Annotated in this window: 49 protein-coding genes and 1 other RNA gene; 15 read left to right on the top strand and 35 right to left on the bottom strand. The window is 64.6% G+C overall.

Annotated features, from left to right (window positions below):
* Nucleotides 1-344: 344 nt before the first annotated feature.
* The 12 genes from recJ to FFY45_RS20535 form a co-directional block, all read right to left on the bottom strand.
* Nucleotides 345-2,084 carry a single-stranded-DNA-specific exonuclease RecJ gene (recJ, locus tag FFY45_RS20590; protein WP_176341847.1) on the bottom strand — a complete coding sequence of 580 codons (1,740 nt, stop codon included), beginning with the start codon at nucleotides 2,082-2,084 and terminating at the stop codon, nucleotides 345-347.
* Entirely contained in the window at nucleotides 2,081-3,001 is a 921-nt protein-coding gene (locus FFY45_RS20585) for a phosphoglycerate mutase (RefSeq protein WP_176341846.1), read from the bottom strand. The genes recJ and FFY45_RS20585 overlap by 4 nt, the downstream gene beginning before the upstream one ends.
* 43 nt (nucleotides 3,002-3,044) lie before the next feature.
* A complete protein-coding gene (gene greA, locus FFY45_RS20580; protein ID WP_172453391.1) occupies nucleotides 3,045-3,509 on the bottom strand; it encodes a transcription elongation factor GreA in 465 nt (154 codons plus the stop codon).
* Between the two features lie 8 nt (nucleotides 3,510-3,517).
* Nucleotides 3,518-6,760, bottom strand: a complete 3,243-nt coding sequence (gene carB / locus FFY45_RS20575; RefSeq protein ID WP_176341845.1) for a carbamoyl-phosphate synthase large subunit — start codon at nucleotides 6,758-6,760, stop codon at nucleotides 3,518-3,520.
* 57 nt (nucleotides 6,761-6,817) lie between these two features.
* Nucleotides 6,818-7,369, bottom strand: a complete 552-nt coding sequence (locus FFY45_RS20570; RefSeq protein ID WP_176341844.1) for a hypothetical protein — start codon at nucleotides 7,367-7,369, stop codon at nucleotides 6,818-6,820.
* Nucleotides 7,369-8,496 (bottom strand): glutamine-hydrolyzing carbamoyl-phosphate synthase small subunit, encoded by a 1,128-nt coding sequence (gene carA, locus FFY45_RS20565; protein WP_176341843.1) that lies wholly within the window; start codon nucleotides 8,494-8,496, stop codon nucleotides 7,369-7,371. The genes FFY45_RS20570 and carA overlap by 1 nt, the downstream gene beginning before the upstream one ends.
* 239 nt (nucleotides 8,497-8,735) lie before the next feature.
* Nucleotides 8,736-9,452, bottom strand: a complete 717-nt coding sequence (gene dapB, locus FFY45_RS20560; protein WP_006451524.1) for a 4-hydroxy-tetrahydrodipicolinate reductase — start codon at nucleotides 9,450-9,452, stop codon at nucleotides 8,736-8,738.
* A 144-nt stretch (nucleotides 9,453-9,596) separates the two neighbouring features.
* Complete coding sequence (locus tag FFY45_RS20555; protein ID WP_176341842.1) at nucleotides 9,597-10,799, bottom strand: aminotransferase-like domain-containing protein; 1,203 nt, start codon at nucleotides 10,797-10,799, stop codon at nucleotides 9,597-9,599.
* Between the two features lie 258 nt (nucleotides 10,800-11,057).
* On the bottom strand, nucleotides 11,058-11,558 hold the full coding sequence (locus FFY45_RS20550) for a hypothetical protein (protein WP_055823490.1): 501 nt from the start codon (nucleotides 11,556-11,558) through the stop codon (nucleotides 11,058-11,060).
* A gap of 58 nt (nucleotides 11,559-11,616) precedes the next feature.
* Nucleotides 11,617-11,871: a DUF6587 family protein gene (locus FFY45_RS20545; RefSeq protein ID WP_176341841.1), complete on the bottom strand. Its 255-nt coding sequence runs from the start codon at nucleotides 11,869-11,871 to the stop codon at nucleotides 11,617-11,619.
* Between the two features lies 1 nt (nucleotide 11,872).
* Entirely contained in the window at nucleotides 11,873-13,732 is a 1,860-nt protein-coding gene (gene feoB, locus FFY45_RS20540; RefSeq protein ID WP_176341840.1) for a ferrous iron transporter B, read from the bottom strand.
* Nucleotides 13,729-13,977 (bottom strand): FeoA domain-containing protein, encoded by a 249-nt coding sequence (locus FFY45_RS20535; RefSeq protein ID WP_176341873.1) that lies wholly within the window; start codon nucleotides 13,975-13,977, stop codon nucleotides 13,729-13,731. Before FFY45_RS20535 ends, feoB begins: the two co-directional genes overlap by 4 nt.
* A gap of 116 nt (nucleotides 13,978-14,093) precedes the next feature.
* On the opposite strand from FFY45_RS20535, the gene FFY45_RS20530 reads away from it, so the two are divergent.
* From FFY45_RS20530 to FFY45_RS20510, 5 genes are all read left to right on the top strand, one after another.
* Nucleotides 14,094-14,891, top strand: a complete 798-nt coding sequence (locus tag FFY45_RS20530) for an enoyl-CoA hydratase-related protein (protein ID WP_176341872.1) — start codon at nucleotides 14,094-14,096, stop codon at nucleotides 14,889-14,891.
* Entirely contained in the window at nucleotides 14,888-15,784 is an 897-nt protein-coding gene (locus FFY45_RS20525) for a hydroxymethylglutaryl-CoA lyase (RefSeq protein ID WP_176341839.1), read from the top strand. The genes FFY45_RS20530 and FFY45_RS20525 overlap by 4 nt, the downstream gene beginning before the upstream one ends.
* A gap of 149 nt (nucleotides 15,785-15,933) precedes the next feature.
* A complete protein-coding gene (locus tag FFY45_RS20520) occupies nucleotides 15,934-16,704 on the top strand; it encodes an SDR family oxidoreductase (RefSeq protein WP_176341838.1) in 771 nt (256 codons plus the stop codon).
* 100 nt (nucleotides 16,705-16,804) lie between these two features.
* Nucleotides 16,805-17,371 (top strand): elongation factor P-like protein YeiP, encoded by a 567-nt coding sequence (gene yeiP, locus FFY45_RS20515; protein ID WP_055823478.1) that lies wholly within the window; start codon nucleotides 16,805-16,807, stop codon nucleotides 17,369-17,371.
* A complete protein-coding gene (locus FFY45_RS20510) occupies nucleotides 17,371-17,763 on the top strand; it encodes a hypothetical protein (RefSeq protein WP_176341837.1) in 393 nt (130 codons plus the stop codon). The genes yeiP and FFY45_RS20510 overlap by 1 nt, the downstream gene beginning before the upstream one ends.
* A 177-nt stretch (nucleotides 17,764-17,940) precedes the next feature.
* Here FFY45_RS20510 and FFY45_RS20505 read toward each other — a convergent pair whose 3' ends face one another.
* From FFY45_RS20505 to FFY45_RS20495, 3 genes are read right to left on the bottom strand one after another with little or no spacing between them, the layout of a single operon-like run.
* On the bottom strand, nucleotides 17,941-19,800 hold the full coding sequence (locus FFY45_RS20505; RefSeq protein WP_176341836.1) for a DUF7844 domain-containing protein: 1,860 nt from the start codon (nucleotides 19,798-19,800) through the stop codon (nucleotides 17,941-17,943).
* On the bottom strand, nucleotides 19,797-20,090 hold the full coding sequence (locus FFY45_RS20500; protein WP_006451514.1) for a DUF2388 domain-containing protein: 294 nt from the start codon (nucleotides 20,088-20,090) through the stop codon (nucleotides 19,797-19,799). The genes FFY45_RS20505 and FFY45_RS20500 overlap by 4 nt, the downstream gene beginning before the upstream one ends.
* Before the next feature lie 34 nt (nucleotides 20,091-20,124).
* Nucleotides 20,125-21,543: a D-2-hydroxyglutarate dehydrogenase gene (locus FFY45_RS20495; RefSeq protein WP_176341835.1), complete on the bottom strand. Its 1,419-nt coding sequence runs from the start codon at nucleotides 21,541-21,543 to the stop codon at nucleotides 20,125-20,127.
* 208 nt (nucleotides 21,544-21,751) lie between these two features.
* Between FFY45_RS20495 and serA the strand changes: the two genes are divergently transcribed.
* Nucleotides 21,752-22,993 (top strand): phosphoglycerate dehydrogenase, encoded by a 1,242-nt coding sequence (gene serA / locus FFY45_RS20490; protein WP_176341834.1) that lies wholly within the window; start codon nucleotides 21,752-21,754, stop codon nucleotides 22,991-22,993.
* Between the two features lie 613 nt (nucleotides 22,994-23,606).
* Here the strand turns inward: serA and FFY45_RS20485 are convergent.
* Nucleotides 23,607-24,155: an NUDIX hydrolase gene (locus FFY45_RS20485; protein ID WP_176341871.1), complete on the bottom strand. Its 549-nt coding sequence runs from the start codon at nucleotides 24,153-24,155 to the stop codon at nucleotides 23,607-23,609.
* A gap of 177 nt (nucleotides 24,156-24,332) precedes the next feature.
* Between FFY45_RS20485 and FFY45_RS20480 the strand changes: the two genes are divergently transcribed.
* The 5 genes from FFY45_RS20480 to mtnC all read left to right on the top strand — a co-directional run bounded on the left by FFY45_RS20480 (nucleotide 24,333) and on the right by mtnC (nucleotide 30,004).
* Nucleotides 24,333-25,805 carry an amino acid permease gene (locus FFY45_RS20480; protein WP_176341833.1) on the top strand — a complete coding sequence of 491 codons (1,473 nt, stop codon included), beginning with the start codon at nucleotides 24,333-24,335 and terminating at the stop codon, nucleotides 25,803-25,805.
* Nucleotides 25,806-25,946: 141 nt separating this feature from the next.
* Nucleotides 25,947-27,377 (top strand): amino acid permease, encoded by a 1,431-nt coding sequence (locus FFY45_RS20475; protein WP_006451508.1) that lies wholly within the window; start codon nucleotides 25,947-25,949, stop codon nucleotides 27,375-27,377.
* Between the two features lie 664 nt (nucleotides 27,378-28,041).
* The gene (locus FFY45_RS20470) at nucleotides 28,042-28,695 is read left to right on the top strand and encodes a methylthioribulose 1-phosphate dehydratase (protein WP_023903823.1); all 654 of its coding nucleotides are present in this window, start codon (nucleotides 28,042-28,044) and stop codon (nucleotides 28,693-28,695) included.
* A 41-nt stretch (nucleotides 28,696-28,736) separates the two neighbouring features.
* Nucleotides 28,737-29,303: a 1,2-dihydroxy-3-keto-5-methylthiopentene dioxygenase gene (locus tag FFY45_RS20465; protein WP_043889181.1), complete on the top strand. Its 567-nt coding sequence runs from the start codon at nucleotides 28,737-28,739 to the stop codon at nucleotides 29,301-29,303.
* Nucleotides 29,304-29,305: 2 nt separating this feature from the next.
* Nucleotides 29,306-30,004 (top strand): acireductone synthase, encoded by a 699-nt coding sequence (gene mtnC / locus FFY45_RS20460; protein ID WP_176341832.1) that lies wholly within the window; start codon nucleotides 29,306-29,308, stop codon nucleotides 30,002-30,004.
* Nucleotides 30,005-30,208: 204 nt separating this feature from the next.
* Here mtnC and FFY45_RS20455 read toward each other — a convergent pair.
* Nucleotides 30,209-30,272, bottom strand: a non-coding RNA gene (locus FFY45_RS20455) — sX9 sRNA.
* Between the two features lie 212 nt (nucleotides 30,273-30,484).
* Here FFY45_RS20455 and FFY45_RS20450 point away from each other — a divergent pair.
* On the top strand, nucleotides 30,485-31,576 hold the full coding sequence (locus tag FFY45_RS20450) for a C13 family peptidase (RefSeq protein ID WP_176341831.1): 1,092 nt from the start codon (nucleotides 30,485-30,487) through the stop codon (nucleotides 31,574-31,576).
* A 287-nt stretch (nucleotides 31,577-31,863) separates the two neighbouring features.
* Here the strand turns inward: FFY45_RS20450 and FFY45_RS20445 are convergent, their stop codons facing one another.
* The 11 genes from FFY45_RS20445 to hisS form a co-directional block, all read right to left on the bottom strand.
* The gene (locus FFY45_RS20445) at nucleotides 31,864-33,450 is read right to left on the bottom strand and encodes a calcineurin-like phosphoesterase C-terminal domain-containing protein (RefSeq protein ID WP_176341830.1); all 1,587 of its coding nucleotides are present in this window, start codon (nucleotides 33,448-33,450) and stop codon (nucleotides 31,864-31,866) included.
* 170 nt (nucleotides 33,451-33,620) lie between these two features.
* A complete protein-coding gene (gene hisIE / locus FFY45_RS20440) occupies nucleotides 33,621-34,247 on the bottom strand; it encodes a bifunctional phosphoribosyl-AMP cyclohydrolase/phosphoribosyl-ATP diphosphatase HisIE (protein WP_023903819.1) in 627 nt (208 codons plus the stop codon).
* Nucleotides 34,237-35,013: an imidazole glycerol phosphate synthase subunit HisF gene (gene hisF / locus FFY45_RS20435; protein WP_176341829.1), complete on the bottom strand. Its 777-nt coding sequence runs from the start codon at nucleotides 35,011-35,013 to the stop codon at nucleotides 34,237-34,239. Before hisF ends, hisIE begins: the two co-directional genes overlap by 11 nt.
* Nucleotides 35,007-35,741 carry a 1-(5-phosphoribosyl)-5-[(5-phosphoribosylamino)methylideneamino]imidazole-4-carboxamide isomerase gene (gene hisA, locus FFY45_RS20430; protein WP_176341828.1) on the bottom strand — a complete coding sequence of 245 codons (735 nt, stop codon included), beginning with the start codon at nucleotides 35,739-35,741 and terminating at the stop codon, nucleotides 35,007-35,009. Before hisA ends, hisF begins: the two co-directional genes overlap by 7 nt.
* Complete coding sequence (hisH, locus tag FFY45_RS20425) at nucleotides 35,738-36,340, bottom strand: imidazole glycerol phosphate synthase subunit HisH (protein ID WP_104549468.1); 603 nt, start codon at nucleotides 36,338-36,340, stop codon at nucleotides 35,738-35,740. Before hisH ends, hisA begins: the two co-directional genes overlap by 4 nt.
* Nucleotides 36,337-37,464 (bottom strand): bifunctional histidinol-phosphatase/imidazoleglycerol-phosphate dehydratase HisB, encoded by a 1,128-nt coding sequence (gene hisB, locus FFY45_RS20420; protein ID WP_176341827.1) that lies wholly within the window; start codon nucleotides 37,462-37,464, stop codon nucleotides 36,337-36,339. Before hisB ends, hisH begins: the two co-directional genes overlap by 4 nt.
* On the bottom strand, nucleotides 37,461-38,552 hold the full coding sequence (gene hisC, locus FFY45_RS20415) for a histidinol-phosphate transaminase (RefSeq protein ID WP_176341826.1): 1,092 nt from the start codon (nucleotides 38,550-38,552) through the stop codon (nucleotides 37,461-37,463). The genes hisB and hisC overlap by 4 nt, the downstream gene beginning before the upstream one ends.
* Entirely contained in the window at nucleotides 38,549-39,844 is a 1,296-nt protein-coding gene (hisD, locus tag FFY45_RS20410) for a histidinol dehydrogenase (RefSeq protein ID WP_176341825.1), read from the bottom strand. The genes hisC and hisD overlap by 4 nt, the downstream gene beginning before the upstream one ends.
* The gene (gene hisG, locus FFY45_RS20405) at nucleotides 39,841-40,755 is read right to left on the bottom strand and encodes an ATP phosphoribosyltransferase (RefSeq protein ID WP_176341824.1); all 915 of its coding nucleotides are present in this window, start codon (nucleotides 40,753-40,755) and stop codon (nucleotides 39,841-39,843) included. The genes hisD and hisG overlap by 4 nt, the downstream gene beginning before the upstream one ends.
* Before the next feature lie 9 nt (nucleotides 40,756-40,764).
* A complete protein-coding gene (locus FFY45_RS20400) occupies nucleotides 40,765-41,091 on the bottom strand; it encodes a YerC/YecD family TrpR-related protein (protein ID WP_168959725.1) in 327 nt (108 codons plus the stop codon).
* Nucleotides 41,092-41,312: 221 nt separating this feature from the next.
* Nucleotides 41,313-42,749, bottom strand: a complete 1,437-nt coding sequence (hisS, locus tag FFY45_RS20395) for a histidine--tRNA ligase (protein ID WP_176341823.1) — start codon at nucleotides 42,747-42,749, stop codon at nucleotides 41,313-41,315.
* A gap of 203 nt (nucleotides 42,750-42,952) precedes the next feature.
* On the opposite strand from hisS, the gene FFY45_RS20390 reads away from it, so the two are divergent.
* A complete protein-coding gene (locus tag FFY45_RS20390) occupies nucleotides 42,953-43,618 on the top strand; it encodes a helix-turn-helix domain-containing protein (protein ID WP_176341870.1) in 666 nt (221 codons plus the stop codon).
* A gap of 263 nt (nucleotides 43,619-43,881) precedes the next feature.
* Here FFY45_RS20390 and FFY45_RS20385 read toward each other — a convergent pair whose 3' ends face one another.
* Both FFY45_RS20385 and thrC read right to left on the bottom strand, forming a co-directional pair.
* Nucleotides 43,882-44,628: a murein L,D-transpeptidase catalytic domain family protein gene (locus tag FFY45_RS20385; RefSeq protein WP_023903808.1), complete on the bottom strand. Its 747-nt coding sequence runs from the start codon at nucleotides 44,626-44,628 to the stop codon at nucleotides 43,882-43,884.
* A gap of 101 nt (nucleotides 44,629-44,729) precedes the next feature.
* Entirely contained in the window at nucleotides 44,730-46,037 is a 1,308-nt protein-coding gene (thrC, locus tag FFY45_RS20380; RefSeq protein WP_176341822.1) for a threonine synthase, read from the bottom strand.
* 173 nt (nucleotides 46,038-46,210) lie between these two features.
* On the opposite strand from thrC, the gene FFY45_RS20375 reads away from it, so the two are divergent.
* Nucleotides 46,211-46,525 carry an EthD family reductase gene (locus FFY45_RS20375; protein WP_176341821.1) on the top strand — a complete coding sequence of 105 codons (315 nt, stop codon included), beginning with the start codon at nucleotides 46,211-46,213 and terminating at the stop codon, nucleotides 46,523-46,525.
* Between the two features lie 74 nt (nucleotides 46,526-46,599).
* Here the strand turns inward: FFY45_RS20375 and FFY45_RS20370 are convergent, their stop codons facing one another.
* From FFY45_RS20370 to FFY45_RS20350, 5 genes are all read right to left on the bottom strand, one after another.
* A complete protein-coding gene (locus FFY45_RS20370; RefSeq protein WP_176341820.1) occupies nucleotides 46,600-47,541 on the bottom strand; it encodes a homoserine kinase in 942 nt (313 codons plus the stop codon).
* 68 nt (nucleotides 47,542-47,609) lie between these two features.
* Nucleotides 47,610-50,117 (bottom strand): bifunctional aspartate kinase/homoserine dehydrogenase I, encoded by a 2,508-nt coding sequence (gene thrA, locus FFY45_RS20365; RefSeq protein ID WP_176341819.1) that lies wholly within the window; start codon nucleotides 50,115-50,117, stop codon nucleotides 47,610-47,612.
* 540 nt (nucleotides 50,118-50,657) lie between these two features.
* A complete protein-coding gene (locus FFY45_RS20360; protein WP_176341818.1) occupies nucleotides 50,658-51,158 on the bottom strand; it encodes a TspO/MBR family protein in 501 nt (166 codons plus the stop codon).
* 237 nt (nucleotides 51,159-51,395) lie between these two features.
* A complete protein-coding gene (locus FFY45_RS20355; protein WP_176341817.1) occupies nucleotides 51,396-51,839 on the bottom strand; it encodes a DUF6911 family protein in 444 nt (147 codons plus the stop codon).
* On the bottom strand, nucleotides 51,832-52,548 hold the full coding sequence (locus tag FFY45_RS20350) for a cytidine deaminase-like fold-containing protein (RefSeq protein WP_176341816.1): 717 nt from the start codon (nucleotides 52,546-52,548) through the stop codon (nucleotides 51,832-51,834). The genes FFY45_RS20355 and FFY45_RS20350 overlap by 8 nt, the downstream gene beginning before the upstream one ends.
* 27 nt (nucleotides 52,549-52,575) lie before the next feature.
* Between FFY45_RS20350 and FFY45_RS20345 the strand changes: the two genes are divergently transcribed.
* Nucleotides 52,576-52,847, top strand: a 272-nt coding sequence (locus tag FFY45_RS20345; protein ID WP_176341746.1) for a transposase, incomplete at its 3' end; no start/stop codon positions are given.

Here is a 52,847-nt window from a genome sequence, read left to right as displayed (position 1 = left end):
GGGGGGCAGCGTGGCCGGGGATTGGCGGAGAGCGGCACACGGATGTGCCGCGCGGCGAGTCAGACAGGATGTCTGACCGAGCCGAGGAGCCGATCCCCGGCCGCGCTGCCGCCCCTACCGAAGCCAGCGGCTGCCGCCCCCACCGAAGCCAGCGACTGACAGCCGCGCGCTTAGAACCGTACCCTCAGCGCCCTACACGGACGGATTCAAGGCGTGTCCCGCGAAAGGCGTGTCCCGCGAGCGGTGCGGTGAGGACACCGCGCCCTCGACCAATGCGGCTTGGAAACATCCAGATGAGGCCAGGTGCAGCCAACAAAGCGTAGAAAGAACGCTGGGCCCGCAGATCAGCCAGTGACGGTTGCCGGCTCGCAATGTTCGACGATCAATTGCACCGCCGTGCCGCCGCGATAATCGTCGCTGACCAGGCGATAGGCCAGCCGCACCATGCGGCCCGGTTCGCTGCCGCGCCAGCCGTTGAAGTGGATCGCGTTGAGCGGTTCGGCGCGCCCGGGGCAACGCAGCGTCAACTTGAGATGGCGCTCCTTGAGCACGCGGCACTGCAGCACCTCGAATTGACCATCGAACAGCGGTTCGGGAAAGCCCTGCCCCCACGGCCCGGCCACGCGCAGCGCTTCGGCATGCAGGTGATCGAGTTCGTGCGCAGCCAGTTCGCCATCGCTGTGCAGTTCGGCGTGCAGCAGCGAGGCATCCACCATCGATTGCACTTGCGACCGGAATGCCTGTTCAAACGTGGCCAGCGCGGCGTGATCCATGCTCAACCCGGCGGCCATCGCATGCCCGCCGAACTTCTGGATCAGGCCGGGATGGCGCGCATCCACCGCCGCCAGCACATCGCGGATATGCAGGCCGGGAATCGACCGTGCCGAGCCGCGCAACAGGCTGCTACCCGGCTCGGCCGGCGCCAGCGCGATCACCGGGCGATGCAGGCGGTCCTTGAGTTTGGAAGCGACCAATCCAATGACGCCGGGATGCCACTCGGCATCGAACAGGCAGGCCGCGATCGGCAACGCGCCATCGGCATCCAGCACCACCTTGGTGACGGCTTGCTCGGCGTCATCGGTCATCAACTGCTGCACCGCGCGGCGCTCGGCGTTGATCTCTTCCAGGGTGCCGGCGATCTCGCGTGCGCGGCTCCAGTCTTCGCTGAGCAATAGCTCGATGCCCAAGGCCATGTCTTCGAGCCGGCCCGCGGCATTGAGGCGTGGGGCGAGCGCGAATCCGATGTCGCTGGCGCTCAGGCGCACCACATCGCGACCGCTGGCATCGATCAGGGCGCGCAGTCCGATACAGCCCCTGCCCTCGCGCAAGCGGCGCAAGCCGGCCGACACCAGCGCACGATTATTGGTATCCAGCGGCACCAGATCGGCGACCGTGCCGACCGCGACCAGATCCAGCAACACCGACAGATCCGGTTCCGTGCGGTCGGCAAATGCGCCGCGCGCGCGCAGCACACTGCGCAATGCCAGCAGCACATAGAAGATCACCCCGACGCCGGCCAACGACTTGCTCGGGAAGGTGTCGTTGGCCAGATTCGGATCCACGATCGCATCGGCAGGCGGCAACACCTCGCCGGGCAAGTGATGATCGGTGACCAGCACGGTCCAACCGCGCGCCTTGGCCGCGGCTACACCGGCGTGACAGGCGATGCCGTGATCGACGGTGACCAGCAGATCCGGCTGCAACGCGGCCAGTTCGTCCACCAGCGCAGGCGACAAGCCATAGCCGTGCACCATGCGATTGGGCACTGCGTGATGCACATCCAGCGCGCCGAGCATGCGCAAGCCGCGCACGCCAACTGCGCATGCGGTGGCGCCATCGCAATCGAAATCGCCCACCACCAGGATGCGGCGCTGGTGTGCGATCGCATCGGCCAGCAGTTCGGCGGCAGCGTCGCTGTTGTGCAGCAACTCCGGCGACAGCAGTTGCCCCAACCGCGGATGCGCGCCGTGCGTATCGGTGACGCCACGCGCGGCATAGATGCGGCGCAACAGCGGCAACATGGCATCGGGCCAACTGCCGGCCTGCCCGGGCGGGCGCCGGACGATCTGCGGAGTAGAGGTCATTGCGCCAGCTGTAAGCGCGGCTTGCGCCAGAAACGCCAGCGTTGCGCGTGTGTCAGCGAGACGGTTTGCCCGTCCTGGAAATCCAGCACCAGCCGATCCAGTTCGCCACGCGCCATGGCCGCCAGCAACGGCGCAACCGCATCGTCGCTGAATTGCTGCAGCGAGCGCAGATGTCGCAGATCCACCAAGGCATCCACGCGCTGTTCGCCCTGCGCATCGGCGCCGGCCGCCAGGGCCAGCGCACGCAGCAGCGACTCGCGGCTGCGCACTTGCCGATGCGGCGAACTCACCGCATGCGGCAGCACGCCGCCGCCCCAGAACCACAGCGAATTGATCGCCGGTTTGCCGCTGGCCACGCGGCCCTCGTTCCAGGGATGCTGATGCAGCAGCACCTGCGCTTCGGTCAACAACGCGCGCCAGCGCCGGCCCACATCGCCGGCGGGAAGATGCTCGAACAAGTCGTCGCCGATCGCCAGATCCGGCGGCGCGAATTCCGGCAGCTTGGCATCCGGCGACAAGCGCAGATACCAGCGCGAGGGCGTTGGCGCATCCAGCAGAAACCCGGCATCGCCGAACATCGGCTTGAGGATCGGCAACAACACCTCCAGATCTTCTGCCGTGGGACCAAGCGCCTCGCCATACCCCATCAATCGCGCGCCCTGCATGTCCGGCACCACATAGGCCGGATCGGCACGTACCCAGGTCGCACCGGCTGCATCGCCGGCATCGAGCTGACGGGTCAGCGCGGCCACCGGCCACTGCGCAGGCGTCAAGCTGAAGTGGCGTTGCAACTGCGCCACTTCGCCGGACTCGGTGGTTTGCTGGTCGGCACGCGCGAGCGCACGCGCCACCGGCGTGTCGCCCAACTCGCCGGGTAGACGGCGTGTTTCCGGCAGCAGCAGCGTTGCGGTCGTCATCGGTCGGTGGCGTCGATCAATGGCAGTGGATCAGTCCAGGCAATCAATCTAGATAGGCAACGCTGACGACTTCGTACTCGCGCTGGCCGGCCGGCGCGTCGATGGTGACCGAATCGCCTTCCAGCTTGCCGATCAACGCACGTGCCAATGGCGAAGAGATCGCGATCATGCCCAGCTTGATGTCCGCTTCCAGATCGCCAACGATCTGGTAGCGCTTCTCTTCGTCGGTCTCGGTGTCGGCCAGCGTCACGGTGGCGCCGAACACGATCTTGTTACCGGCCGACAACTTGGTGATGTCGATGATCTCGGCATGCGAGAGCTCGCCTTCCAGCTGCTTGATGCGGCCTTCGATAAAGCTCTGCTGCTCGCGCGCGGCGTGGTATTCGGCATTTTCCTTCAGATCGCCGTGCGCACGCGCTTCGGCGATCGCGCTGATCACCGCCGGGCGCTTGACCGACTTCAGCTGATCGAGTTCTTCGCGCAGACGCTGGGCGCCCTTCGCGGTCATGGGTGCTCTCATGCTTGCAGCTCCTTGTGCAGTTCCTGCAGCGACCACACAGGGCCGGTGCCGCGGAATTCCAGCGAATGCACCAGCGCCTTGGCGCCGGCGACAGTGGTCGAATAGGTCACGCGATGCTGCAGCGCTTCACGCCGGATCGAGAACGAATCGGAGATGGCGGCGCGACCTTCTGTGGTGTTGACGATGTACACGATCTCGCCGTTCTTGATCGAATCGACGATATGCGGGCGCCCTTCGGCGACCTTGTTGACGATTTCGCAGCTCAACCCGTTTTCCTGCAGCCAGGCGCCCGTGCCACGTGTGGCGACCAACGTATAGCCACGCTCCACCAGCGCCTGCGCCACCGGCAACACGCGCTTTTTGTCCGGATCGCGCACCGACACGAACGCCTTGCCCACTGGTGGCGCCTTGATGCCGCCGGCTTCCTGCGCGCGCGCGAACGCGGCGCTGAAGCTGCGGCCCACGCCCATCACCTCACCGGTGGAGCGCATCTCCGGCCCGAGGATCGGGTCCACGCCCTGGAACTTGGCGAACGGGAAGATCGCTTCCTTCACCGAGTAGTAGTCCGGCACGATTTCCTTGGTGGCGCCCTGCTCGGCCAGCGTCTTGCCGGCCATGCAGCGTGCGGCGATCTTGGCCAACGGCATGCCGGTGGCCTTGGACACGAACGGCACCGTGCGCGAGGCACGCGGGTTCACTTCCAACAGGAACACCACATCGTCGCCGGCCTCATCGACCTGCACCGCGAACTGCGTGTTCATCAGCCCGACCACGTTCAGGCCTTCGGCCAGCATGACGACCTGACGGCGCAGCTCGGCCTGAGTCTTGGGCGAGAGCGAATACGGCGGCAGCGAGCACGACGAATCGCCCGAATGCACGCCGGCTTCTTCGATGTGTTCCATCAAGCCGCCGATCAGCACGTTGCCGTCCTTGTCGGCAATGATGTCCACGTCCACTTCCACTGCGTTATCCAGGAAGCGGTCCAGCAGCACCGGCGAATCGTTGGAGACCTTGACCGCATCGCGCACGTAGCGCGCCAGGTCGGACTCGCCGTAAACAATCTCCATCGCGCGACCGCCCAGCACATAACTCGGACGCACCACCAGCGGGTAGCCGATCTCGCGTGCCAGCACCAAGGCTTCTTCTGAATTGCGCGCGATGCGGTTCGGCGGCTGCTTCAGGCCCAGCTTGTCGACCAACTGCTGGAAACGCTCGCGGTCTTCGGCCAGATCGATCGAGTCCGGCGAGGTGCCGATCACCGGCACACCGTTGGCTTCCAGCGCGCGCGCCAGCTTCAGCGGGGTCTGGCCGCCGTACTGCACGATCACGCCCTTGGGTTTTTCCAGCTCGACGATTTCCAGCACGTCTTCCAGCGTCAACGGCTCGAAATACAGACGGTCGGAGGTGTCGTAATCGGTGGAGACGGTTTCCGGGTTGCAGTTGACCATGATGGTCTCGTAGCCGTCATCGCGCAGCGCCAGCGCCGCGTGCACGCAGCAGTAATCGAACTCGATGCCCTGGCCGATACGGTTGGGGCCACCGCCCAGGATCATGATCTTGTCGCGATCGGTCGGCAGCGCTTCGCATTCGTCCTCGTAGGTCGAATACAGATAGGCGGTGCTGGTGGCGAATTCGGCCGCGCACGAATCCACGCGCTTGTAGACCGGGCGAACTTTGAGCGCGCGGCGCAGCGTGCGCACCGATTCTTCGTTGGTGCCGGTCAACTCGGCCAGACGGGCATCGGAGAAACCGGCGCGCTTGAGCGTGCGCAGGCGCGCGGCATCCAGCGAGGCCAGACCTTCATCGGCCAGCTGCTGTTCGTGACTGATCAGTTCTTCGATCTGATCCAGGAACCACGGATCGATAAACGACAGCGCGTAGATATCGGCCACGCTCATGCCGGCACGGAACGCATCGGCCACATAGAACAAACGCTCCGGGCCCGGGGCCTTGAGCTCGCGCTTGAGCGCGGCGATATCGTCTTCGCTGCTCAGATCCAGGCCGGTCGGGTCCAGCCCGATCTTGCCGGTTTCCAGGCCACGCAGCGCTTTCTGCAGCGATTCCTGGAAGGTGCGGCCCATCGCCATCACCTCACCCACCGACTTCATCTGCGTGGTCAAACGCGCATCGGCCTGCGGGAATTTCTCGAAGGCAAAGCGCGGAATCTTGGTGACCACGTAGTCGATCGAGGGCTCGAACGAGGCCGGGGTCAAACCGCCGGTGATCTCGTTCTTCAACTCGTCCAACGTGTAGCCCACCGCCAGCTTGGCGGCAACCTTGGCGATCGGGAAGCCAGTGGCCTTGGAGGCCAGCGCCGACGAACGCGACACGCGCGGATTCATTTCGATCACCACCACGCGGCCGTTGGTCGGGCTGATGCCGAACTGCACGTTGGAGCCGCCGGTATCCACACCGATCTTGCGCAGCACCGCGATCGAGGCATCGCGCAGACGCTGATATTCCTTGTCGGTGAGCGTTTGCGCCGGCGCCACGGTGATCGAGTCGCCGGTGTGCACGCCCATCGGGTCGAGGTTTTCGATCGCGCAGACGATGATGCAGTTGTCCGCGGTGTCGCGGACCACTTCCATCTCGAATTCCTTCCAGCCCAGCACCGATTCTTCCACCAAAACTTCGGTGGTCGGCGACAGCTCCAGGCCACGGCCGACGATCTCGATCAGCTCTTCGCGGTTGTAGGCGATGCCACCACCGCTGCCGCCCAACGTGAAGCTGGGGCGGATGATGGTCGGGTAACCGACGCGGGTCTGGATATCCAGCGCTTCTTCCAGCGTGTGCGCCACTTCGGCCCTGGGGCAATCCAGGCCGATCTCGCCCATCGCCACGCGGAACAGCTCGCGGTCCTCGGCCATGCGGATCGCTTCGCGCTTGGCGCCGATCAGCTCGACGTTGTACTTCTCCAGCACGCCGTGGTCAGCCAGATCCAGCGCGCAGTTCAGCGCGGTCTGCCCGCCCATGGTCGGCAGCAGGGCGTCGGGCCTTTCCTTGGCGATGATCTTCTCGACCGTCTGCCAGTTGATCGGCTCGATGTACACCGCGTCGGCCATGTCCGGGTCGGTCATGATCGTGGCCGGATTGCTGTTGACCAGCACTACGCGATAGCCCTCATCGCGCAGCGCCTTGCACGCCTGCGCGCCGGAGTAATCGAACTCGCAGGCCTGGCCGATGACGATCGGGCCGGCGCCGATGATCAGAATGGTTTTTAGGTCGGTGCGCTTTGGCATTGTCTTCTCTAAGTCTGGACAGCGTGACAAATAGGGGGAGTGATCGGACGCTGTCGATCAGGAAACGTCATCGGCGGTCAGCACAATTCCGCACTGCGCCTTCAGGTCTTTCGCCATGCGTGCTTCGTGGTCGTCGGGCATCGGCGAGGCGGCATCCAGCGCGGCCATCAGACGGGCGCCGGAGGGGCTGCGCAGGAACGTGTCCAGCTCGGCACGTGCCTTCTGATCCAGGCCTGCACCGGCCCTGTCGGCGATCGTCTGCGCGTTGGAACCGGCAAACGCGCTCGCCAGCGACTTGCCTGCGGAGGTATCCAGAAACCGCGCCCAATCGGCAACCACCTGCTCGCCGTCGTCGCCGAGACCGGTGATCATCGAGCTGCGGAAGCCTTGGTCGATCATGTCCTGGATCGGCTTGCGCGCGCAGACGCGCTGCGCATCATCCAGCGCGCTCAAGGATGGCGTGCTCTTGACCGTCAATTCGGCCATGTCGGTTCCAAGCCCGCCCATCCCCAACCGGGTCACCAGGGTCTTGACCGCGCCATCGCTGGCCGGCGCGGCATGCACTGCGCCCACCGTGCAGGACAGCGCCAGCAGCAGGCACACCCGCATCAAGACTTTGCCTCGGCCATCAACGCAGTAAACCGATCGAACAACGGCCCCACATCGCGCGGGCCCGGTGAAGCTTCCGGGTGGCCCTGGAACGAGAACGCCGGGGCGTCGGTCAGTGCGATGCCCTGATTGGTGCCATCGAACAGCGAACGATGGGTCACCCGCACATTGGCCGGCAACGTGCTTTCGTCGACCGCGAAACCATGGTTCTGCGAGGTGATCATCACTCGGCCGCCGTCCAGATCCTGCACCGGGTGATTGGCGCCATGGTGGCCGGTGGTCATCTTGACCGTCCTGGCACCGGCGGCCAGCGCCAGCAGCTGATGGCCCAGGCATATGCCGAAGGTGGGCACCTTCTTGGAGATCAATTCCTGGATCGCCGCGATTGCGTAATCGCAGGGCTCCGGATCGCCCGGGCCGTTGGACAGGAAGACGCCATCGGGCTGCATTGCCAGCACCTCGGCGACCGGCGTGCGCGCCGGTACCACGGTAACGTCGCAACCACGATCGGCCAGCATGCGCAGGATGTTGAGCTTGACGCCGTAGTCGTACGCGACAACTTTGTATTTCAGCTCGGCCCGCGCGAAGGTGTCGGAATTGAGATCCAACGAGCCTTCCTGCCAGTTGTAGCTGGCCTCGGTGGAAACCACCTTGGCCAGGTCCATGCCCTTCAGACCGGGGAAGCTGCGCGCGGCTTCCAGTGCCTTTTCCACGTCGATCTCGCCGGCCATCAGCGCGCCGTTCTGGGCGCCCTTCTGCCGCAGCAGACGGGTCAGCTTGCGGGTGTCGATGCCGGAAATGGCCACCACACCGCGGGCCTGCAGCCATTCCGGCAAAGCCACTTCGCTACGCCAGCTGCTGGGACGACGCGGCACATCGCGCACGATCAGGCCGGCGGCCCAGATCTTTGTGGCCTCGTCGTCCTGATCGGTGAAACCGGTATTGCCGATATGCGGATAGGTCAGCGTGACCATCTGGCGGGCATAGGACGGATCGGTCAGGACTTCCTGATAACCGGTCATGGCGGTGTTGAACACCACTTCGCCGACGGAAAGCCCGTTGGCGCCTACGGATTCGCCCTCGAACACGGTGCCGTCTTCGAGGACAAGGATTGCGGGTTGGGTCACGTGGGGTCTCGCTCTGGCTGCCTGGGACTCCGATGCGCTTCCGGCCAAATTCCGGTTGCAGCAAAGCGCGGACGCGGTGCTGAGGACCGGTCCGACGCTGGTTCGGGCAAGCGAGAATTGTAAAGGCAAGTGCCCCGGCATGCCAGCCTGAAGAGCGCCCGATGCCGCAGTGACATCGCAACAGCGAGGTGAATGCGCTGCTAGAGCAGCTCGCCATTCATGCGCGGTTGCGCGCCGGGTTACAGCACCAGGTCACGCACCCGATAGCTGCCGGCCGGCTTGCCGATCAGACGTTTGGCCGCATGCAGCGCACCACGCGCGAAGATGTCGCGGTTGCTGGCGCGGTGAATCAGTTCCACCCGTTCGCCCAGCCCGGTGAACTGCACAGTGTGCTCGCCGACGATATCGCCGGCACGCAGGCTGGCAAAGCGCGGCTGCGCGCCACTACCGGTGGCGGCTTCGCCCAGCGTCAGTGCGGTGCCGGATGGCGCGTCCTGCTTGTGCACGTGATGCGCCTCGACGATATCGCAATCCCAACCCGGCAGGCTTCCGGCGGCACGCTCCACCAGCTCGGTGAGCACCGCGACACCCAGACTGAAGTTGGACGCCCACACCAACGGGATCTTGCCCGCAGCGTCGAGCAACGCAGCGCGCTGCACATCGTCCAGCCCGGTGGTGCCGGACACCAGTGGTTTGCCGCGTTGCGCACACAAGGCCAGGATCGGTGCGAAGCCTTGCGGCAGGCTGAAGTCGATCGCCACATCGAAGGCCGGCGCACCGCCGAGTTCGCTGGCGGCGAAATACGGCACGCCGTCCACCACGCGTTGCGACGGCGAACGCCCCACCACCGCGCCGACGACGTGCAAGCCCTCGTCTTCAGCGGCCAGTCGCAGCAATGCCTTGCCCATCCGCCCGGAGGCGCCGTGGATCAGAACTTTCACAGGAGACGTTGTCATGGCGGCAGGCTAGCTAGGCGATGTGGGTTGTACAAGATAGCCGGGATTGGGGAGTCGGGATTGGGGAGTCGAAAAACGCAAAAGCGCCGAGCAGGGCCGGCGTTGTCGCGATCGGTGCGCTTTGCAGTGGCGTGCTGGCCGAGGTTATGCGCCCTGCCCTGGTAACTCGGCCAGCGCTTCGCGCAGCACCTCGCCCAGGATCCGGATGCCGGCATCGATCTTCTCGCCAGGCACGGTCACGAACGACAGCCGCAAGGTATTGGTCTGCGGCAAGGTGGCGTAGAACGGCGCGCCCGGCACGAAGGCGACGTTGCGCGCGATCGCACGGGCCAGCAGCGCCGTGCCATCCAGACCGGGCGGCAAGCTCACCCACAGGAACATGCCGCCTTCGGGACGATTCCACTGCACCTGTGACGGGAAATGGCGATCCAGCGCTTCCAGCATCAACCTGCACTGGCGCGCATACAAGGCGCGGATCTGCGGGATATGCGTCTCCAGAAAATCGTCCTGCAGCGTCTGGTAGACCAGGCGCTGGGTAAACGACGGGGTGTGCAGATCGGCCGCCTGCTTGGCCTGGATCAGCTTGCCTAGCACCGCCTCCGGTGCGACCACATAGCCCAGTCGCAACCCGGGCGCGAGCACCTTGGAGAACGAGCCCATATAGATCACGCCCTCCGGGTTAAGCGACAGCAAGCTCGGCAGCGGCTGGCCGCTGTAGTACAGCTCGCCGTACGGATCGTCTTCGACGATCGGCACGCCGGCCTCGGCTGCGCGGGCGACCAGGGCCTGACGCCGCGCCAGCGGCAAGCGACGCCCGGTGGGATTCTGAAAATTCGGCAGGCAGTACAGAAAACGCGCGTCCGCCAACATGGCGGGGTCCAGCGCCTCCACCACCACACCGTCGTCGTCCGAGGGCATGCCCACGAACGCCGGCTGGAACAACGAGAACGCCTGCAACGCACCCAGATAGCTCGGCGTTTCCACCAGCACCTTGCTGCCTTCGTCGATAAAGACCTTGCCGAGTAAATCCAGGCCCTGTTGCGAGCCGGTGGTGATCAGCACCTGGCTGGGCCGGATGCTGGCGCCGTCGCGACTCAGGCGTGCGGCCACCCATTCGCGCAGCGGCGCATACCCTTCGGTGGGGCCGTATTGCAGCGCGGCCTGCGGCGCATCACGCAATACCTGATCGCTGGCCGCACGCATGCGCTCCACCGGAAAGGTGGCCGGCGACGGCAAGCCACCGGCGAAGGAAATCACCTCCGGCCGCTCGGTGATCTTGAGGATTTCGCGAATCGCCGAACTGGTCAGCGCCTGCGCACGTCGGGAGATCTGGAAGGAGGTCGTCATCGGTCAAGCATAGCGAAGGCCTGTGGCCGACGCGCTGTGCACTGCAGCGTTGACGATGGCACTCGGCCAATGCCGGCGTTACCGGTGCATCCACCCTCGCCACGTGTTGCGATGCGCTTTCTCGCGTTGCGCTGGCGCTAGCGACATCGTCCTGCGGCGACGCCGATGTACACGCGTTCGCGCCAGCCACCAAGGCAATCGTCACGCGCGCAGCGATGGCGCCGGCCCGATGATGGCAGGCGATGTTGCCAGCTGCGCTTATTCGTACGCCGGGCCAACCCAGGCAGTGCCCTCGCTGCGTTCGATCAAGGTCTTCCAGCGTTTGCGGATCACCTTGTCGCGCGAGCGGAAGGTCATGCGCAGGCCCGGCAAACCGAGCGTGGCGCGCGTCTCGACCATGGCCGAGGCCTCATCGGGCGCGATTTCGATCTTGGTGATCGAATGCTTGTAGTCGATCAACTCTTCCGGAGGTGCCACATGGCGCATCTGACCCAGCACCTGCGCCCATTCGCCATTGGATTTGCAGTATTTCTCGCGTGTGGCGGTCTGCCGCTTCTGGTGCGAGTCCATGCGGTACAACACCACCATTTCGAATTCCGGCGCGGTCATCGCGCACAGCGCCTCGCCGTCCTGGCTCAGCATCGCTTTATCGTGCGCAGCGTAGAAATCGCGCACCTGCGTTTCGTCCAGCGCATTGCCGCCGTAGTTATAGATGCCCGCAACGGCGGCCAAGATTGCCAACAACACCAACAAACGCATCGCCTGCCCCCTGTACCGCCGCATCCTGCGGCCGCGCAAGTGTAGAGGACCAGGCGCGTCAGTGACTACGTGGCGGCGTGGGCCCGCAACTGTCGCAACCACCGCAGGCCGCAGCGCTCTGCGTCGCCGGTGGTGCAACGCGACGCCCCAAGGTGTGCATCCACGCAGGTCGCCCCTCGCGCAGCAGCCCGATCGCCAGCGCGCCGCGCAGACGCCGCAAGACGCCTGGGAACTGCTTCTTCATCACCACCCACACGCTCAGCAGCACTGCCAATGCAATGACCACGTATTGCAGAGTGAGCGAGAGATCCACCTCAGCCGGCTCCGAGCAGCACGGCCAGCTGATAGGTCACCAGCGAGGCCAGATACGCCAGCGCGAACAGGTACACCGCACTGATGGTCATCTGCTTCCACGAGTTGGTCTCGCGCTTGATGGTCGCCAGCGTGGAGATGCACATCGGCGCGTAGATGTACCAGACCAGCAGCGACAGTGCGGTGGCCAGCGACCAGCCATCGCTGATCAGCGGCGACAAGGCTTGCGCGGCGGCATCGTCATCGGCAGCCGACAGTGCGTACACCGTTGCCAGCGATGCAACCGCCACTTCGCGCGCGGCCAAACCCGGGATCAGCGCGATACAGATCTGCCAGTTGAAGCCCAGCGGTGCGAAGAAGATGGCCATCGCATGCCCGATACGCCCGGCGAAGCTGTAATCGATCGCCGGCAAGGTGGCGTCGGCCGGCGCGGCCGGAAACGACAGCAGGAACCACAGCAGGATGGTCAGGGCCAGAATGATGCCACCGACGCGCTTGAGGAAGATCATCGCACGCTCCCACAGCCCCAGCGCCAGGTCCGGCAGATGCGGCAGGCGGTAGGACGGCAGCTCCAGCATCAACGGATGCTCGCTCTTGTCGCGGCGCCACTTCTTCATCGTCCACGACACCAGCAAGGCACTGACGATGGCCGCGGCGTACAGCGCGAACAGGATCAGCCCCTGCTGATTGAAAATGCCCCACACGGTCTTCTGCGGAATGAAGGCGCCGATCAACAACGCGTAGACCGGCAGGCGCGCCGAGCAGGTCATCAGCGGTGCGACCATGATGGTGGCGAGCCGGTCGCGCGGATCCTGGATGCTGCGGGTGGACATGATGCCCGGCACCGCACACGCAAAACTCGACAGCAAGGGAATGAACGAGCGCCCGGACAATCCGGCCGCGGCCATCATGCGATCCAGCAAAAACGCCGCACGCGGCAGATAACCGGATTCTTCCAGCGCCAGGATGAAGGCGAACAGGATCAGGATCTGCGGCAGGAAGATGATCACCCCACCCAGGCCGGCGATGATGCCGTCCTTGAGCAGGCTGTTGAGCGGGCCCTCCGGCAGCGTGGTACCCACCCACTCGCCCAGCATCGCGGTGCCGGCATCGATCAGGTCCATCACCGGCGTGGCCCAGGCATACACCGCCTGGAAGATCAGGAACATCACCACCGCCAGCGTCACCAGACCCCAGATCGGATGCAGCAACCAACGGTCCAGTGCGTCGTCCACGCGCGAGGTGCGGGTGGGCATGGTCACCGATGCGCTCAGGATCTGCCGCACCTGCGCGTGATAGTTACCACCGGCCGGCGGCGTCGCGGTCGGTGCGGCCAGGTGCGCGGCCTGCGCATCGATGCGCTCCACCAGCGCCTTGGCGCCGCCGCGTCGCACCGCCACCGTTTCCACCACCGGCACACCGAGCGCCTGTTCCAAAGCCGGCAGATCGATGACGATGCCGCGGCGCTGCGCGGCGTCGACCATGTTCAGCGCCACGATCATCGGCCGGCCCAACTCGCGCAGCTCCAGCGCAAAGCGCAAATGCAGACGCAGGTTGGTGGCGTCCATCACGCAGACCAACACGTCCGGCGCCGGTTCGCCGGGATAGAAACCACGGCACAGATCGCGGGTGATCGCTTCGTCCAGGCTGGCCGGTTGCAGGCTGTAGGCGCCGGGCAGATCCAGCACCGCGAAGTCGCGCCCGGACGGCGCACGGAAATGCCCTTCCTTACGCTCGACGGTGACGCCGGTGTAATTGGCCACCTTCTGCCGGCTGCCGGTCAGCTGGTTGAACAGCGCGGTCTTGCCGCTGTTGGGATTGCCCACCAGCGCCAGACGCAGCGGAACGCTTGCCGCATTCATGCCTGCACTCCCTCTTGCCGAACCTGTACGCGTGCGGCCTCACTGCGACGCAACGCAAAACGCGTGTAACCGACCTGCACCAGCAACGGCTCGCGCCCGACCGGCCCGGTCGCCAGCACCGTCACTTCTTCGCCGGCGACAAAGCCCAGTTCGCGCAGGCGCCGGGCGATCGTGTCGTTAGGTTGGCGATCCTCTACCGAGTCCACGATGGCAGCGCGATGCAAAGGCATGTCGGACAACGTCACAAAGACGGCCTGATTGTTAGGAATGGTTCTCAATTCTAGCATCGACGCACCGCGTCATGGCTCGGGCGAGCGGTGCCGCTATCATGGTTCGCATCCCATTCATGGACGTCGACGCAATGCAGGACACCGGCTTGATCGTGGAGGACCGGGGAGCGGTCCGCACGCTACGTCTGAACCGCCCGGCGGTGCATAACGCCTTCGACGCGACCTTGATCAGCGCCCTCACCGAAGCGTTGCAGCAAGCCGGCCAAGCGGCGCAGATCCGGGTGGTCGTGATCACCGGTGCAGGCGGCGCCTTCTCCGCCGGCGCGGACCTGAACTGGATGCGCGGCATGGCCAGCGCCAGCGAGGCCGACAACGCTGCAGATGCACTGGCGCTCGCGCTGTTGATGCGCACGCTCGACGAATTGCCCAAGCCGACCATCGCACGCGTCAACGGCGCCGCGTTCGGCGGCGGCGTAGGCCTGGTGGCGTGCTGCGATATCGCCATCGGCTGCACCGAGGCGCGCTTCGGTCTGACCGAGAGCAAGCTAGGCCTGCTTCCAGCGGTCATTTCACCGTATGTGATTGCAGCGATCGGCGCGCGCCAGGCGCGGCGCTGGTTCGCTACTGCCGAAATCTTCGACGCCGGCACGGCGCAGTTGTTGGGCCTGTTGCATCAACTGGTCGCTGCCGATCAATTGGACATCGCGGTAGAGCGGCAGGTCCGCTTGCTGCTGGCCGCCGCACCACTGGCGGCGGCCAGCGCCAAATGCCTGGTGCGTTCGGTGTTGCCGCCTGCCGACCGCGATGCCATCGATGCGGCCAATGCCGCGTGGATCGCGCGCCTGCGCGTCTCGCCCGAAGGCCAGGAAGGATTGAGTGCCTTTCTCGACAAGCGCGCACCGGCCTGGGTGCCGAAGGACATGGCATGAGCGCGTTCGTGCGCATTGTCGAAGTCGGCCCGCGCGATGGCTTGCAGAACGAAGCGCAGCCGATCGCGACCGCCGACAAGATCGCCTTGATCGATCAACTCTCGGCCACCGGACTGCGCACCATCGAGGCAACCAGCTTCGTCAGCCCGCGCTGGGTGCCGCAACTGGCCGATGCTTCCGAGGTATTCGCCGGCATCACCCAAGCGCCGGGGATCGCGTATCCGGTGCTGGTGCCGAACCTGCAGGGCTATCTGCGGGCACGCGCGGCCGGCGCGCAGGAAGTGGCGGTATTCACTGCGGCCTCCGAAGCCTTCAATCGCACCAACACCAACGCCGGTATCGACGAATCGATCGAGCGCTTTCGCCCGGTCCTGGAACAGGCCGCGTTAGACGGCGTACGCGTGCGCGGTTACGTCTCCACCGTGCTGGGCTGCCCGTATCAGGGCGCCGTGCCGGTGGCCGACGTGGTGGATGTCGCGCAACGGCTGTACGCGTTGGGTTGCTATGAAATTTCGCTGGGCGACACCATCGGCGTCGGCACGCCGGTCAAGGCGCGCCAGATGTTGGCCGCAGTGGCGCAAGCCGTGCCGCTGCAGGCGTTGGCCGTGCATTTTCACGACACCTACGGCCAGGCGCTGGCCAATATCGCCGCCTGCCTGGAGCAAGGCGTGCGCGTGGTCGATGCGGCGGTGTCCGGCGCCGGCGGCTGCCCGTATGCCAAGGGCGCCAGCGGCAATGTGGCCAGCGAAGATGTGGTCTATCTGCTGCACGGATTAGGCATGCAAACCGGCATTGATCTGGCTGCCCTCGCCCGCACCGGCCGCTGGCTGGCGCAATTGCTCGGCCGCGAGACCGGCAGCAAGGTCGGCAAGGCGTTGGCGGCGGCTGGCTGAGGCGTTAACGCAACAGCTTGCCCACGGCCTACTCACGCCCCCTGCCGCCAGGGCGATCGCCTGGACGCTTCGGCTAGAATTGCCGACCGCTTCGACTACCGATCGCCGCCAGCCTCCATCGGCATCCAACATTTCCCGGGAACCACCGCATGCAGCCATCTTCTGTTCTTGCCATTGTCACCGGCGGCGTGTCCGGCCTGGGCCTGGCGGTGGCGCAGCGCATCGTTGCCGACGGCGGCAAGGTCGCCTTGTTCGACGTCAATGCCGACAAGGCCGAGACGGCTCTGGCGCTGCTCGGTGCCGGCAACGCGCATTACTTCGCCACCGACGTCACCGATGAGGCGCAGGTTGCCGCCAACGTGGCGCAGGCCGCGCAGGCGCTTGGCGGGCTCAACCTTGCGGTGAACTGCGCCGGCATCCTGGGCTCGGGCCGCGTGTTGGGCAAGGAAGCACCGATGCCGCTGGCGACCTTCCGCACCACCGTGCTGGTCAACCTGGTCGGCAGCTTCAATGTCGCCAAGGCGGCGGCCGATGTGATGCAGCACAACGCTGTCGGCGACGATGGCGAGCGCGGCGTGATCATCAACACCGCGTCGGTGGCCGCCTATGAAGGCCAGATCGGCCAGGCTGCGTATGCCGCAAGCAAGGGCGGCGTGGTCGGCATGACATTGCCGATGGCACGCGAACTGGCGCGCTTCGGCATCCGCGTGATGACGATCGCGCCGGGTGTGTTCTGGACCCCGATGGTGGACGGCATGCCCGAGGCCGTGCAGCAATCGCTGGCCACGTCGATCCCGTTCCCCTCGCGCCTGGGCCAACCCGACGAATACGCCGACACCGTCGCCTTCATCCTGCGCAATCGCTATCTCAACGGCGAAACGATTCGCCTGGACGGTGGCGTGCGGTTGGCGCCCAAGTAGCCGGGAATGGGGAATCGAGAATGGGGAATCGTAACGGCGCCTCACTCTCAGCACCCCGCACTCGGCGTTTCCGATTCCCCATTCCCAACTCCCGATTCCCATGAAAGCTAACGACATCAAGAAAGGCAACGTCGTCGAATACAACGGCGGCATTTACCAGATCCGCGACATCGAACGCAGCTCGCCGCAGGGCCGCGGCGGCAACGTGCGCTTCCGCTTCATCATGTACAGCGTGCCGGGCGGAGTGAAAACCGACGCCAGCTTCGATGCCGACGACAACCTGCCGGAAGTGGAGCTGCTGCGGCGTCTGTCCACGTTTTCGTACAAGGACGGCGAGGCCTTCGTGTTCATGGACGACGAAGACTTCACCCCGTACACGCTGGATGCGGATGTGATCGGCACCGATGCCGGCTACATCACCGACGGGCTGACCGGCATCTACGTGCAGGTGATCGACGACCAGCCGGTGGCGGTGCAGTTGCCGCAAACGGTGACGCTGGAAGTGATCGAAACCCCGCCCGAGCTCAAGGGCGGCACTGCCACCAAGCGCCCCAAGCCGGCCAAGCTCGACACCGGCCTGGAAATCATGGTGCCCGAGTACATTACCAACGGCGAGCGCGTGCTGGTCAACACCACCACCGGCGAATTCGCAGGCCGCGCCGACTGATGCGCACGCTGGTGGTTGCCTTGACGCTGGGGTTGCTGACCGCCTGCACGGAGCAACCCGCCCCGGCGCCGACATCCGCATCCAAGCCCGCGCCGGTGGCCTGCACCGACGCCAAGGTGGACGACGAATGGCTGCAACATCCCCCGGGCCTGTGCGGCATGCCGGAGGATGTGCGCACGCTGGTAGAGGACTACGACACCTGCGAGCACTTCGCTGGGGAAGAGCCGTACGACGCCGATCGTCGACACGAGATCGAAGTGGCGATTGCGCAGTTCTGCACGCCAGCGCCGGCGCGGTTGGCCCGGCTACTAAAGCAGTACCGCAGCGATGCGCATGTCATCGAATGGCTGCGCAAGTATTCGGTGCAAGCGGATCTGAAACCGGCTGATTGAGGTATGCCGGTGTAGCCCTTCTCCCACCGGGAGAAGGTGCCCCGCAGGGGCGGATGAGGGTGCGGGAGCCTCGTGCAGCTGGACCGACACGAGAGCTTCGCCCCGTACCCTCACCCCAACCCCTCTCCCGATGGGAGAGGGGCTTGTATTGCTCAGCTAACCCGGGAGTCCGGGTCACTATTGCGCTTCCAGCGGCATGTCCATATCCGGCTGCACCTTGTCGGCCGCCGCATCGCCTCGCGCGAGCACGCGCAGTCGCGCGCGCAAGCGCTCCACATTCGCCTCGCCCTGCTCCACTCCGGTGCGCACATCGGCGGGCAATTGCTGCCTACCCAACGCTTGTAGCTGTTTCCAACCATCGATCAACACGCCACTTTCTTGCGCCACACGTGCGGTCAGTCGTTGCCGCTCGTCTGCCTGCGGCAGCCCGTAACCGGACGTGCCCAGCAGCGTGGCCGGGTGACTGATTTGCGCCTGCCGCGCGAACAACGCCTGCAGTTGGCCTTGCACAACGTCACGCCCGGCAGCACCCGGTCGCAGCAGGCGCTTGAGCGCATCGCGCGCCAGCAATTCCTGTCGCCGCAATGCAGCTTGTTCGAGCAGCAAGGCCGCTGCGGTTTCACGCAAACCGCCTTGGTCGACCCATTGCGCACGTGCGTCCGGTCGCGCATCCAGCCATTGCTCCACGCTCGTCTGCGGCACCGGCATGCCGCGGCGGATTACCTCGAACATGGTCTGGTAATGCGCGGCCGCCGATTCGAAGTAATAGCCTTGGCGAATCGCTTGCGCACGGTCGTCCAGCACCTGCATGTCGGCGATGCCGGCGCGTTGCAGGCGATGCCGCACACCGCGCGGGGTGATCGACGACAACCTGGCTGCGGCCAGGCGTGGCACGCCGTCGTGCAGCAGTTTGAAGGTCTCCACCGCACAGTTGTTGCCGATGAAGTAGTAGCGCCCGTCGTAGCTCCAATGCACCTGCGCCACGCGGGCGAGCAGCGCGGCGATTTCCTCGGGCGTGAGCTTCAGCGGCACCGACGACAAAGCGCGCAGTTCGACCTTGGTGTATTCGTCGACGACCTGATTCAACGGCAGTACAAACAACCGCGACGGATAGGAGCCGGTCAGCCCGCGCCAGCTGGAAATCTGCACATCGCCGACAAAGGCGCGGAACGACAGCACGCGGTGATACTGCAGATCCATGCGGCAATCCGGACCAGGTATACGGCCAGGCGCACAGATCACCAGACGCAACATGCTGTGGCCCCAGCGACTCATCGGCTGCTCGTTGCCTTCAGCAAGCAGATAATCCACCGCATACACGCGCGACGGATCCAGTTTCAGCAGCGACATCGCACCGGCATCGCTATCAGCCTGCAGGTACGGCAGCGTCGTGTCGCAGGCGACCACCTCGCGTGGCGCGCCAAGCTGCTCGCCGAACCAGGCAGACAGCGCCGGGCGCCGGCAGTGATAGTCGGCATCCAGCACGTAATGTTCGAGATTCACCGCAACAAACTCGGCGGGGCTACGCCGTTCGTAGTCGTCGGGGCTGCGATCGCTAAATTGATTTTCGCCACGCCCGAGCCGCCATGGACGCACCTGCCAGCCAGCCAGATCGCGCAGACGCGGATCGCGCGACAACCCGCCTTGCGGGCCACGATCGAGCACATGTGCCAGCTCGTGCACCACGGCGGCCATTGCCGCGCGCGTGGCCGGTGCGTCGATATCCGCCTGCGCCGTCGCCGATTGCGCGCTCCACGCCTGCAGCAACGCGCGATCGAGCAGAACGCGCTTGCCGATCGCACGACCATGCACGTGCGCCGGTAGATCCATGCGCCATTGCAGCTGGATCGGTGCGGTGATGCGCTGCGTCCACCCTGACGGCAGACGCTGCGCCACCTGTTCAACTAAGACATGCGTTGCTGCGATCTGCGCAGGACTGAGGTCCAACGGAACAACTTCAACATGCAACTCGGCCTGCGCCGCCGGTGCGATCACGGCGGCCAACCACAGCCACCCGCACCAGCGGCGCAAACTCACTGGGCCAGGATGGACTGAGCCAGTTGCAGGTCGCTGGACAGCCGCGCCGCATCGTTGCGGCTACGCAGCTGCAGCAGCGCCGCTTCCAGACGCGCGCCACGGATGGCGCCGTCGCTGGCGACGAAGCCGGCCGCGTCTTCGCGTGCATCGGCAACCACTTTGTCGTCGCCCGAGCTGCTGCTGTCGGACGAACCGGCCGACGATGCACCCGCCGAGGTCCCAGCCAGGCTGGTTGCGAAAGCTGCCAGCGGCAGCAGCGTCAAAGCGCAAAACACGAGAGAGCGCATCATCGGCGTATCGATTCCATGTGAAGGTGGTGAGAGACTAACCGGCGCGCGTGGTGCCGGGCAGCTCGTCCATCTCGAACAGCTTGCCGGGATTCAGCAAAAGATGAGGATCGAGCACATGTTTGATGCCGCGCATCAAGGCGATTTCCGCCGCAGAGCGCGTGCTCCACAGGTACGCCTTCTTGACCAACCCAATCCCGTGTTCGGCAGAAATGCTGCCGCCAAAACGCTGCAAGGCCTGCGCCAGCAGCTTGGTGACGTGGTCGCAGGCAGCAACGAAATCGGCCTGCGTCATGTCATCCGGCTTGAGCACATTGATGTGCAGATTGCCGTCGCCGATATGGCCGAACCACACCACATCGAAATGCGGATACGCGTCATGCAACAACGCCTGCGTTTCGGCCATAAACGCCGGCATTGCCGAGATGCGCACCGACACGTCGTTCTTGTACGGCGTGTAGCGCGCTAGCGCTTCGGTAATGCCTTCGCGCAGGCGCCACAGTTGCGCAGCCTGCGCATCGCTCTGGCTGATCACACCATCGCTGACCCAGCCCTGCTCCATGCAGGTTTCGAACGCGGCCATCGCGGCGGCTTCCTGCACCTCGTCGCCGGCAGCGAATTCGGTGACCACGTAATAGGGGTGGACTTCCGCAAATGGCGCCTGTGCGCCATGCGCCAGCACATGTTCCAGCGCGCGGTCGGTGAAGAATTCGAACGCTTCCAGACGCAGTTGTGCACGGAATGCGGCAAACACCTGCATCAATACATCGAAGGACGGCAGCGCCAGCAGCATCACGTTGCTCGGCGGCGGCGGGTCGGTCAGCCGCAGCGTTGCTTCGACCACAATGCCGAGCGTGCCTTCGGAGCCGATCATCAGATGGCGGAAGTCGTAGCCACTGGAATTTTTCACCAGCGCATTGTTGAGCTCGAGCACTTCGCCAGCGCCGGTGACCACCTTCAAGCCGGCCACCCATTCGCGCGTATTGCCGTAGCGGATCACGCGGATGCCGCCGGCATTGGTGGCGATATTGCCGCCGATCGAACACGACCCACGCGCAGCGAAATCCACCGGGTAGACCAGCCCATGCTCGCGAGCGGCGTTGTGCACCGCTTCCAGCGGCATGCCGGCCTGCACGGTGAGCGTGCGGTCCACCGCGTTGAACTCCAGCGGCTTGTTCAAGCGCTCCAGGCTGAGTACCAGCTCGCCGTTGGCCGCCACCGCGCCGCCGGACAACCCGGTGCGCCCGCCTGACGGCACCACTGCCACACCTTGCGCATTTGCCCAGCGCACCACGGCCTGCACTTCGTCCACCGAGCCGGGCAAGGCGATCGCGAGCGGGTTGGGCGTCCAGCGCCGCGTCCAGTCGCGGCCGTAATGCTCCAGGTCGGCTGGCTCGGTCTTCAAACGCAACGCGGGCACGGCCTGTTGCAACGAAAGGATGCGGGGATCGGTCATGGCACGCGGCGCTGCGGTAGGAACCGCACAGCCTGCCAGTGTGCGCCAGCCTCGTCCAGCGGCCGCACGTACTGACGCTGCAGTGTTTGATTCAGCTGAAACCGTTGCACCGCAAGGACTTTGCCTGCGCAAACACTGCGTTGCGGCCGCCAAATCCGGCACCCCATCTGGCATAGTTGCCGACCCGATTGCTGCAGTACGCCCCCTCATGTCGCCGAAGAGAACCTCGTTTCCCAAGCAGGATATCCGCGTCCTGTTGCTGGAAGGCATCAGCCAGACCGCCGTGGATGTGCTGCGTTCCGCCGGTTATTCGCAGATCGAACTGCATGCCAAGTCGTTGCCGGAAGACGAACTCAAGGCGCGCATCGCCGAGGCGCACATCGTCGGCATCCGCTCGCGCACGCAATTGAGTGCCGAGGTGCTGGCGCATGCCAAGCGCTTGATCGCCATTGGCTGCTTCTGCATCGGCACCAATCAGGTCGATCTGGACGCGGCCGAGCTGGCCGGTATTCCGGTGTTCAACGCGCCCTATTCCAATACCCGCAGCGTGGCCGAACTGGTCATCGCCGAGGCAATCCTGCTGTTGCGCGGCATTCCGCAGAAGAACGCCGAATGCCATCGCGGCGGCTGGTCCAAGTCGGCCGCCGGCAGCCATGAAACGCGGGGCAAGGTGCTGGGCATCGTCGGTTATGGGCATATCGGCACCCAGGTCGGCGTGCTGGCCGAATCGTTGGGCATGCAGGTGATCTTCCACGACATCGAAACCAAGCTGTCGCTGGGCAACGCACGTGCGGCGATCGATCTGGACGATCTGCTGGCACGCTCGGACGTAGTGACCTTGCACGTGCCCGAAACGCCGTCCACCAAGGACATGATCGGCGCGGCAGAAATCGCCCGCATGAAGCACGGCGCGCATCTGATCAACGCCTCGCGCGGCACCGTCCTCGACATCGGCGCGCTGGATGCAGCACTGACCTCCGGCCAGATCGGCGGCGCGGCAGTGGACGTGTTCCCGATCGAGCCCAAGGGCAACGGCGATGCGTTCGAATCGCCATTGATCGCGCACGACAACGTGATCCTGACCCCGCACGTGGGCGGCAGCACGCTGGAAGCGCAGGACAATATCGGTGTCGAAGTGGCCGCCAAACTGGTGCGCTACAGCGACAATGGCAGCACCTTGTCGGCGGTGAATTTCCCCGAAGTTACCCTGCCCGAGCACCCCGACAGCCTGCGCTTGCTGCATATCCACCGCAACGTGCCGGGCGTGCTGTCCAAGATCAACGAACTGTTCTCGCGCCATAACGTCAACATCGACGGCCAGTTCCTGCGCACCGACGCCAAGGTGGGTTACGTGGTGATCGATGTCAGCGCCAGCGAGGCGCAGGCCACTGCGCTGAAGGAAGGCCTGGCGTTGATCGAAGGGACCTTGCGGACGCGGATTTTGTATTGAGGTGGTCCCTTCTCCCATCGGGAGAAGGTGGGCCAAAGGGCCGGATGAGCGGCGCCACGGGCAGCTTCAGAAGTCGGCCATGACGAACGCGTCGCCACGCGCCAACACGGGTGAATCATCGACCTGACAGGCAACGGCTTCGCCGTACCCTCACCCCAACCCCCGCTCCGCGCCCCAACCCCCGCTCCGCGCCCCTGCCCGCGCTTGCGGCGCGGGCGCTCCCAGGCACGCGCGCCCATGGCGCGCAAGCTGTGCCTGCTCGCCCCGGCGGGAGAGGGGCTTCAAGCAACGCGCCATTAAGTCACTTAAGACGCTCCAAGGTCATGGCAACGAATGGCCGAGGCAGCAGCGTGGCCGGGGATTGGCGGAGAGCGGCACACGGATGTGCCGCGCGGCGAGTCAGACAGGATGTCTGACCGAGCCGAGCAGCCGATCCCCGGCCGCGCTGCTGCCGCCCACCGAAGCCAGTAAGCGACAGGCCGGCTAGACCGCGCCTGAGTCCGCACACTCCCCCAACGCCGCTCCGCGCTGCGGCGCGGGCGCCCCAATGCGCGCACCCGTGACGCATGGGCAGCGCCTCATCGTCCCGGCGGGAGAGGCTTTAACAATCCGCTTAACGCGCGCGCCCAACCCACTTCTCCGCCATCCGCCGCATCGACGGATCCAGCTCCGGCTCGGCAAGCAGCTCGGCAATCGGCCGCCAGGCCAGCGCCAGCGACTCTTCGCTGACTTCGAACGCCTCGTCCGCCCCAGCCACCACTACGTAGCGCGCGTCGTAGTGCCAGTGCCCGGCCACCTCGCCGCGTTCGGGAATCCAGTGCCGGTCCAGGTCGAAGATCGCCGTATCGGCCAACCGCAGCCCGTTCAATCCAGATTCCTCCTGCGCCTCGCGTAAGGCCACCTGCGCCAGATCGCGGTCGCCATCGGCATGCCCGCCTAGCTGCAACCAGCGCTGCAGCTTGCGGTGATGGGTCAGCAAGGTGCGCGTGCCATCGGCGCTGACCACCCACGCCGAGCCGGTGAAATGACCTTCGACACGCTCGCGCACGAACGGATTGCTGGCATCGTCCAGCAGTTGCGCAAACTGCTCGGCCAGCGCGGCCTCGTCGGGCCAGCGTGCGCGGTACGCAGCCAGTTGCTGTTGCAGGGTCGCATCCACCATCTGTCGTTCTCGGTCGCCTGGAAGGGCCACGCGACCATTATCGTCGTTCATGCTGCGTACGCGCTTGTCGTGAGCGTGTAGCTTTGGCAAGGTAGGCCGCTTGCCTGTCCCATCGGGATGCGGCGCACCACCGTCCGGGCGCCAGCGCCTTAGCTTTGCCACTTAGGGATGTACCGAATGCTGAAGTCTTTGTTGAGGGTCAAACCGATCGAACCCGCCGGACGTGTCGATGCGGGCGAACCGGTCGAAGGCAGCCTGCAAGGCGAAGCCACGCTGCAACGCACCCTCACCGCAAAGCACCTGATCATGCTCGGCATCGGCGCGGTGATCGGCGCCGGCATCTTCGTCCTGACTGGCCAAGCGGCCGCCAACCACGCAGGACCGGCAGTGATGCTGTCGTTCGTGTTTGCGGGCATCGCCTGTGCGTTTGCCGGCCTGTGCTACGCAGAGTTCGCGGCGATGATGCCGGTCTCCGGCAGCGCCTATTCGTATTCCTATGCCACGCTCGGCGAGGGCATCGCCTGGTTCATCGGTTGGTGCCTGGTGCTGGAATACCTGTTCGCCGGCTCCAGTGTCGCCGTCGGTTGGTCTGCCTACCTGATCAGCTTCCTGACCGGCACGCTCGGATTACCCTTCCCGGCGGAACTGGCCGGCGCACCGCTGGCCTGGGACGGCCACGGCTTTGTCAGCTCCGGCAACCTGATCAACCTGCCGGCCGTGCTGATCGTCGCTGCGGTGAGCATGCTCTGCTACGTCGGCGTGACCCAGTCGGCGTTCGCCAATGCGATCGTGGTGGCGATCAAGGTGGTGGTGATCTGTCTGTTCGTCGGCTTCGGCATTTCGTATATCGACCCGGCCAACTGGCACCCCTTCATCCCGGAAAACACCGGTCCGGGCCAGTTCGGCTGGGACGGGGTGTTCCGCGCAGCCTCTATCGTGTTCTTCTCCTACATCGGCTTCGACGCGGTCTCCACCTCCGCCGGCGAGACCAAGGATCCGCAGAAGAACATGCCGATCGGCATCCTGGTGTCGCTGGCGATCTGCACCGTCATCTACATCATCGTCTGCGCCGTGTTGACCGGATTGCTGCCCTATACCCAGCTCGGCACCGCCAAGCCGGTGGCCACTGCGCTGGAAGCGCACCCGCAATTGGCCTGGCTCAAGACCGCCGTGGAGATCGGTGCGATTGCCGGCCTGTCCTCGGTGGTGCTGGTGATGCTGATGGCGCAGCCGCGCATCTTCTACACCATGGCCAAGGACGGGTTGATGCCCAAACTGTTCGGCAAGGTGCATCCGAAGTTCCACACGCCCTATGTCGGCACGATCTTCGTCGGCGTGGTCGCGGCGCTGTTGGCCGGCGTGATTCCGTTGAACGTGCTGGGCGAACTGGTATCGATGGGCACCCTGCTCGCCTTTGCCACCGTGTGCGCCGGGGTGATGGTGCTGCGTTTCACCAAGCCCGAGCTGGAGCGCCCGTTCCGGGTGCCGCTGGCGATGGTGATCTGCCCGCTGGGTGCGGTGGCCTGCCTGTTCCTGTTCTTCCAGGCCTTTCAGGAACACTGGAAAGTGTTCGTGGGTTGGACCGTGATCGGTCTGTTTATCTATTTCGGCTACGGCATCCGCCATAGCCGTCTTGCCCGTAAGGTGTAACTGCGAGTCACTACTGCGAGTCCCTCGCAAGAGCCCGCACATCCGTGTGCGGGGATTCAATCACGCGAGTCCCTCGCAAGAGCCCGCATATCTCGCACACGCCCGCACCGCCATGTGCAGGGATTCAACAGGAACCGCTGCATGTTCAAGCAACTCTGGGCCACCAAACACCCGCACGCCAGCCATGAGGCGGCCGACGGGCTGGGCCTGCAACGCGCGCTCGGGCCGTGGGGATTGACTGCACTGGGCATTGGCGCAGTGATCGGCGGCGGCATCTTCGTCATCACCGGGCAGGCAGCCGCCGACCATGCCGGCCCGGCGATCATGCTGTCGTTCGTGCTGGCGGCGGTGTGCTGCGCGTTCTGCGCGATGGCCTACGCCGAATTCGCCGCGATGGTGCCGGTCTCCGGCAGCGCCTACACCTATACCTACGCCACCTTCGGCGAGCTGGCGGCCTGGTTCATCGGCTGGATGCTGGTGCTGGAATACGGCGTGTCTGCCTCGGCGGTGGCGGTCAGCTGGACCGGCTATTTCCTCAGCCTGCTGGAACATTTCGACATCCATCTGCCGGCCGCCCTGGTCAGCGCGCCGCTGGACGGCAAACTGCAGCGCACCGGTGCGATCGCCAACCTGCCCGCGGCCGGTATCGTGCTGTTGCTGACCTGGCTCTGTTATGTGGGCATCCGCAAGTCGTCTGCGATGAACATGGCGATGGTGATCCTCAAGACCGGGTTGATCCTGCTGGTGATCGGGGTGGGCTGGAAATACGTGGATACCGCCAACTGGCACCCGTTCATTCCGGCCAACGAAGGCCCGGGCAAGTACGGCATGGAAGGCGTGCTGCGTGGCGCGGCGATGGTGTTCTTCGCCTATATCGGCTTCGAGGCGGTGTCGGTGGCGGCGCAGGAATCGCATCGCCCGCAACGCGATCTGCCGATCGGCATGATCCTGTCGCTGGTCATCTGCACCGTGCTCTACATCGCGATGGCCGCGGTGATGACCGGGCTGGTGCCCTACACCTTGCTGGGTACCGACGAGCCGGTGGTGACCGCGGTGGCGGCGCATCCGCAGCTGGCCTGGTTGCGGGTGATCGTGGAAGTGGGTGCGTTGATCGGGCTGTCGTCGGTGGTGCTGGTGATGATCATCGGGCAGCCGCGCATCTTCATGATCATTGCGCGCGATGGGCTGCTGCCATCGATCTTCACCCGCATCCATCCCAAGTACCGCACCCCGCACGTCAATACCGTGATCACCGGTGTCGGCATTGCCTTGCTGGCGGCGGTGTTCCCGCTGGATGTATTGGGTGAGTTGACCTCGATGGGCACGCTGATCGCGTTTGCGGCGGTGTGCGCCGGCGTGTTGATCCTGCGCCGCACCCACCCGGAACTGCCGCGCCCGTTCCGCATGCCGGTGGCCTGGCTGATCTGCAGCGCCGGCGTATTGAGCTGTCTGGCCCTGCTGTCGGCGATGACGCTGCACAACTGGATGTTGATGGGGGTATGGACGCTGGTCGGGCTGGTGGTCTATTTCGGCTACGGCTATCGCCATAGCCGTCTGCGCGACGGGCGCTGATTACTTACGTAGGCTGAGAGCGGCTGACAAAACGGCTGCGCTCCGGTGTAGGGCGGAGCGGATGATTTCGGCTTGTCTGTAGGGCCGATGATCTGGGGCTTGGCTGCGGGCCCCTGCCCACCCACCTTGGCTGCAGGGCCCTTGCCCGCCCACCATCGCGGGACACGCCGCAAGTACGTCCGTGTAGGCTCTTACGCGGCATCCATGCCGCTTAAGGTCCCGCGACGGTGGGCGGGCAAGGGCCGGTCAGGATGGTCGGTGGGCATGGTTGCAAGCAGTGCAATACGCGCGTTTTTTGGATGACGGCGCGTCCAATCAGCGTCGCAACACGAACGAATAATAGGCAGGCTTTCAAAGAAGCGACCTGCAAACTTTCTGGTGCGGTGTCCTCGCCGATTGCGGGACCGTGTGGCGGCATGGATGCCGCCACCGAGCCCCCAGGGACGGGTTCACGGCGTGTCCCGCGAGCGGTGAGGGCACCGCGCCCTCGACCGACTCAGCGTTTGACCTGGGCTTCTGACTGCATCCAACAAGAGACACCACTGCGCTCACTGCCAGGCGGGCGCTCGCTACGTTTGCCACCCACCTCGAGTCATGGCGTGGCAGCAACACACCCTGCTGCGCTGCACCTGGCCGTAATCGAGTGGCGCAGTAGAATAGGCCCATGAATGCGACCACTGCCCCCCTGCCCTATAGCGCCGCGCGTCTGCACGAGCTGGCGCAGTTGTTGATCGGTAACATCCGCGAGCTGGCCCAGGCCGGCTGGACGCCGGCCACCAGCAGCAATTTCTCCCACCGCCTGGACGAACAGCACGCCGCGATCACCGTGTCCGGCCGCGACAAGGGCCGCCTGGTCGAAGAAGACATCATGGTGGTGGACTTCGATGGCCTGGCGGTCGGCCGGCCGTTGCGCCCCTCTGCCGAAACGCTGCTGCACACCCAGCTGTACCGCCGGTTTCCGGAGATCGGCTGCGTGCTGCACACGCATTCGCCGGTGCAGACCATCGCCTCGCGGCTGTACGCCGGTAGCGGCGTGATCCGGCTGGAGGGCTATGAGCTGTTGAAAGCCTTTGAAGGCAACACCACCCATGAAACTGCGGTGGACGTGCCAGTGTTCGCCAATACCCAGGACATGCAGGTGCTGGCCGCGCAGGTCGAAGCCTTGCTGGACAAACAGAACCTGTGGGGGTATCTCATCGAAGGACACGGCCTGTATGCATGGGGCCGCAACATGGCCGAGGCGCGCCGTCACCTGGAGGCGTTCGAGTTCCTGCTGCATTGCGAACTCGAGCTGCTGAAACTGCGCGGCACGCGCTGAGTCCTCGCCACCTCCCCTATCCCCTTGTGAGCCAGATCGCCATGAGCCGACTTCGCATCTTCAACGATTCCGACCCCAACCTGGCGCAGTTCGATAGCCGCGACGGCGAGCAGATCGCCGCCGAGCTGAGCAAGATCGGCGTGACCTTCGAGCGCTGGCAGGCCACGCAGCCGATCGAGCCGGGCGCCACACCCGAACAGGTCATGGCGGCCTATCGCGAGGATATCGAGCGGCTGAGCGCCGAGCGCGGTTTGAAGACCGTGGATGTGGTCAGCATCGCGCCGGACAACCCCAAGCGCGAAGAAATGCGCGCCAAATTCCTGGATGAGCACTTCCACAAGGAAGACGAGGTGCGCTTCTTCGTCGCCGGCTCGGGCCAGTTCACGCTGCACGTGGACGACAAGGTCTACGAGATCGAATGCGTCAAGGACGACCTGATCGCGGTGCCCGACAGCACCCTGCACTGGTTCGACATGGGGCCGGAGCCGCACTTCGTGGCGATCCGCTTCTTCACCGAGCCCGATGGCTGGGTCGGCCACTTCACCGGTACCGAAATCGCCCAACAATTCCCCCGCTACGCCCCCGAGAAACCTCACAAGGCCAGCTGACGATGACACGACCGCAAGCGATCCTCACCGATATCGAAGGCACCACCAGCAGCATCTCGTTCGTCAAGGACGTGTTGTTTCCGTATGCGCGCCGCGCCATGCCGGCCTATGTGCAGGAGCACGGCAGTCACCCGCAGGTGCGCCACTGGCTCAACCAGGTGGCCGATGAAATCGGCGAGGACGTGCCCGACGAGGTCCTGGTCAGCACGCTGCAGACCTGGATCGACGAAGACCGCAAGCACACCGCACTCAAGGCCTTGCAGGGGCTAATCTGGGGCGATGGCTACAAGACCGCCGACTTCACTGCGCATATCTATGCCGATGCGGCAATCCAGCTGCAGGCCTGGCATGCGGCCGGCATTCCGCTGTATGTGTATTCGTCCGGCTCGGTGCCAGCGCAGAAGCTGTTCTTCGCGCATAGCGATGCGGGCGACCTGAGCGGGCTGGTCAGCGACTGGTTCGATACCGAAGTGGGCCCCAAGCGCGAGACCGCCAGCTATCGGCGTATTGCCGAACGCATCGGGGTGCCGCCTGGCGAGATCCTGTTTTTGTCGGACGTGATCGAAGAACTGGACGCCGCCAAACGTGCCGGCATGCGCACCGCGTTGCTGGACCGTCTGGAGGACTACCCCACCCCGCGTTCGGCCGAGGATGTCGGTAGCCATCAGCGCGTGGAGAGCTTTTCCCAGCTGGTGCTGTAAGCGCTCGACAAACCGGCTGGGCGCACTGGCATGTGAGTGCAGTCGGTGTTCGGTGCGGCGTGTATCGCGCGCATCTGGCATGCGCAGGCTGCGGCCTTGGGCGCGCCGTCCAAATCCATAGGACGACCGCCGGCTTGGTTTTGTTAGCCGGGTTATGCAGACGGATGATGCCGATGAAGTATCGGCGACGCATGCACTTAGAGCGGCTAACAACACTGTCAGGCGGGCATGGAGGGCGCGGAGGAACCGGAGTGTACAAGTGGTACATGCCGATTCCGAGCACCGATCGCGCCCGCCTGGTGGCTGCGCAGTAGTTTGCTAGCCACTCTTAAACGCGCGCTCTACAAAACGTGTTCCGCAAGACCTGTTCTTCAAGACGTGCATGAAATAGATCAGTGGACGTCGTGCAACGTCATGATCTGCGTTGCGATCACTGCGCCCAGGCGCTCCACCCGTTTCTCTCAGACCTCGGCGTTTTTCATGTCGCTGCATTTCACCATCGGACCGAACGCCTTGCTGCAGCGCCTGTCGCTGTTGATCGTTATCGTGACCTTGATGGCCGGCTGCCATCCGGATGCCGGTGCCGCACTGCCGAGCCAATCTGCGAAGAGCCAGGCTGCGGCAACTCAGGACGAGGTCGATGCGGTCGACCAGGCCGCGCTTGCGCAGGCGTTGAAAGCGTTGCAGCCACAGCGCCCCGGCGTCACCGATCTGTATGTGGTCGGCTTCGCCGGCGATGCCAGCGACGACGTGTTCCGCAACGAGACGCTGTACCTCAAGCAGCTGTTCGAGCAGCGCTTCGATGCGCGCGGCCGCGTGGTCACGCTGGTCAACAACCCGGACAATCTGGGCGAGCAGCCATACGCACCGCTGGCAACCTACGACAACCTCTACGACACACTCGCCGCGGTCGGCAAGCGCATGGATCGCAAGGAAGACGCGCTGCTGCTGTTCGTCACTACCCATGGCACCGAAGACCACGCGCTGTACGTGCAGGTGGACGAGAACGAAGAGGATTTCATCAGCCCGCAGGACCTGCGCAAGGCGCTGGACGATGCCGGCATCGGCAATCGCATCATCGTGTTGTCGGCGTGCTATTCGGGTGGTTTCATCCCGGCACTGCGCTCGCCCGACACGCTGATTCTCACCGCAGCGCGTGCCGATCGCCCATCGTTCGGATGCGGCAATACCTCCAACGCGACCTACTTCGGCCAGGCCTGGCTGATCGATGCGATGAACCAGCGCGATGACCCACTGGCTGCGTTCGATGTGGCCAGGGCCGCCATCACTGCGCGCGAGAAACAGGACGGCGAATTGCCCTCGTTGCCGCAGCAGTCGCTCGGCAGACGCATCGCGCCGGTGCTGGCACGCTGGCGTGCGGGGCTGCATGCAGGGCCGGCGGTTGCCTATCCGTATCCGCCGCTGGAGGTTGTACCGGACGCCGAGCAGGAAAGCGATCCGAAGGCCGACTCCGACGCTGAGTCAGCGGACAGCCCGACGAAAACCAAGCTGCCGACGGCCTCCACCACTGCGCGCAAACCGTCGCCTGTACCTGCGCCGTCGACACCCTGACAGCTGCAACGCGCTGAGACTAATTCTCATTTCGTCAGCGCTTGCGCGGCCTCGCTACACTCGCGCAGCCAGCCAGCACACGCCAGCCAGCCTCGATCCCCGCCAGCGCGCCACCGCCTGCCAGCCCGGATCCCAACACGCCTCCCTTGTGGAGGCGTTTGTGTTTCTGGCGAAAGGGTTTATGCGTCGCATCCAACCCAAACGTTCCGACCAAGAAATGCCGTAGGAGCGCATTTATGCGCGATGGGCTCCACACCAAGACCCCCCGCACGACGCACGCCTCTCCATCAAGGATCCTCACGCTGCAAGCGATACACAGTGTGTGCGCTGTACTCACCAGTCGGCAATGCAGCGCGCACTTCAACGCTGTGCTCGCCAACCTCCAGCGTGGTCGGCAACGCGCCACGCCATAGATGCGTGGACGGTGTGGCCTCTGGTGAGCGGTCGTAACCGCGCAATTGCTCGGCCGCATCGTCGCGCACGTTCTCGGCCAGCAAGCGTGGGTCGGCACGCTCCACCCGCTTCATCGGCTGCCATGCGCCATTGTCGATACGCATCTGAACAACGGTATCGTCCTGCCCCATGAACACATTGGCGTAGATGCCCCACGCCGCATACGCGCCCTGGCGCAGCACCTTGGGCGCGTGCAACAGCAGTTGCGCGTCGTCGGCCGCGCGCGCGGCGTGATACGCCAGGGTGTAGTCGCCGCTGGGCGCGACCTGCAGCACCGCATAACCATTCGGCGTGCCGTCGCTCATCGTGGCGGTCGGAATGCCGTCGCCGTCCTTGGCGCCCGACCAGAACGCGCCGCAGGCCGCGCCGACGTTGTATTCGTGCAGCGGGCGGGCGCCCTGCCACCCTTCGTCGGCCCCGTGATCGACCTGCCGCTGGGTATGGCTGTGCCCGCTGAGCACCAGTACATGCGGAAACTCCTTCAACAGCGCAAACAAGCGACTGCGATCGGCATGCCGGAAGGTTTCCTGTCCTGGCGCTGCATCGAACAATGGAATATGCATGCCCAGCACCAGCAGGCGCTCGCGCGGCAACTGCGCAATATACGCCTGCAGAAACACGAACTGATCTTCGCGCAGTCCGCCGACATACGCCGGCTTAGCGCCGGGCGTATATATCACATCGTCCAGAAATACGAAGCTGGCGTTGGCCTCTTCCACCGCATAGGTGTCCGGGCCGTACACCGCACGCCAGCTATCCAGCGAATGCGCATCGTCGCCGGCATCGACGTTGAGATCGTGATTGCCCGGCACATGGAACCATGGCACGCCCAACTGGGTGGTGACCTTGTTCAAGGCCGGATACAGGCTCAGATCGTCGCTGACGATATCGCCCAGCGTGGTGCCGAGCCGGGCTGAGGTTTTGCCGACGATCGGCGCCACGATGTCGCGCTGGTAGTAACCCACGTCAACGAGGCTGGCGGTCTGGCTGTCGGCGAACACCAGCATCTGGAAGCCATCGGCGGCAGCACTTGCGCGCGGGGTCAGTGCGAAATCCCAGTTGCGCGTGTTGCGGCCGGTGGCGGCAATGCCTGGGTACTTGCGCTTGGCCGACCCCTTGGGCGCGTAGTGCCGCCAGAAACCCGGCAGTCCGTCGGCGGTTGGTACAAAACTGCGGTCGCCCGGCTTGATCACGAACACCGTCTGCCCGTCGCGCACCGGCAAGCGGTAGCGGCCTTGCGCATCGGTGCGCACCAGCTGCTCGCCGTTGGAGACGGTCACATTGCTAATGCCCGGCTCATCGACGCTGCGTCCGGCCCGCCCGTCGCGCTCTTCGTAGACGATGCCGTCGACAGCCGCATCGTGCGCGTATGCGCTTCCCGCGAGCAATCCCAGGGCCAACAGAGCGATACGAAGCTGCATGCGTTTTCCCGCGAAAAGATCAGCGGAAATTGTACCTGTGGTGGCCAGGCGCACAGCGCGGTTTTAAAGGCCGAAAGACATACGACACATCCTCGTAGGAGCGCCCTTGGGCGCGATGGGCGTTATCGATAATGCCTCATCGCGCCCAAGGGCGCTCCTACAACGCCACATTACTTGTGCCGCGACTCCAGCAGCGCCACCGCATCACCCAGGCCCAGGCCGCGCGCGCGCAGCAGCACGATCAGGTGATACAGCAGATCGGCCGATTCGCCGAGCAACTCGGCATCGCCCTGCACCACGCCGGCCAGTGCGGTTTCCACGCCCTCTTCGCCCACCTTCTGCGCGATGCGTCGGATGCCCTGCTCGAACAGTTTGGTGGTGTAGCTGCCGTGCGGGCGCTCGTGTTCGCGCGCGGCGATCAAGGCATCCAGACTGCCGAGGAACTGGCCTGGCGCATTCGGGAAACAGCTGGTGCGGCCGAGATGGCAGGTTGGCCCATGCGGCCGCGCCTGCACCAGCAGCGTATCGGCATCGCAATCAGTCTCGATCGACACCACGCGCAAGACATTGCCCGAGCTCTCGCCCTTGGTCCACAAACGCTGCTTGCTGCGGCTGAAGAAGGTGACTTCGCCACGTTGCTGGGTGACCGCCAGCGCTTCGGCATTCATGTAGCCCAGCATCAGCACGCGCAGGTTGTCGGCGTCCTGCACGACCACCGGCAGCAAGCCGTCGCCCTTGCTCCAGTCCAGCGTGGCGAGCGCGTCGCCCGCTGCCGTCTCGTTGTCGTTACTGCCCATCACGTACCTCGATCTGTTGCGCGCGCAGGAATTGCTTGAGTTCCGGAATCGGAATCGCGCCGCTATGAAACACGCTCGCCGCCAGGGCGCCATCGACATCGGCCTGGTTGAATACATCGGCAAAATGCTGCATCTCACCGGCACCGCCTGAGGCGATCAACGGCACGTGGCACAGCGCACGCACCTGACGCAATTGCGCGATGTCATAGCCACGCCGCACGCCATCGTTGTCCATGCAGTTGAGCACGATCTCGCCGGCACCCAGACGCTGCGCTTCGGCCACCCAATCCAGCGTGCGCATCGGCAAGGCCTGCGTCTTGCTCGGATCGCCGGTATAGCGACGCACGCGCCACTGCCCATCGTCCTCGCGGATCGAATCGACACCGACCACCACGCATTGCACGCCGAAGGCATCGGCCAGTTCGGAAATCAGTTGTGGGCGGCCAAGTGCGGGCGAGTTGATCGAAATCTTGTCGGCGCCGGCATGCAGTACCGCACGTGCCGTTTCCACATCGCGGATGCCACCGGCCACGCAGAACGGAATATCGATCAGCCGCGCGACCCGCTCGACCCAGGTGTAATCGACCGAGCGTCCTTCCGGGCTGGCGCCGATGTCGTAGAACACCAGTTCGTCGGCACCTTGCGCGCGATACCGCAGCGCCAGTTCGACGATGTCGCCCATGTCGATGTGGTCGCGGAACTTGACGCCCTTGACCACGCGCCCGTCGCGCACGTCCAGGCAAGGAATGATGCGGCGACTCAGCATGCCAGTGCCTCCTTCAACGCCAGATGCCCTTCCAGCAAGGCCTTGCCGAGCACGATGCCGGCGCAGCCTGCGGCCTTGGCGGCAGCCACATCGGCCAGATTGCGCGCACCGCCGGAGACCTGCACCTGCAGTTGCGGCGCCAGCGTTCGCAGGTGTGCGTACAAGTCCATGTTGGGGCCGGACAGCATGCCGTCGCGGGCAATGTCGGTGCATAGCAGATGTTGCAGACCGGCCTGCGCGTAACGTACGGCCAGTTGGTCCAGCGTGGCCTCGGCCGCTTCGGTCCAGCCATGCACTGGCAATTGCCAGACGCCGTGGGCGTCCTGCCGCGTGTCCAGCGCGATGGTCAGCCGGTCGGCACCGAATTCCTGCAGCCAGTCGATGACGGTGTCGGCCTCGCGCACCGCCAATGAGCCAATCACTACGCGTGCGGCGCCGGCATTGAGGATGCGCGCCACATCCTCGCGTGAACGCACACCGCCGCCGGTCTGCACGTGCAGGCCAGTCTGGCGCACGATCTCGCCGAGTGTCGCGGCCAAGGTGTAGCCGCCCGCCTTTGCCGCATCCAGATCGACCAGATGCATCCACTGCGCGCCGGCATCGGCAAACGCCTGCGCGCGTGGCAGTACATCGTCGCCGTACTGGGTTTCGCGCGCGTAATCGCCTTGCAGCAAACGCACCACGCGGCCGTTGCGGATATCCAGCGCCGGGTAAACGGTGAAACTCATGGGAAGCTCATCTCAAGGAAATTGCGCAGGATGCGTGCACCGGTTTCGGCCGAACGCTCGGGATGGAACTGCGCGCCGCAGCGCAGGCCTTGCTGCACCACCGCGGTAAACAAGCCACCGTGATCGCAGGCGGCCACGGTATCGGCCGTCACCGGCGCGGCATAACCGTGCACGAAATAGGCGCTTGCACGCTCCGGCAGACCGGCCAGCAACGCGGATTCGCGTATCGGCACCAGCTGATTCCAGCCCATATGCGGCACGCGAATGCCGAGCGCAGGCGTCATGTGCCGCACGATGCCCGGCAACAGCCCGAGGCAATCGACATCGCCTTCTTCGGAATGTTCAAACAGCAATTGCATCCCCAAGCAGATGCCGATCAGCGGCACCTGCAGTTGTCGCAAAGGTTCGATCAAGCCCTGCGCGCGCAAGCGCGACATCGCCTCGGGTGCGGCGCCGACGCCGGGCAGGATGACGCGCTGCGCGCCCTGCAGCCCTTCGGCATCACGTACCACGCGCGCTTCCACGCCCAGCCGCTCCAACGCATAGCGCACCGAGCCGAGATTGGCGCCGCCGGCATCGATCAGCGCAAGGTCGGTCATAGCGCACCCTTGGTCGACGGCAGCGCCGTGCCTTCGCGACGGATCGCCTGACGCAGCGCACGCGCCAGCGCCTTGAAGCAGGCTTCGACCTTGTGGTGATCGTTCTCGCCGCGCACGCTCAGGTGCAGATTCAGACCGGACGCATCGCAGATCGAACGGAAAAAATGCGGCACCAGTTCGGTGGGCATATCGCCCACGCGCTCGCGCTTGAAATCGCCTTCGAACACGAAGTACGGCCGGCCGCTGAAATCCAGCGCGGCACTGGCGATGGTTTCGTCCATCGGCAACGTGAAGCCGTGCTGCGCGGTGTCGCCGGCAACGCGCCACGGGCTGCTTTCCGGATCAAAACCGTAACGGCCAATGCCGCGCTTGTCGCCCAGCGCTTCGCGCAAGGCCTGGCCTAGTGCCAGACCGGTGTCCTCGATGGTGTGGTGCTCATCGATATGCAGATCGCCTTCGGCGCGGATGTCGAGCGCAAAGCCGCCGTGTTTGCCGATCTGTTCCAGCATGTGATCGAAGAACGGCAGGCCGGTGGCGGTCTTCGGCTCGGCCACGCGATCCAGATCCAGCTCGACGCGGATCCTGGTTTCCTTGGTATTGCGCTGGACTAGCGCGCGGCGTGGCGCATCGGCCAGCTCGTGTGCGATGCCAGGCCAGTCCCACTCGCCACCGAACTCGTCGGTGCGCAGCTGGAAACCGCGGATATTGAGGTTCTGCGCGAACTGGATGTCGGTGATGCGGTCGCCCACCATCGCCGAGCGTGCCCAATCGATATTGCGATCCTGCAGATACGGCACCATCAGGCCGACGCCGGGTTTGCGCGTGGGCGCGTTGTCGGCCGGCCAGCTGCAGTCGATCAACACTTCGCGGAACACGATGCCCTGGCTGGCGAAGATCTGCAGCATCAGGTTGTTGGGGCCATCGAACGACGCGCGCGGATAGCTTTCGCTGCCCAGGCCGTCCTGATTGCTGACGATCACGAACTGATAGCCGGCATCGCGCAACTTGAGCATCGCCGGAATCACGTTGTCGACGAAGCGCAGTTTTTCGTAGGCGTCGATCTGGTAATCGGCCGGCTCGGTGATCAGCGTGCCATCGCGGTCGACGAAAAGAATCGGGGTCATGCTGCGGCCTCCTGCTTGCGTTGAAGCGCGCTCAGCACGCGCTCGTTCTGCTCGTGCGTGCCCAGGGTGATGCGCAGTGCATCGAACAGCTGCGGCACCGCGCGTTGATCGCGCACCACCACACCGGCCTCCAGCAGCGCCTGAAATGCCGCTTCGGCGTCGTCGAAACGCACCAGTAAAAAGTTACCTTGCGAGGGATACACCTGACGCACACCGGTCAGTTGTTCAAGCGCCTTGTGCACGCGTGTGCGCTCGCTGCGCACCTCCGCAATGCGCCGACGGGTGACTTCCAGCGCCGGCGCGGACAAGGCCTGCTCGGCCATCGCCGCGCACGGGGTCGGCACCGGGTACGGCGCCTGGCAGCGCCGCAGCAAGGCGATCAATTCGGCGTTGGCGATCAGGCTGCCGATGCGTGCAGCCGCCAGCGCATGCGCCTTGGACAACGTGCGCAACACCGCCAGATTGTCGTACCGCGCAAGCAGACTCACTGCCGATGGCACATCGGAGAATTCTCCATAGGCTTCGTCGACCACCACCAGCGCTTTGCCCTGCAATGCCTGCAAGGCGGTTTCGATCTCGTCCAACGCAATCGCCGAGCCGGCCGGGTTGGACGGCGAACACAGGAACACCAACTTGGCACGCGCGGCCAACGCTGCTTCGACAATCACCGGGATGTCCGCGTGGAAACCCTCAGGCCCGTCCACCAGCGGCACTTCGACCAACGGCGCGTTCTGCAAGCGCGCACACACCGCGTACATGCCGAACACCGGCGGGGTCACCACCACCGCATCGCGCTCGGGCACGCACAGTCCGCGCACCAGCAGATCGATCGCCTCGTCGCTGCCGCGGCCGATCAACAGTTGCTCGGGCGCGCAGCCGTACAGCGTCGCCAGCGCGCTGCGCAGCCCCTTGGGTTGCGGATCCGGATAGCGCCGCGTGCTGGCGCCCGGGTCGGCCGGATTTCCCCACGCCGACTCGTTGGCGTTAAGCCACACATCGCCCTGCAAGGCGCTGGTGCGTGCCGACGAGTAGCCGGCAAAGGCGCGCAGGTCCTCACGCACAAGATCCAGAATCGATGTGGTCCTCATGCTGCCACTCCCATCCGCAACGCCACCGCATTGGCGTGCGCATCCAGGCCTTCGGCACGCGCGAGAATCAATGCGCATTCGCCGATGCCGTCGATGCCTGCCTTGCTGGCGGCCTGCACGCTGACCATGTTCTGGAAGCTGGCCACGCTCACGCCGCTATAGGCGCGTGCCGCGCCGCTGGTCGGCAATACGTGGTTGGTGCCGCTGCAGTAATCGCCCAGCGCTTCGGGCGTGTAATCGCCTAAAAACACCGAGCCGGCCGCTTCGACCTGGCTCAGCCAGGTACGCGGTTCGCGCAGTGCAAGAATCAGGTGTTCCGGCGCATAGCGATTGCTGATCGTAAACGCCTCGTCCAGCGTGGTCACCTTGATCAGGCGCGATTGCGCCAGAGCCTGGCGCGCGATCTCTGCGCGCGAAAGTTGCGCCAGCTGAACGTCCAACTGCGCCTCTACGGCTGCAATCAACGCATCGCTGTCGGACAGCAGCAACACTTGCGAATCCGGGCCATGTTCGGCCTGCGAGAGCAGATCGGCGGCGACAAAGGCCGGCTGCGCACCGGCATCGGCGATCACCAGCACTTCCGACGGGCCTGCAGGCATGTCGATCGCCGCCGCACCGGACTGCGCCACCTGCTGCTTGGCTTCGGTAACGAAGCTGTTGCCCGGCCCGAACAACTTGTCGCAACTTGGCACCGATTCGGTGCCATAGGCCATTGCCGCAATTGCCTGCGCACCACCGAGCTTGAACACGCGGCGCACGCCGGTGAGCTGCGCGGCCACCAACACTGCCGGATCCACGCTGCCGTCCTTACGCGGCGGCGTGCACAACACCACCTCACGGCAACCGGCCAGGCGCGCCGGCACGCCGAGCATCAATGCGGTCGATGGCAACGGCGCACTGCCGGCCGGCACGTATAGGCCGACCCGGCCGATCGGCCGCACGATCTTTTCGCACACCACGCCCGGCGCGGTTTCCACCGCATAGCCTGCGCTCATGCCGGCGCGGTGAAAGGTGTCGATCCGCGCCACCGCGTCCTGCATGGCCTGACGCAGCTCCGGGGCCACCGCCGCTTCGGCTGCGGCGAATTCGGCCTCGCTCACGGCGAAGCTCTCCAGCGACACGCCATCGAAGCGCGCAGTGATGTCGCGCAATGCGACATCGCCGCGTGCGCGCACATCGGTAATCAATGCAGCCACCGCATCGCGTGTCTGCGTGGCCACGGTCTGCGCCGGGCGGGTCAATGCCTGGCTGCGTGCAGCGGCATCGAGTTGGGACCAATCGAGAATGTTCATGCCAGCGAGCGCTCCACCGTCAACACCATCAGACCTTGCGCACCGGCGCGTTCGAGTTCTTCCAAGCGCTGCCAGGTCACCGCGCCATGACACATGGTCTGCAACCGCAGCACGCCGTTTCCATCGTCTGGCAACTGCACCAGTGGGTCGGCGTCGGGCAGCAGGCGGCGCAACGCATCCACGTTGTCCTGTTCGGCGCGGAACATCAGTAGCTTGCTGTCGCGCAGCTTGAGCACGCCGTCCATGCGCCGCAGCAGCATCGCCAACAAGGCGGCACGTGCATCGGCCGGTTCGCGCACGGCGCCGGCCAGCACTGCTTCGCTTTCCATCACCAGTTCGACCGGCTTGAGCTGGTTGGCGGCCAGGGTGGCGCCGCTGGAAACCAGATCGCAGATCAGATCGGCGGTGCCCAGGCGCGGTGCGATTTCCACCGAGCCGGAGAGCTCTACCACCGACGCGTCGATGCCCTGGCGCTCCAGCCAATCGGCCAGGATCGCCGGGTAGCTGGTGGCGATGCGCTTACCGGCCAGTTGCGCCACACCCTGCCAGTCCCACTCCTCCGGCACCGCGAGCATCAATCGGCACTGACCGAAGCCGACCCCGCGCACCGCGTGATACGCAGCAGGCAAGCCGTTGCGGCGGCGCTCGGCGGCCTGCTCTTCCAGCTCGTTCTGGCCGACGATGCCCAGGTCGCAGACGCCATCAGCGATCAGGCCTGGGATGTCGTCGTCGCGCACCAGCAGCAGGTCCACCGGCAGCGATTCGCCGTAGCAGAACAATTTGTCGCGGCTCTGCCGCCAGCTCAGCCCGCAGGCGGCCAGCAGGCTGCGCGCCGGTTCGGCCAGACGGCCGCTCTTCTGGATGGCGATACGCAACCGGTCACGTGCCGGTGCTGCCGTGGAAGCACTCATCTTGTTCTCTCAGTGGGATTCGTCAGGGCGCGCCGATTGCTCGCGCAGGGCCGTGGCATAGCCGCCGGCACCGTGTTCCAGGGTGCGTGCAACGCGCCCGATGGTGGTCACGCTGACCTGGGTCAGCTCGTGGATCTCGCGATACGGCACGCCCTTGATCAACAACGGCACCACCCGCCAGCGGTCGGACATGGCCTCCAGCTCGGCAGGCGTGCACAGATCGCGCAGAAAGGCCTCGACCGCGCCAGGCTCCTTCAGGCACGCCAGGGCATCGGCCAGCATCTTGAGGGAGGCAGCGACATCGGCACTTTCGCGGGGAGCGGGTCGTTGTTTCATTGCGTTAATGTAATAGCGTGTTAGTACATTAACGCAATCAGGGTCCGTAGGACAAGCGCTGCAGTCCGAAGCGTTCAGCGAAGTAGCGGACCCTGCTGCGGATCAGAAACGAAAAACCCACCGACAGCGAGGTGTCAGTGGGTTTGTTTCCGCATCGGTACCGGGGGCGCCGCCTACGCTGTACCAACCTGGCTGCATTCCCTAGCTGGCCGGCCAGCGACTCAATCGGCCTTGATGCCACCAGCCACCAGCATCGCCTTGGCCTGCTCCAGCTCCACCAGCAACGTGCTGGCCAGCTCGTCGCGGGCGACGTCGAACTGCTGCTCGCGCACCAAGTCCTTGACCGCCACCACGCCGCGCGCCAGTTCGTCGTCGCCGGCCAGCACCACGAAGCGGATGCCTGCACGCGCGGCGTACTGGAACTGCTTGCCGATCTTCTTCGGCTCCATTTGCACTTCGGTGTTGATGCCGCCGATACGTAGCCGGCGCGCGATATCCAGCGCGTCGCCCAGGCGCGATTCGTCCATCAACGCCACCATCGCGTGCACGCTGCTTTCGGCGATGCCCTGGATCAGACCGGCCTCGCGCAGCTGCCAGAACAGCCGGGTCAAACCGATCGAAATGCCGACGCCCGGCAGCTTGGACTTGGTGTAGTGGCTGGCCAGGCTCTCGTAACGGCCGCCCGAGCAGATCGAGCCGATCTGCGGGTGGTCGGTCAGCGTGGTCTCGTAGACGGTGCCGGTGTAGTAATCCAGCCCACGTGCGATCGAGAAGTTCAGGCAGTACGCGCTCTCGGGCACGCCCAGCGCCTTGACCAATTCAAGGACCTCGCGCAGTTCGGCAATGCCCTCGCCCAGCGTCGCGCTCGCACCGACCGAAGCCTCCAGCGCCTGCAACTGCGCCAGCGCATCGGCATGCCCGTTCGAGCGCACCGCCACGAAGGCCAGGATCTTGTCGACCTGTTCTGCCGCAATGCCGAAGCCCTCGCCCACCAGCGTATCGCGCACGTAATCGGCGCCGCGCTTGTCGATCTTGTCGACCTCGCGCAGCACCGCCAGCTGCAGCTCGCCCTCGGCCACGCCCAGGCTTTCGAAGAAACCGCGCAGCAGCTTGCGATTATTCAACTGCACCTTGAACTCGCCAATGCCCAGCTCGGCGAACACCGCGTGGATCACCGCCAGCACCTCGGCGTCGTAACGGATGCTCAGCGCATCCTTGCCGATCACGTCGATGTCGCACTGGTAGAACTCGCGGAAACGCCCGCGCTGGGCACGCTCGCCGCGGTACACGCGCTGCATCTGATAACGGCGGAACGGGAAGCTCAACTCGTGTTCGTGCTCGGCCACATAGCGCGCCAGCGGCACGGTGAGGTCGAAGCGCAGCGCCAGCTCCGGCAGGCCGCCGCTCTCGGCGCCCTCGTCGGCGGCGGCCGCCGCATTGGCCAGCGCGCCGGTGGACTGCACGAAGTACACCTGGCGCTCGGTCTCGCCGCCGGATTTGGTCAACAGCACGTCGGAGAGCTCGAACACCGGGGTTTCGACCGGCAGGAACCCGAACCGCTCGTAATTGCGGCGGATGACGTCCAGCATGCGCTGGAACGCGATCTGCTCGCGCGGCAGCAATTCCATGATGCCGGGCGGCGTACGGGGCTTGATCACGAGCGAAACTCCTGCAGGGCAATGTGGCGAACGCGCAATTCTACCGGCTGGCGGCCGCGCTGACCGCATGGCGTATCATTGCAGCGCCTCTTGGCAATGCGTGGCCCATGTACCGGCAGCTTTCAGATCCCAGCACGAACTGTGCGGTGCCAAGCGCCGTATCGGGCAGCGACGCGCGCCATTCCGAATGCGCGCAGTGCGCGGTGCGCGGCCGGGCCATCTGCGCGGCGCTGTCGCCACAGGAAATGGACGCACTGGATCAGGCCACCCACGCCCAGACCTATGCGCCCGGCAGCACCCTGGTGCGCGCGGGCGAGAGCCGCCATCACGTCTACACCGTCACCTCCGGCGCGCTGCGGCTGGTGCGCACGTTGGCCGACGGGCGCCGCCAGATCACCGGGTTCGTGTTGCCCGGCGACTACGTTGGGCTGACCGAAACGCCGCAGCACCGCCACGATATCGAAGCCATCATCGACAGCCGGGTCTGCCGCACGCCGATCACACAGATGCGCCAGTTGCGCGACCGCTACCCACAGTTGGAACGCAAGCTGCTGCAGCGCGCCAGCATGGAACTGGCCGCCGCGCAGGACACCGGCCTGCTGCTCGCGCGCCTGCAACCCAGCGAACGGCTGGCGCATTTCCTGCTGCGGTTGGCTGCGCGCTCCACCCAGCCCGGCGCCAGCGGCGACACCGTGGCGCTGCCGATGAGCCGCAGCGATATCGCCGACCATCTCGGGCTGACCGTGGAGACGGTGAGCCGCACCTTTACCAAGCTCAGGCAACAGCAACTGATTGCGCTGCCGCAACTGCATCTGGTGCAGATCCTGGATTACGCGGCGCTGCGCAGCCTGGCCGGCGATACGGTTTGAGGTGTGGCGGTTGATTGGCTGAAACTGACTGACACGCCACTGCAAGTTTGCCCATTGGACGCAGTAGCTGCGGAAGCCAATACAGCAATGCCATGGGTGCTATATGCCAGCCCGCACTCACTTGGCTGAGAACCAGCCGCAACGTGTAGCAGGCGGCCCGAGTTGCGGATATCGCAAGTGGCCCACTTAGGGATTCGACGGAGATGTTGGCGCTTCAAGCCGATCGCGAGACAACCCACGCCTAGCGACCTGCACGCAACTCCTCAACGCCCGCCCACATTCGCACTCGCCACCGATGCGCCACATCCGCCACTCAGCAACCGCGATTGGCGTAGCCAGGCACGGTCCGGGTAGTAGGCGAACACGAAGGCGCCTTCACGCAAGGTATCGATCAATTGCCTGGCCACCGCCGGACGTACCGCCGGGCAGCCCAGGCTACGGCCGAGCCGGCCCTGGGAGCGGATCACCGCCTCGCTGACGTAGGGCGCGCCGTGGATCACGATCGCCCGGTCGCGCGCATGGTCGTTGAACCCGGGCTCCAGGCCCTTCAGCCGTAACGAATAGCCGTTGTGGCCGGTATACGACTCCTGCGCGGTGAACGCGCCCAGGCTGGACTGGAAACTGCCGTCGTCGTTGGAAAACTTCGCCGCCAGGTTGTTGCCGGTGTTGCGCCCGTGCGCCACCCATTCCTGGAACAGCAGCCGCTGCCGCTCAAGATCGAATACCCATAGCCGGCGCTCGGTCGATGGCCGGCTGTAATCGATGACGCTGAGCACGCGCTCGGCACCCACCTGCTGGCGCTGCCGGGCGCATTGCAGCGCCTCGGCAGCCAAGGCCAGCACCTGGCGGTCCAGCGACGGCGCCTGGCGTGCCAGGGCATCCACCAACCCCATGCTGGGTGTCCCCAACGATGCCAATGGGGCGGCGGAAATGGCATCGGCCGCACTGGCCGTTCCAGCCGCTGCCCAACCGCATAAGGCGATGGCAGCGGCGATCACTCGATAAGACATGCAACAACCCACAGCGGACGCGGCGCCACGCCGGGGCCGCACCCGATAGAGATAGCCCCATGTGCGGAACTTTCCAACCCCTGGCGCCTGAACGCGTTGGGTCAGGCCGCATCCGCAAGCAGGCGCTGCCGGAAGGCGGCGTAGTCCGGCGCAAGTGCTTCGGCATGTGCCGGACGTTGCAACAGCGCGGCCAGCGCCGGTGGAACCTCGACAGCGCGGCCGATCAGCGGCTCCACCACGCCCTCGAACTTGGCAGGATGCGCGGTGGCCGCCACCGCCCAATCGCCGGTTCCGCCCTCGGCCCCTTCTGCGCGCAGTTGTTCGAGCACGTGCACGGCGGTGGCGGTGTGCGGGCAGTGCACTTCGCCGTAGCGCGCAAAGCGCTGCTGCACGGTGTGGCGGATCGCCGCATCGTCCACCGACAACGCACGGAATGCCTCGCGCAACGCGGCATCGTCGCCTTGGTAGAGCCAACGCAGGCGTTCGAAATTGCTCGGCGCACCCACGTCCATCGCATTGGCCAGCGTCGCCACGCTGGGCTGCGGCGCGTAATCGTCGCCGGCAAAATAATCCGGCAACACGTGATTGGCATTGGACGCCAGCGCGATACGGCCCAACGGCACACCGAGCGCGCGCGCCAGGATCGCCGCCAGCCCGTTGCCCAGATTGCCGGTGGGCACCACCAGATTCAGCGCCGCGCCCGAGCCGGCATGGTGTTGCAGAGCGGCATGCGCGTAGTAGCTCATCTGCGGCAGCAAGCGCCCCAGGCTGATGCTGTTGGCCGAACTCAGCGGCACCTGTGCCTGCAGCGCGGCATCGCTCAAGGCCTGCTTGACCATCGCCTGGCAGTCGTCGAACGAGCCGGCCACGCGCAAGGCCTGGATGTTGTCGCCGAAGCAGCCCAGCTGATGCGCCTGGCGCGGCGACACGCGGCCATCCGGATACAGCACCACCACACGCAAGCCCGGCTGGCGATGGAATGCCGCGGCCACGGCAGCGCCGGTATCGCCGGAGGTGGCGACCAGAATGGTGAGCGGGCGGTCTTCGGCGCGACGCAGGCGGGTCAGGCAGGCGGCAAGAAAGCGCGCGCCGAAATCCTTGAACGCGGCGGTCGGCCCATGGAACAGCTCCAGCGCGTAATCGCCGGGCGTAGCCAGCGGCACCAGTGGTGCCTGGAAGTCGAACGCTTCGGCGCAGATGGCCGGTAGCTCTGTTGCCAGCGCATCGCCTTCGAAGAAAGGCTGCAGCAACGTTGCGGCGGTATCGGCCAGAGTGGCGCCGGCAGCGAGCGTGCGTGTCGGCGGCAGGATCTGCGGCACGTACAGGCCGCCATCGGGCGCCAGGCCGGCGGCAATCGCCTGACTCAGGCTTGCGGCAGGCGCGCCGCCGCGGGTGGAGATGAAGTTCATGGTGACTCCAGACAAAGCGAGAACGAGGTGGGCAACGCGGCATTACCCGAGAACGCGGATACCGGGATGGGCGATTGGGCCGATGTCGGTGCCCTGGCCGCATCCGGCCAGATGGTCATCCACCGCCGGCGCCACGGCGCTATGCTGCGGGCACCTTTCCGTGGAGCAGGCAGATGATCAAGGTCAGCGTGATGTACCCGTACCGCGACGGCGCCCGCTTCGACCACGCTTACTACCGCGACACCCACATGCCGCTGGTGAGCGCACGGATGGGCGCGGCCTGCCTCAGTTACACGGTGGATAAAGGCATCAGTGGCGGTGAGCCGGGCAGCACCCCGCCCTACATCGGCATGTGCCACATCTTCTGCGAATCGGTGGAGGCCTTCGGCGCCAGTTTCGGGCCGCATGCCGAGGAAATCCTGGGCGACATTCCCAACTACACCGATCTTGCGCCGGTGATGCAGATCAGCGAGGTCGTGGTCGGTTAAACGTTGCGTTGCGCGCTGCAAGGCCTGCCTGCCGTGCGTGGGCGATCGATCAATGACGACATCCGCGCGATGGCTCATGCCAGCAACCGCGCGGCCGGGCTGGCGATCGGAGACACCCAGTGCTGGCTATCCAGGCCGGCGCCTGCGAATGCGGCCTTCACTGACGCGGCCGCAGCGTCGGCGGCCGCGCGCGATTCGAACCAGGCGAACACACTGGGGCCGGCGCCGGAGATACTGGCACCCAGTGCATCATGATCCAGCGCAGCTTGCTTGGCAGCCGCGAACCCGGCGATCAACGGCGCGCGGCGTGGCTCGATCAACACATCGCGCAAGCCTGCGCGCACCAGGCCCGCATCGCCGGCATGGCAGCCAGCCAGCACCAACGCCAGGTTGGTGCTCTGCGCGACGAACTCGCGCAATTGGTAGTCGCCGGCCAGGGCTTCGCGCGCGCGCCGCGTTTCCAGCACCGCATCCGGATGCACCAGCAGGCTATGCCACGCCGCCGGCACGCTGATCGGCACCAGACGCTCCAGCGTGCACAACACCAGGCCGCCTAGAAACAGCGGCCCCAGGTTGTCGCCATGGCGGCTACCACTGGCCACCGCCTCGCCATCGAGTGCGTACTGGTAGAGCTGCTCGTTGCCCAGCGGCGCATCCAGCAGCGCATTGGCAGCAACCAATGCCGCCACGCACGAGGCCGCCGAGCCGCCCATGCCCGAACTCAAGGCGATGCCTTTGTCGATCTCTATCTCGAAGCCGAACGGCAGCGCCAATGCCGCACGCAATGAGATCAACGCCGCGCCCGCCGTGTTGCGTTCGGCATCCAGCGGCAAGGCCGCGGTGGTGCCGCGGATGGCAGCGATACGCACCAGTGGCGCATCGATGCGCCGCACCGTGACGGTGTCGCCGACGCCGTCGATGGGATAACCGAGCAGATCGAATCCTACTGCCACATTCGCCACCGAAGCCGGTGCGAAGGCGCGTGTTTCGTGCAGGCCCTGCGTTGCGGTCGCCACGTGATTCGCTTCGGTTGTCTGGTTTAGCGCCGTTTGATTTAAAGCCGCCTGGTTTGCAACCGCCTGATTCACAACCGCGCCCCCTCGCCTGCTGCCACCCGCAGCAGATCGGCAAACACACCTGCCGCAGTGACTTCCGGCCCCGCGCCTGGCCCCTGCACCACCAGCGGGTTCTCGCAATAACGGCGCGTGGTGAATTGCACCACGTTGTCGGTCAAACGCAGATTGGCGAACGCGTGATCGGCCGGCAGCTCGACCAAACCCACGCTGGGCGCACGATCCGGCGGCAGCTGCGCGACGTAACGCAACACATTGCCGCGTGCACGCGCATCGGCCAGACGCTGTGCGAAGGTCGCATCCACTTCATGCAGGCGCGCCATGAAATCGTCCACGCTGGCCTGCCGCAGCGCTTCGGGCACCAGGCTCTCGACCTGCACATCTTCCAGGCTGATCTCGCGCCCGGCTTCGCGCGCCAGGATCACCAGCTTGCGCGCGACGTCCACGCCGGACAGATCGTCGCGCGGATCCGGTTCGGTATAGCCCATGCCGCGCGCCTGCGTCACCAATTCGGCGAACGGCACGCTGCCGTCGTATTTGTTGAACAACCAGGCCAGCGTGCCGGAGAAGATGCCTTCGATCGAGGTCACCGCATCGCCGGTATCGACCAGATCGCGCAGCGTGGTGATCACCGGCAATCCCGCGCCCACGGTGGCTTCGTAACGGAAGCGCGCACCGCTGGCATCGGCCGCCGCGCGGATCGCCTGGTAGCGCACCAGCGGGCCGGAGCCTGCCTGTTTGTTCGGCGTCACCACATGGATGCCGGCGGCCAGCCACTGCGCATAGCGATCGGCCACTTCAGCACTGCCGCTGCAATCGATGATCACCGTATGCGGCAGATGTGCAGACAGCAGATGCGTGGTGAACTGTTCCAGATCGGTGGCAGTAGCTGCGGAGGCAAACGCATCACGCCAATTGCCGACCAGGCCGCGCTCGTCGAGCAACATGCGGCCGCGCGAAACCACTGCGCGCAGGCGCAGATCGATGTTGGCCTTGCCCAGCAATTGCGGCTGCGCAATGCGCAGTTGATCCAGCAACGCCGCGCCCACATTGCCCGGCCCGATCACGCCCACCGAGAAGGTTTGCGGCGACAACCAGAAGCCCGCATGCGCCGCACGCAAGGCCTTGGTCGCATGCGCCGCATCGATGGCCACCGAGATATTGCGCTCCGACGAGCCTTGCGCAATCGCCAGGATATTGACCTGTGCACGCCCCAACGACTCGAACAAGCGCGCCGCCACACCGGGCTGCCCAGCCATGCCATCGCCTACCGCGGCCAACACACTGATGCCGGTAGTCAGCTGCACGCGCTGCACCTGGCCAACCGTGAGTTCATGCGCAAACGCTTGCAACAAGGCATTGCGCGCGCGCTCGGATTCGTGCTGCTTGACCACGCAACAGATCGAATGCTCCGACGAGCCCTGCGAGATCATCACCACCGACACCTGCGCCACGCGCAGCGCCGCAAACACCCGCTCGGCCGTGCCTGGCACGCCGATCAGGCCGGTGCCTTCCAGATTCAGCACCGCCAAATCCGGGCTCAATGTCAGCCCTTTGATCGGCCCGCTGACCTTGCTGCTGGCGGTGATGCGCGTGCCCGGATGTTCGGGCTGAAAGGTATTGCGGATGATGATCGGCAGCCCGCGCTCGATCGCCGGCGACATCGTCTGCGGATGCACCACCTTGGCGCCGAAATACGCCAGCTCGCAGGCCTCGTCGTAGCTCAAGGTTTCCAGCTGCACCGCTTCTGGCACCACGCGCGGATCGGCCGAGAGCACGCCATCCACGTCGGTCCAGATATGCAGCTCACCGGCATCGAACAAGGCCGCGAAGATCGCGCCGGAATAATCGCTGCCATTGCGTCCCAACGTGGTGATGCGGTCGGCGCGGTCGCGCGCCACAAACCCGGTGACCACCACGCGCGTCTGCGGATGCGCCTGGCGCCAGGTCTGCAAGCGCTGCGCGCTGACGTCCCAATCCACATCCACGCCGAGTTCGCCGCGATTGACCACCAGCACATCGCGCGCATCCAGCACCGCGCAATCCTCACCAAGCGCGCGGAAATGATCGCCGAGCAATTGTGCCGAATACACCTCGCCCAGGCCTTGCACGCGGTCGAGCACCTCGCGCGGCAGCTCGCCGATCACCGCCAGCGCGCCGAGGATTTGCGATAGATGCTCGAAGCGCTCGTCCAGCCACTCTACCGTCGGCCCGGAATGTTCGCCCAGCAACGCCACTGCGGCACCGCGATGGCGCGCCCGCGTTTCATGCCAGCGATCGCGCCACTCGGGGCGGTCTTGCGCTGCAAGTTCGGCCAATTCGATCAACGCGTCGGTCACGCCCTTCATCGCCGACACCACGGTGACCTGCACCGTCTCCTCGCGTGCAAGCAACAGCTGCGCCACATGCCGGTAGCGCTCGGCATCGGCCACCGAGGTGCCGCCAAATTTGTGCACAACGGTGCGCGCAGAGGACGCGGGAACAGCAGCGGGTTCGAGCGAAACAGCAAGCGATGACATCGACAGACCTCGTTAGGGAGGCCCCGTCCGCTTCAGGTGAGAGAGGGAGACCCCCGCATCCTGATCCGGGTGCGGGGCCGTTGTTTTCGGAAATTACGCGAAGACGACGGACCGCACCGGGCGAATGGTGGCGGTGGTAATGGTGGTGGTAATGCGGGCCACGCCCGCACTCAGCGGCTGCTGTAGCTGGCAGAGAAGCGAAACAATGGCGGAGGCGTTATCCATGCATGCAAAAGACATCACAGGGCCGAGGCCTGTCAAGCATTGCGTGAATGGGCAGGCACGCGCGGCCGGCGCACGCGACAGAAAACCTTGCCACTCAGGGCTTTAAGTCACGCGCCCACCAGCAATTGATTGCTATGGAAACTTTTGTGGAGATCTCGACAGACTGCCTTGCGCAATTTTCGACCATGGATCGATGCGTAGACGCGACTCGGTTATCTGGATCGCTTGTGCGAGGTATCGCAAGCTGCCGACATCACTTCGCTTCCAGAAACAGATCGTCGCCGTTACCGAGCCGTCGCGTGCAGATCACCACGATCAACCGAGCACCTGAGGATTGAGTTGCCAGACCGAAAAGTTGAGCGCCGCCGCAAAACTCACCCACGCCAGATACGGCACCAATAACCAAGCCGCCAGCGCCTGCCGCTTCGCGAACACGACAATCATTCCGGCCAGCACCAGCCACAGCGTCACGATGTCCGCGAATGCCAACGCCCCCAGATGCCAAGCAAAGAACAGCCAGCTCCACAAACCATTGAGCGTCAGCTGCAGCACGAACAGGCCCAGAGCCGGACGCGTCTCCGCCCAGCTGCCGCGCCGCCACACCAACCAGACCGATACCGCCATCATTCCGTAAAACACTGTCCACACAGGTCCGAACAACCAGTCCGGTGGCGCCCAAGTCGGCCGCGCAAGTTCTGCATAGAAGCTGGCCGCCTGGATGGAGGCCATCGCACCAAGCCCAGCAACCGCATAGCACAGCGCCAACCAGCCTAAGAGACCGAACCATTGCGACTTTCTTGAAGTACTTTGCGTCATGACTGCCGTGAAGTTTTGTCAGTGCTCCTTAGCCTGGCAGAGCATCTGTGCAAGCCGCGACTACGCGGATGAATGTTCCGAGTGATGAATGCTCCGAGTTTAGTCAATCCACTATGGGTGTGAGGAAACAGGGGCAGGTAGGCCTATTAAGTGAATCCAACCCTGTTCTTCCGGAAACCCTGGGCGTATCATCACGAAAGGCTTAAAATATTACTTTTAGAGAAAATTTAATTTCAACTAATTTTTAAATGAAAAATCGACATCCCATGGGGATTTAAAATTTAAAATATTATCCAGTCTTCCGTTTTCAAAAAAATCCCTCATTAACTTTTTCGCAATTTCAGTATCAACCATCCAACCTCTTGAATCCCATTTCTGATCGAGGTAACTAACAGGACCATTTTCAAAATTACTTCCAAACTCATCCCACCACTTCAAAATCTCGAACCTCGGGTCATCCGAATTGACTCTTAGCAACAATCGATAAATCCCCTTGACTCCCTCCATAATTACAGCGCGAATCGGCCCAACTTCTCCGTGAATAATTAGGGAAGCACGCCCACCTCCCGCAAAAACTGAATCAATTCCCGCAACAACCCTATCCCATGCTGGATCTTCGGTACATACAGAACGCACTCCAGGAGCTCCGAACGAAAGTATAAATTCGTATTTATTATCCACCACCACCCCTCTTTAGCTCAACCAAACCAATCTTACTTTGCACTCTACTCCAAATCCATGTTTTACCGGTAGTAGCATCATAAATTTTCAATGAACTCAGCCCAGATCGCTCGGCAGCAGCTGCCAGATTAGTTGACTGACTACAGTATGAGCATATTTCTTCCCCCCTTACTGTCATCGACATACCCTGTCCTTGCGTCAAACCTGAATCGTAAGCCCTTTGTATGGCGGCGATTTCCGCATGAGCATTACTCATATTGGAATTAGGAGATCCAGGCGGAATTAAATCCGCAATCAAAGTAGGCTTGGCATTATCTGCCATCGCTGCCGGACGTGCCATTTGATTCGTATCTATGATTGTCCTGCCCGCAACACTTGCTTCAGCCGTCACTGTGACAGCCTCTCGGCCGGGCTCAAGTATTCTTCCAAGTAAAGGATCACGGGCTTCTCTACTCGCCAAATCCTTTAAAATATTTGCAGCAGCCGCAGCATCTGCTTTTCCATCAGCCTTGAGCGGAATAAGTCTTCTATAGGCGAGCACCAACTCATCCACCGTAAAGGCAGAATCCGTAAGCAAATTGTCGAGCTTTTGCGCGACGACTGGACCGACCGAACCGCTTCCACCGAAAAGGAGAGAGTGACCACCAGTTGCCTCTGTTGCGATTGCGTCTAAGGAACCTCTGAACAACGCACCATAGATACGTGACACTACCCGCCTCATGTTGAGGAGTAATCCATGCAACTGACGTTCGGCGACGCTGAAGGCCTGGGCAAGCGCAAGCAGACCCGACGGGAGATCTTCCTGGCCGAGATGGAGCAGGTCGTTCCGTGGCAGCACTTGCTCGGTCTGATCGCACCGCACTATCCGGTGTCGGGACGCCCAGGTCGGCAGCCATACGCACTGGCGACGATGTTGCGGATTCATTTGCTGCAGCAGTGGTATGCGTTGAGCGATCCGGCGATGGAAGAAGCGCTGCACGAGATTCCGACCTTGCGGCGCTTTGCCCA

The sequence above is a fragment of the Xanthomonas hortorum genome (genome assembly GCF_011305375.1).
Lineage (GTDB): Bacteria > Pseudomonadota > Gammaproteobacteria > Xanthomonadales > Xanthomonadaceae > Xanthomonas > Xanthomonas hortorum_E.
Note: the sequence above shows the minus strand (reverse complement) of the source record. Positions and strands in the feature narration are given on the sequence as shown.

Excerpts from the sequence above, each read along its gene's own strand:
- recJ (WP_176341847.1), bottom strand. The coding sequence starts at position 2,084 with ATGACCTCTACTCCGCAGATCGTCCGGCGCCCGCCCGGGCAGGCCGGC.
- FFY45_RS20585 (WP_176341846.1), bottom strand. The coding sequence starts at position 3,001 with ATGACGACCGCAACGCTGCTGCTGCCGGAAACACGCCGTCTACCCGGC.
- greA (WP_172453391.1), bottom strand. The coding sequence starts at position 3,509 with ATGACCGCGAAGGGCGCCCAGCGTCTGCGCGAAGAACTCGATCAGCTG.
- carB (WP_176341845.1), bottom strand. The coding sequence starts at position 6,760 with ATGCCAAAGCGCACCGACCTAAAAACCATTCTGATCATCGGCGCCGGC.
- FFY45_RS20570 (WP_176341844.1), bottom strand. The coding sequence starts at position 7,369 with ATGCGGGTGTGCCTGCTGCTGGCGCTGTCCTGCACGGTGGGCGCAGTG.
- dapB (WP_006451524.1), bottom strand. The coding sequence starts at position 9,452 with ATGACAACGTCTCCTGTGAAAGTTCTGATCCACGGCGCCTCCGGGCGG.
- FFY45_RS20555 (WP_176341842.1), bottom strand. The coding sequence starts at position 10,799 with ATGACGACCTCCTTCCAGATCTCCCGACGTGCGCAGGCGCTGACCAGT.
- FFY45_RS20550 (WP_055823490.1), bottom strand. The coding sequence starts at position 11,558 with ATGCGTTTGTTGGTGTTGTTGGCAATCTTGGCCGCCGTTGCGGGCATC.
- feoB (WP_176341840.1), bottom strand. The coding sequence starts at position 13,732 with ATGAATGCGGCAAGCGTTCCGCTGCGTCTGGCGCTGGTGGGCAATCCC.
- FFY45_RS20530 (WP_176341872.1), top strand. The coding sequence starts at position 14,094 with ATGCAGGACACCGGCTTGATCGTGGAGGACCGGGGAGCGGTCCGCACG.
- FFY45_RS20525 (WP_176341839.1), top strand. The coding sequence starts at position 14,888 with ATGAGCGCGTTCGTGCGCATTGTCGAAGTCGGCCCGCGCGATGGCTTG.
- FFY45_RS20520 (WP_176341838.1), top strand. The coding sequence starts at position 15,934 with ATGCAGCCATCTTCTGTTCTTGCCATTGTCACCGGCGGCGTGTCCGGC.
- yeiP (WP_055823478.1), top strand. The coding sequence starts at position 16,805 with ATGAAAGCTAACGACATCAAGAAAGGCAACGTCGTCGAATACAACGGC.
- FFY45_RS20510 (WP_176341837.1), top strand. The coding sequence starts at position 17,371 with ATGCGCACGCTGGTGGTTGCCTTGACGCTGGGGTTGCTGACCGCCTGC.
- FFY45_RS20500 (WP_006451514.1), bottom strand. The coding sequence starts at position 20,090 with ATGATGCGCTCTCTCGTGTTTTGCGCTTTGACGCTGCTGCCGCTGGCA.
- FFY45_RS20495 (WP_176341835.1), bottom strand. The coding sequence starts at position 21,543 with ATGACCGATCCCCGCATCCTTTCGTTGCAACAGGCCGTGCCCGCGTTG.
- serA (WP_176341834.1), top strand. The coding sequence starts at position 21,752 with ATGTCGCCGAAGAGAACCTCGTTTCCCAAGCAGGATATCCGCGTCCTG.
- FFY45_RS20485 (WP_176341871.1), bottom strand. The coding sequence starts at position 24,155 with ATGGTGGATGCGACCCTGCAACAGCAACTGGCTGCGTACCGCGCACGC.
- FFY45_RS20480 (WP_176341833.1), top strand. The coding sequence starts at position 24,333 with ATGCTGAAGTCTTTGTTGAGGGTCAAACCGATCGAACCCGCCGGACGT.
- FFY45_RS20475 (WP_006451508.1), top strand. The coding sequence starts at position 25,947 with ATGTTCAAGCAACTCTGGGCCACCAAACACCCGCACGCCAGCCATGAG.
- FFY45_RS20470 (WP_023903823.1), top strand. The coding sequence starts at position 28,042 with ATGAATGCGACCACTGCCCCCCTGCCCTATAGCGCCGCGCGTCTGCAC.
- FFY45_RS20465 (WP_043889181.1), top strand. The coding sequence starts at position 28,737 with ATGAGCCGACTTCGCATCTTCAACGATTCCGACCCCAACCTGGCGCAG.
- mtnC (WP_176341832.1), top strand. The coding sequence starts at position 29,306 with ATGACACGACCGCAAGCGATCCTCACCGATATCGAAGGCACCACCAGC.
- FFY45_RS20450 (WP_176341831.1), top strand. The coding sequence starts at position 30,485 with ATGTCGCTGCATTTCACCATCGGACCGAACGCCTTGCTGCAGCGCCTG.
- FFY45_RS20445 (WP_176341830.1), bottom strand. The coding sequence starts at position 33,450 with ATGCAGCTTCGTATCGCTCTGTTGGCCCTGGGATTGCTCGCGGGAAGC.
- hisIE (WP_023903819.1), bottom strand. The coding sequence starts at position 34,247 with ATGGGCAGTAACGACAACGAGACGGCAGCGGGCGACGCGCTCGCCACG.
- hisF (WP_176341829.1), bottom strand. The coding sequence starts at position 35,013 with ATGCTGAGTCGCCGCATCATTCCTTGCCTGGACGTGCGCGACGGGCGC.
- hisA (WP_176341828.1), bottom strand. The coding sequence starts at position 35,741 with ATGAGTTTCACCGTTTACCCGGCGCTGGATATCCGCAACGGCCGCGTG.
- hisH (WP_104549468.1), bottom strand. The coding sequence starts at position 36,340 with ATGACCGACCTTGCGCTGATCGATGCCGGCGGCGCCAATCTCGGCTCG.
- hisB (WP_176341827.1), bottom strand. The coding sequence starts at position 37,464 with ATGACCCCGATTCTTTTCGTCGACCGCGATGGCACGCTGATCACCGAG.
- hisC (WP_176341826.1), bottom strand. The coding sequence starts at position 38,552 with ATGAGGACCACATCGATTCTGGATCTTGTGCGTGAGGACCTGCGCGCC.
- hisD (WP_176341825.1), bottom strand. The coding sequence starts at position 39,844 with ATGAACATTCTCGATTGGTCCCAACTCGATGCCGCTGCACGCAGCCAG.
- hisG (WP_176341824.1), bottom strand. The coding sequence starts at position 40,755 with ATGAGTGCTTCCACGGCAGCACCGGCACGTGACCGGTTGCGTATCGCC.
- FFY45_RS20400 (WP_168959725.1), bottom strand. The coding sequence starts at position 41,091 with ATGAAACAACGACCCGCTCCCCGCGAAAGTGCCGATGTCGCTGCCTCC.
- FFY45_RS20385 (WP_023903808.1), bottom strand. The coding sequence starts at position 44,628 with ATGTCTTATCGAGTGATCGCCGCTGCCATCGCCTTATGCGGTTGGGCA.
- thrC (WP_176341822.1), bottom strand. The coding sequence starts at position 46,037 with ATGAACTTCATCTCCACCCGCGGCGGCGCGCCTGCCGCAAGCCTGAGT.
- FFY45_RS20375 (WP_176341821.1), top strand. The coding sequence starts at position 46,211 with ATGATCAAGGTCAGCGTGATGTACCCGTACCGCGACGGCGCCCGCTTC.
- thrA (WP_176341819.1), bottom strand. The coding sequence starts at position 50,117 with ATGTCATCGCTTGCTGTTTCGCTCGAACCCGCTGCTGTTCCCGCGTCC.
- FFY45_RS20360 (WP_176341818.1), bottom strand. The coding sequence starts at position 51,158 with ATGACGCAAAGTACTTCAAGAAAGTCGCAATGGTTCGGTCTCTTAGGC.